The sequence below is a fragment of the Lysinibacillus sp. NPDC097287 genome (genome assembly GCF_044761695.1).
In the GTDB taxonomy this organism is placed as follows: Bacteria; Bacillota; Bacilli; order Bacillales_A; family Planococcaceae; genus Lysinibacillus.
This window is the reverse complement of the sequence record NZ_JBIWCX010000001.1, coordinates 576,716-634,386: the sequence shown is the minus strand read 5'-3', so window position 1 is coordinate 634,386 and position 57,671 is coordinate 576,716. Positions and strand designations below refer to the sequence as shown.

Genomic DNA, 57,671 nt, shown 5'->3' with positions numbered 1-57,671 from the left:
GGAAGAAATTTATAAGCTATTCCCTGAAGCAAGGGTACTTCGGATGGATGTCGATACGACAAAACATAAAGGTGCACATGAAGAGATTTTACAGGCATTTGGTGAAGGGAAAGCGGATATATTACTAGGTACACAAATGATTGCAAAAGGACTGGACTTTCCAAACATTACACTTGTGGGTGTACTAAGTGCAGATACATCGTTGCATTTACCAGACTATCGTGCAGCAGAACGCACTTTCCAACTATTGACGCAAGTAAGTGGTCGTGCAGGACGTCATGATAAACCTGGAGAAGTGGTAATTCAGACATATACGCCAGAGCACTACGCTATTGAGCTATCCAAAATGCAAGACTATGAACCGTTTTATGAGCGTGAAATGTTTTTACGTAGACGCTCAGGCTATCCGCCGTACTATTATGTAGCACTAATACAAGTGTCGCATGAGGATGTTATGATGGCTGCTGAGTACGCAGGTCGAGCTGCTGATTGGCTTCGTGCGAATTTATCGGAGAAAGTAGCGATTATCGGACCAACGACTGCAAGCATTAGTCGACTCCAAAATAGATATCGCTATCAATGTTTGATAAAATATAAAATTGAGCCAAATCTGATTCCAGTGCTTCAGCGGTTACTAGCAATGTACCGTGCAGACTGGATTAAACAAGGCATATTAATGACGGTCGACTTAGACCCGTCTACTATATAAAAAAGGTTAAAGAGCCACGCACACTTGATAGCGAAGCGGCTATTGTGGTGCTTTAACCTAGATTAAGAAATGAGGAATTAGAATGGCTATTAAAGAAGTTGTAAAACACCCAGCGAAAGTATTATCAACGCCTTGTGCGGAAGTAACTGAAATTAATGAAGAAATCATCACACTTTTGGATGATTTATATGACACGATGGTGGAGTATGACGGCGTAGGTATTGCTGCACCACAAATCAATGTTCCATTACGTGTGGCAATCGTTGAACTAGGTGAAGAGCGTGACGTTTTAGAAATGATTAACCCAACTGTTATTGAAACAGAAGGTGCTGAAGTTGATGTTGAAGGATGCTTAAGTTTCCCTAATCTTTACGGCGAAGTGGAACGTCCTGAATACGTGAAAATTGAAGCGTGTGACCGTGAAGGCCGTGTGTACGAACTTGAAGCAGGTGGCTTTGATGCGCGTGCTATTTTGCATGAAATTGACCATTTAGATGGTATTCTATTTGATTCAAAAATAAAACGTGTGTTGACTGAGGAAGAACTAGAAGCTATGTACGCTGAAGAGGAGGAATAAAATGACGTCAATTGTTTTTATGGGGACGCCGGATTTTTCCGCACCAATCTTACGTATGCTTTATGAAGAGGGATACGACATTAAAGCTGTTGTCACGCAACCAGACCGTCCAGTTGGTCGTAAGCGTGTATTAACACCACCTCCTGTAAAGGCCGAGGCGCTAGCGCTTGGCTTACCAGTTATACAACCTGAAAAGCTACGTGGTTCTGAAGAGTTACAACAAATACTTGATTTGCAACCGGATTTAGTGGTTACTGCAGCTTTCGGTCAAATTTTACCAAAAGAATTGTTAGATGCTCCACCGCTTGGTTGCATCAATGTCCATGCATCACTATTACCAAAATACCGTGGAGGCGCCCCGATCCATCAAGCAATTATTGATGGTGAAAAAGAAACGGGTGTCACGATTATGTATATGGCTGTGAAACTTGACGCTGGTGATATTATTTCACAAAAGGCAATTGCAATTGGCGAGCAAGACCATACAGGTGGCATGTTTGACAAACTAAGTGTCGTGGGTCGTGAATTATTAAAAGATACACTTCCTTCTATTATAGACGGCTCAAATACACGTACAGTACAAGATGAGTCTAAGGTAACATTTGCCAGCAATATTTCGCGCGAGCAAGAGCGTATTGATTGGACAAATGATGCTACAACTTTATACAATCAAGTACGTGGACTACATCCGTGGCCTGTTGCGTATACAACGTTTGAAGAAGGAAACTTCAAAATTTGGTGGGCGCAAGTTGGCAAAACGAAGCATATTGAGACACCTGGTACAGTGGTAGCAATTGAAAAAGAATACTTTGAAATTGCAACAGGTAACGGCGAATCACTTGCTATTTATGATTTACAACCAGCTGGTAAAAAACGCATGACAGCAGAAGAATATCTGCGTGGTACCGGTTCAAAATTACAGATCGGGGACCAGTTTAAATGAGTAAAAAAAGTGTAGTTATTTGGGACGGCAATGTGCGTGATGCAGCACTGTCAATCCTGTTAGCAATCGATAAAAACCAAGCATACAGTAATTTATTATTACACGAAACGATTAAACGCCATAAAATTGAAGCGAAAGACCGTGCTCTACTGACTGAAATTACGTACGGTACATTACAATATAAAATGACGCTTGATTATTATTTAGAGCCGTTTGTTCGCGGGAAAATAGATCACTGGGTACGTTGGTTATTACGATTATCTTTGTACCAAATGCATTACTTAACACGTATTCCACCGCATGCTGCAGTAAATGAGGCGGTAGAAATTGCAAAGCGTCGTGGACATCAAGGGATTGCTTCGACGGTTAATGGCATTTTACGATCAATCTTACGTCAAGGCGTACCTTCATTAGACGACATTAAAGACCCAGTTGAACGTCTTTCAATTGAATCTAGTCACCCACACTGGTTAGTGGAACGCTTTGTTAAAAATTATGGGGTGGATGTTGCAACAGAAATGCTGCATGAAAATAATATACCGCCTTTGCAAACAGTCCGTGTCAATGCCACTAAAGCAACAGTAGCTGAAGCCATTGCTAGTTTAGAGGCTGAAGGTTTAACAGCGAAGCAAAGTGATATGATGCCAGAATGCTTACATGTAACGGATGGTCAACCAGCTCGTACGCAAGCATTTAAAGATGGCCTGATTACAATTCAAGATGAAAGCTCGATGATTCCAGCAAATGTCTTAAACCCTACACCAGGTATGCGCGTCCTAGATATGTGTGCAGCACCAGGTGGAAAAACTACGCATTTAGCCGAAATAATGAATAATGAGGGCTCAATTTTAGCCACAGACCTTCATCCACATAAATTAGATTTAATTGACCATAATACTGAACGTCTAGGACTTGAAATTGTGCAAACAGCGCCAATTGATGGGCGTAAAGCTCCAGAGTTTTTACAAGTAGAATCTTTTGACGCAGTACTTGTCGATGCACCTTGTAGTGGATTAGGTGTGATACGTCGTAAACCTGACATTAAGTATACGAAGCGTGAAGAAGATTTAGAAAACCTTCAAAAAATTCAATTAGCTTTACTTGATGCAGCAACAAAAGTGTTAAAACAAGATGGCAAACTGGTCTACAGTACATGTACGGTCGATCAACAAGAAAATGAGGGCACTGTACAAGCCTTTTTAAATGAGCATCCAGAAATGGAAGCAATACAACTAGAATCTTTACCAACAAAATTAGCGAAAAAAGCAGTGAATGGTATGCTTCAAGTCTTTCCTCAGGACTTTGGTAGTGACGGTTTCTTCGTCGCAGCCTTTCGTAAAAAAGGAGAATCCAACTAATGGTGGATCAAGAAAAATTTAATGAACGTATTACCGACTTAGTCGAAGAAGCAGAAGACAAGCCGGTACGTCGTAAGAAAAAAGAAAAACCAAATTTAAAAGAATCTATTTATTCTTTACAACCTCATCATTTAGAAGAATGGTTAAAAGAAAATGGTGAGAAGCCTTTCCGTGCTTTACAAATTTTTGATTGGTTATACAATAAACGTGTAAAAACATTTGAAGAAATGTCTAACCTATCAAAAGGCTTACGCGAAAAGCTAGAAGAAAGCTTTGCATTAACAACACTTTCAACAATTATCCAACAGGAATCGAAAGACGGCACAATTAAGTTTTTATTCCAACTTCAAGATGGGTATTCTATTGAAACGGTGCTAATGCGCCATGAGTATGGAAATTCTGTTTGTGTCACAACACAAGTTGGTTGCCGAATCGGCTGTACGTTCTGTGCATCTACTCTTGGTGGGTTAAAGCGTCATTTATTAGCAGGAGAAATAGTCGAACAAGTCGTTAAAGTACAACAAACGTTGGATGAACTGGGCGAACGTGTAAGTCATATCGTTATTATGGGAATCGGAGAACCATTCGATAACTACGATGCGATGATGAACTTCTTGAAAGTCATCAACCATGAAAAAGGGTTAAATATTGGTGCGCGACATATTACAGTATCAACATCAGGAATTGTGCCTAAAATTTATGAATTTGCAGATGAGCAATTACAAATTAACTTTGCCGTATCCCTACACGCACCAAACCAAGAGGCGCGTCAAAAGTTAATGCCTATTGCACGTGCATATAAATTGGACGAATTAATGGAAGCTGTTCGTTACTATACGAAGAAAACAGGGCGACGTGTAAGCTTTGAATATGGTTTAATGACTGGTGAAAATGATTCAGTTGAAATTGCAGAAGAATTATCGGCACTTATTAAAGGGATTAAATGCCATGTGAACTTAATTCCTATAAACTACGTACCAGAACGTGATTATGTTCGTACTGCCCGTAGTCAAATTTTTGCTTTTGAAAAAACATTAAAAAAGAATGGTATTAACGTAACAATCCGCCGAGAGCAAGGTTCTGATATCGCAGCTGCGTGTGGCCAATTACGTGCGCAAGAGAGATCTGAAGAGACGAGGTGACCTGTGATGAAATACACAGTCGAAAGTGATATTGGGTTAAAAAGAGCGATAAATGAAGACCGTGCTGCATTTTTTAAACGTCCAGATGGCTATGAACTTGCATTAGTTGCAGATGGCATGGGTGGTCATAATGCTGGCGATGTAGCGAGTGATATGGCAATGAAGCAGATGGAAACCGTATTTTTACAAGCAGAAGCGCATCATTTTGAGTCAACAACATCAAAAAAAGAATGGTTACTACAAGCAGTAGAACAGTTAAATACAACTATTTATGACTATTCTTTATCACACGAAGACTGTAAAGGAATGGGTACAACGTTTATAGCCGTGTTAATTGAACAAAATCATTGCTTAATTTCACATATTGGTGATAGTCGTGTGTATTATTTCTTTGACGAAGGTGCAAAACAAGTAACAAAGGATCACTCATATGTAAATGTACTGGTTGAAAATGGTGAAATTAGTGAAGAGGAAGCGTTAACGCATCCAAAGAAAAATTTTATCTTAAAAGCAGTTGGTACTGAAGAAACTATTGAGCCGGACTTTTATGAATTGGAGTTAGCACCACAGTCGTATTTACTCGTATGCTCGGACGGTTTAAGTAATAAACTATCGGTACCTGAAATGTCATCGATTATCACATTTCCAGACTCGATGGAAGAAAAAGGACAAAAACTTGTGAAACTAGCTAACGCTAGTGGGGGCGAGGATAATATTTCCCTCGTCCTGCTCACATGGCAACATGAGGAGGTGTAAGCATGCTTGTAGGAAAAAGAATTAGTGATCGCTATAAAATTATAGAGCTCATTGGTGGTGGCGGCATGTCCAATGTGTATTTGGCGCATGATGTCATTTTAAACCGTGATGTTGCGATTAAAGTATTACGCTATGATTTTACAAATGAAGATGAGTTACATCGTCGTTTCCAGCGAGAGGCTTTATCCGCAACAAGCCTTACACATCCAAATATTGTTACTATTTACGATGTAGGTGACGATGGGGACTTACATTATATTGTGATGGAGTATGTACAAGGGAAAACTTTAAAGCAATACATACAGGAATTCGCACCGATTTCCCCTGCGCGTAGCGTGCACATTATGAGGCAGCTAACGTCAGCTATTGCGGATGCGCATGAAAATCATATTATTCACCGTGATATTAAACCGCAAAATATTTTAATGGACGGCGAAGGTAATGTGAAAATTACGGATTTCGGTATTGCCATAACATTAAGTTCAACTTCTTTTACGCAAACGAACTCAGTACTTGGGACTGTTCATTATTTATCGCCAGAGCAGGCACGTGGTGGAACAGCGACGAATAAATCAGACATATATGCACTTGGTATTGTGCTGTACGAATTATTAACAGGTGAATTACCGTTTTCTGGGGAGTCTGCGGTGTCCATTGCACTGAAGCATTTACAAACAGAGACACCTTCTATACGTGCGTTTGATGCCACTATTCCGCAAAGTCTAGAAAATGTGGTGTTAAAGGCAACGGCGAAAGATCCTGCCCATCGTTATGCGACTGTAGAAGAATTACAGGCGGACTTAGATACGGTACTGTCTCCTACGCGCATCCATGAAAAGAAATTTGCCACGCCCATCGATAACGATGCAACAAGGGTGATCCCGATTATTAAGGAACAGCCTGGTCAAGTGAACGAAGATTTAACGGAGACTAGAGCGATGGAGCCAATTAAGCAAACGGTACCAAAAAAATCAGCAAAAAAAGAGGCTCTAGTTAAGAAAAAGAAAAAAAAATGGCCAAAAGTTGCAGCTGGAATTGTAGCAGCTATTGTGATTGTTTTCCTATACTTATTTTTAGCAACAGATGTATTCAGTCCGAAAAAATTCGCTGTACCGAGCGTGGCTAATAAGACGGTCGAAGAGGCTACAAAAGAACTAGAGTCAGTGGGATTTGTTGTTGGGGATCTGGTTGAACGAAATTCGGAGGAGATCGAGGCGGGGAAAGTCATTGAAACGGACCCAGAAGAAGGGACGGAACGTGTCAAAGGAACGGAGATAGACCTAATTGTCAGTCTAGGTGAAGAAACATCCAAAATGGTTGATTACACTGACCGTTCATTTGCCCAAGTTAAGTCACTAATAGCCGATGAGTTTGCGGATATTGAAGAAAAGTATGAGTACTCAGATAAACCTGAGGGGACAATCATCCGCCAAATTCCAGAGGCGGGTGAGGAGATTGTGCCAAAAAATACGACAATTGTTTTTACTATAAGTCTTGGAAAAAACAAGATCACTGTTAAGGATGTTAAGGGGCTTACAGAGGCAGATTTAAAAAGCTATGTGAATTCTGTAGGCTTAGAGTACCGCGTAGAACGCAAGGAACATTCTGAAACAGTTCCTGCTGGCAGTGTGATTTCGCAATCGCCAAATGCCGGTAGTAAGTTAGAGCCAGGTAGCACCATTTCGGTTGTATTAAGTAAAGGACCAGAGAAGAAACCAGATAAGGTTCGCCAAATATCTATTCCAATTCCATATGAACCAGCAGTGGATGGTATGGAACAAAAGATTCGTGTTGAAATTCAAGATAAAAACCGTACTATGGCGCAGCACGAAGAATTTACCATTACAGAAGATCATGTTTATGAGATGGTCTTAGTAATTGCTGAGGGTCAGGAAGCAGCGTATAAAATTTTACGGGATTCCAGTATTTTTGCTGAAGCAACATTTAAATATGATGAAATAGAATAAGGGGGAATTTGATGGCGCAAGGCCAAATTCGTAAAGCATTAAGTGGTTATTATTATGTATACGACGGAAAACAACTTATTCAATGCCGTGGGCGAGGGGTATTTCGTAACCGTGGTGAATCTCCGCTCGTTGGAGATTTAGTTGAGTATACGGTTGAAACGGAAGGTTCTGATGGCACGATTCAAAAAATAAATGAGCGTCAAAATGAGCTTGTCCGACCGCCGATTGCCAATATCGACCAAGGTATTTTGGTATTTTCTGTAAAGGAACCGAATTTTAATACAATTTTATTAGACCGTTTTCTAGTTGTCTTAGAGTCATTCCATGTGCATCCCATTATTTGTCTAACAAAGCTGGATTTGTTAGCAGAAGATGAGCGTGAGGAATTACAGGGCTACATCGAGGATTACGAAAAAATGGGGTATACTGTATTACAAACATATAAAGATGAAGTAGAGTTAGTAGAACGTTTACAGCCGATTTTAAAAGGCAAAACGTCTGTATTAGCGGGGCAATCAGGTGTTGGGAAGTCAACATTATTGAATACCCTCATTCCTGAATTGAATTTGAAAACGGGAATCATTTCACAAAGTTTAGGTCGAGGAAAACATACAACACGACATGTCGAGCTAATCGAAGTATGTGATGGATTGTTAGCAGATACCCCAGGATTTAGCTCTTTCGATTTTGATGAAATTGAAAAAGAAGAGTTGGGGGCATGTTTCCCAGAAATGGATCGTGTTTCAGCCGATTGTAAGTTTAGAGCTTGCCTTCATATTAAGGAGCCTAAATGTGCAGTTAAGGCAGCGGTAGAGAAAGGTGAAATCCGAGACTATCGTTACAAGCATTATGAACAATTTATGCAAGAAATTATGGATAGAAAGCCGAGGTATTAAAAGATGATACAAATAGCACCATCGATTTTAGCAGCAGACTTTGCAAAATTAGGCGAAGAAGTGAAAGAAGTAGAGCAAGCAGGCGCAAAACTTATTCATATTGATGTGATGGATGGACATTTTGTGCCAAATATTTCATTTGGTTCTATCGTGTTAGATGCCATTCGTCCATTAACAGATTTACCATTAGATGTACACTTGATGATTGAAAATCCAGATCAATATATCGAACAATTTGCAAAAGCAGGGGCAGATTATATTACGGTCCATGTGGAAGCTTGCCGTCATTTACACCGTACAATTCAGTTAATCCGTTCATATGGTGTGAAACCGGGTGTCGTGTTAAATCCGCATACGCCAATTGAGTCGATTCAACATGTTCTTGAGGATATTGACATGGTGTTATTCATGACAGTTAACCCAGGCTTTGGAGGTCAGAAATTCATCCATTCTGTTGTTCCAAAAGTAGAAGCGTTATCAACGATCATTAAAGAGCGTGGCTTAAATATCGATATTGAAATTGATGGCGGTATTAATGCTGAAACAATTGTGCCATGTGCTAAGGCAGGTGCGACAATTTTTGTAGCGGGCTCAGCAATTTTTGGCAAAGAAGATCGTACAGCAGCATTACAAGAAATTTTAGCGGCTGGTGAAGCAGCGATTCAAAAATGACAACCATCGTCGTTTGTGCAGGAGGACCAATAACTGAGCTTTGTTCTTTTTCGCCTTATAAGGGGCGGGACGATGTGTATTATATCGGAGCGGACCGAGGTGCCTTGTATTTAATCGAGCAGGGTATTACTCCACATGCAATTGTGGGAGATTTCGACTCGTTATCACAAGCGGAATATGGGCGAGTAATGGAACATACGAATGATGCACAGCGCTTTAAAGAAGAGAAGAATGAAACTGATACGGATTTAGCACTGTTGAAGGCACTTACGTATGCACCGACTGAAATTGTCTTAACGGGTGTAACTGGGGGGCGTCTTGACCACTATGAGGCTGCTGTTCGATCAATTTATCGACTACAGAAAGAAAACCCTTCGATTGCATTGAAAATCGTCAACGATGCGAATACCCTTCAATTTTTACTGCCAGGTACACATGTTATCGAAGCAGATGAACGATTTCGCTACTTGTCATTTTTCGCACATGAACAACCTATAGAGGGCGTTACATTACGTAATGTTAAGTACGAAACGACGAATGAACGTATCTCATTAGGTTCATCTCGTTTTACGAGTAATGAAATTATTGGAGCATCTGGGTCTATATTTTTCTCACATGGCATATGTTTAATGATAAGAAGCATAGATTAGTGTGAGGGGGAGAGGATCCTGAAAGTATATACATTTCAGTTACCGAAATTTGTAAGTAGTATTACGCGCACATGTATCCAGCTTTTCCGAAAAGATAAGAAAGAAAAAAAACCCGACTAAAGATAGTCGGGTTTTTTCATTTAGTAATTTTAAATGAATGGAAAATTGCTAAATGAAGATACTAATTATTAGTTAGAATGAAAAAAATCGATTTGCGCTCGAGGCGAAATCGATTTTTTTATAAGCGGTGATTAAACGCGCTCAACTTTACCTGATTTTAATGCACGAGCAGAAACCCATACACGTTTCGGTTTACCGTCTACTAAGATACGAACTTTTTGAAGGTTAGCTCCCCAAGTACGTTTAGAAGAGTTCATAGCGTGGGAACGGTTGTTACCAGTACGAGTTTTACGACCAGTGATTACACATTGTTTTGGCATGTTGTATTCCCTCCTTACTGTTGATGCTGAAAGATTATTATTTCAGTTCGGTATTTCACATACCATAATAATTTAACATACGTCAGCGTTCAGTGCAATAGTTTTAACATAACCTTTCAAGAAAAAAACCTTTACAGGCATTTAAGCTGCATGAAACGTAAAAATAGAATGCGCTTTCTTATTTACATCGTGTCCAAACTAGACGAAGATGAACGTTTTCTTTTATAATCACACTTAGTGTAGTACAATATATATTAGTCAAAAAGAGCCAAGGGGGCATTTCTATGTCAATTGAATTAAATAACGAATTCGGCCAAATTGATATTTCAACGGATGTACTTGCACAAATTGCAGGAGGCGCTGCTGTAGAATGTTACGGTATTGTCGGCATGGCATCTAAACATCAAATTCGCGACGGTCTAACTGATATTTTACGAAAAGAAAACTTTGCTAAAGGTGTTGTCATTCGACAACAAGCCGAAGATTTACATATTGATATGTATATAATCGTAAGCTACGGTACAAAAATTTCAGAAGTTGCGTATCAAGTGCAATCTAAGGTGAAATATACAGTTAACAAAACATTAGGTATGAGCGTGAAATCTGTCAATATTTTTGTACAGGGCGTTCGTGTAGCGAAAGTGTAAGAGGAGGAACAAAATCGAATGCAGTCATTAGACGGATTAAAATTTGCTGAAATGGTGCAAATGGGTGCGCATCATTTATACCAAAATGCAAATTATGTAGATTCATTAAATGTATTCCCAGTACCAGATGGCGATACTGGCACAAATATGAACTTATCGATGACTTCAGGTGCGAAGGAAACAGAACTTCAAGCATCAGAACATATCGGAAAAACAGCTCAAGCTTTATCGAAGGGCTTACTTATGGGTGCACGTGGTAACTCAGGCGTTATTTTATCGCAATTATTCCGTGGCTTCGGTAAGTTTGTAGAAAAAGAAGCGACAATCGATGCAAAGGGCTTAGCAGACGCTTTCCAAGCTGGTGTAGATACAGCATATAAAGCGGTTATGAAGCCAGTAGAAGGAACGATTTTAACAGTAGCACGAGAAGCGGCGAAAAAAGGCGTGGAAGTGGCTGAATCAGAAAATGATCTTATTGCTGTTATGGAAGCATTCACGAAGGAAGCAAAGGCTTCTCTTGATCGTACACCAGAACTTCTTCCTGTATTAAAGGAAGTGGGTGTTGTCGATAGTGGTGGTCAAGGTTTACTATTTGTTTACGAAGGTTTCCTTGCTTCACTGAAAGGCGAGCCGTTACCAGAGAAAAACGACGCAACACTAGATGATTTAATCAATGCAGAACATCATCGTGCACAGGACTTCATGAGTACAGCAGATATCGAATTCGGTTACTGTACTGAAATCATGGTACGTCTTGAAGATGATAAAGAACCATTCGATGAAGAGAAATTCCGTAATGAATTAAACCCACTAGGTGATTCTTTACTTGTTATTTCTGATGAAGAAATTGCTAAAGTGCATATTCACTCTGAACAACCAGGTTCAGTATTAGCAATGGGGCAAAAATATGGTAGCTTAATTAAAATTAAAGTCGACAATATGCGTGAACAACATTCAGCAATCGTCGGCGAAGACCATAAAGCATCACCTCAAGCGAAAAAAGTGGAAAAACATCCGTATGCAGTGGTAACAATTGCAATGGGTGAGGGTGTAGCTGAATTACTACGCTCAATTGGTGCTTCTTACGTAATTGAAGGTGGACAAACAATGAACCCTTCGACAGAAGATATCGTAAAAGCTGTAAAGGCAATTGGCGCTGAAAAAGTGTTAATTTTACCGAATAACAAAAATATTGTGATGGCGGCAGAACAAGCTGTTGAGCTATTAGATATTGAAGCTGCAGTTGTACCAACAAAAACAATTCCTCAAGGGATGGCTGCAATTTTATCTTTCAATCCAGAGGTAGCGGTGGAAGCAAACCAAGCGACTATGACAGAAGCTTTTGCGCACGTGAAAACTGGTCAAGTAACTTTCGCTGTTCGTGATACTTCGATTGATGGTGTTGAAATTCATAAAGATGACTTTATGGCACTTGCTGAAGGCAAGATTGTCCTTTCAACTCCAGCACTTAAAGATGCAGCTGAGAAAGTGATTGTTGACTTAGTTGATGAAGATTCTGAAATCGTGACGATCATTTATGGTGAAAATACGACAGAAGAACAAGCAAATGAACTAGCAGCGTTTATCGAAGAACGTTATCCGGATGCCGAGGTAGAAGTATTTAACGGCAAACAAGGATTATACCCATATATTATTTCAGTAGAATAGTCTTAGCTAATTTGTAAATAACAAAATGGAAGCAGTGCACAAATTGTGTACTGCTTTTGCTTATTGCAGAAGGACTACTGCTTTAGATGATAAGTGGTAATTATTGCAACGTAAATTTTCTGAAATTTGATAAGGTAGTGCTTTACTTTTATTATGCCTATCAAGCATGATATAAGTAAGGGTCAATGTTATTATTCAAATAGAATAGAGGGGTAGTTATATGAAATTTACATCGGTGTTTGATATTATCGGACCTGTAATGATTGGGCCATCTTCCTCTCATACGGCAGGTGCTGCGCGCATTGGGCGAGTAGCGCGAGATTTATTTGGGCGTCAACCAAAATGGGCGAAAATTCACTTGTATGGGTCTTTTGCAGAAACATATCGAGGACATGGAACGGATGTGGCACTTGTCGGAGGATTATTAAATTATGATACATTTGATGAGCGCATTAAAACAGCTTTTGCAGATGCAAAAGAAGCGGGATTAGACTATGAATTTATCCCTGAAACGGCGAATACTGAGCATCCAAATACTGCACGACTTGTGCTTGGTGATGATGATGGTGAGATGTCTGTCGTCGGAATATCCATTGGTGGCGGTAAAATTGAAATAAGTGAGGTCAATGGCTTTAAGTTACGTTTAACTGGAGGCATGCCAGCAATTCTCGTTGTACATGATGACCGAGCGGGCTGTATTGCGAATGTAGCAAACTGTTTAGCAATGCACAATGTTAATATAGGTCATATGGAAGTATCCCGTATCGAACGTGGATTGACGGCGTTGATGGTCATTGAAGTCGATCAAAATATTGAAGATAAAGTGTTACAGCAGATTTCGCTGATTCCATATATTACAAAAGTATCGAAAATTAATAATTAGGGAGGCGTGGCAATATGGACGTATTATTTCACAATGTACGCGAGCTGGTCGCGCGTGCAGAACAAGAAGGTAAGCAAATTTCTGAGCTGATGATTGAGCAGGAAATGTTAATGAGTGGTCGCTCACGTGAAGAGATAATGGCACAAATGGACCATAATTTAACGATTATGGAGGAAGCGGTTGAGCGAGGTCTAAAAGGTGTGCAATCAGTTACTGGTTTGACGGGTGGCGATGCAGTATTGATTCAAAATTATATTGCGCAAGGGAAATCTTTGTCAGGCGATTTATTATTAGATGCTGTTAGTAAAGCAGTCGCAACGAATGAGGTAAATGCAGCTATGGGTACGATTTGTGCTACTCCTACAGCGGGATCTGCGGGTGTTGTGCCGGGTACACTATTTGCTGTGAAAAATAAATTGAATCCAACACGAGAGCAAATGATTCGTTATTTATTTACGTCAGGTGCTTTTGGCTTTGTTGTGGCAAATAATGCATCAATTTCTGGTGCTGCGGGTGGCTGTCAGGCTGAAGTGGGTTCTGCGGCTGGGATGGCAGCAGCAGCAATTGTGGAAATGGCTGGTGGTACACCTCAGCAATGTTCCGAAGCATTTGCGATTACATTAAAAAACATGCTTGGTCTTGTTTGTGACCCTGTAGCTGGTTTAGTAGAAGTACCATGTGTAAAACGTAATGCGATGGGCGCAGCAAATTCACTTGTAGCAGCTGATATGGCGTTAGCTGGTGTTACAAGTCGTATTCCATGTGATGAAGTTATTGGTGCGATGTATCGCATTGGTTTGTCGATGAGTCCAAATTTAAAAGAAACAGCTCGCGGAGGCTTAGCTGCGACACCTACAGGTAAAGCTATAAGCAAAGCCATACTAGAAAATGGCGGTTTACAAAGCATTAAATCAATACAAAATTAATTACTTAATTACTTAATTACTTAATTACTTAATTACTTAATTACTTAATTTCAAAGGCTCAAGGCTTATACCTTGGGCTTTTTTGTGGTCAAATTAGAAATATGTGGAGAGTGATGATTTGAGAGTGAAGGGGAGGGGTACTGATGAGTAGAATTAAAGACATTGAAAAAATGGATAGACAAATAAGAAAATTATCAAGAATATATGATACATCAGTTTTAAGACAAGCTACAGAGACAGCACTTTAACGCTCGTGTCACACTTCACAAAGCTTTCTTTGAAGCTGAGAGTATACCTGATGCTTTAAAGGAGCTAATGGAAATGTTCAATTGGAGCATAAGAAATTTGCATATAGCATTTGACTATCCAAGTCATTATAAGCCTATGGTATACAAACATCATCATAAGGTAGTCTATGTTAAGCTAACAGATGCAAATGGCTTTACAACTCATTATTTTGGCTCTCGTGGCTCTAAGGTTGTTGGGGAAACTGAAACACGTTGGATTCACCGTAAAAACAATATAGCAATACTTTATGACCGTAACGAGAAGGAGCTTGCAAAAGGTATCTCTGATGAGCCTAGACATGACTTCTCCAAGCGTTATGAAGCTCGCATGATATTTAAGATAGGTGAGTTACTACTAAGTGATATTGACCATGCTAGAGTGGCGCAGGAGCTTGATAAGCGAATCCTTATAGCAGACCTTGAAAGCTCAGGAATCCATGATTATGCAAAGCGCCCACTTAGAACATTACAAGAGGATTTTAGTTCAATGGATAAGCTTGTTGCAAATTGGAAATGGAATGGGAAGAAGCCTGCTAAGGAGAAGAAGCACCTTAAAGCAACGGTTATGGAGCATAGAGAGCCATTAGCAACTATGTATTTGGAGCATTGTGAGGAACGGTTTAGCGTATTCCGAGAGCCTTCATATGCCACAGAACAGAACTGTGACGCATCGAGATTTGTTGAGTCGCACAGTTGGTCACTTTGATTCATCTCACAGTTGATTCAATGGACTTTCTTGTGACCTATGAGAGCATAACAAAAGGACTTGCATTTAAGAGGAATAATCATAAACACAAGTCCTGTTCTTCAACTTAAGCCTCTTGTTAGTTGAGAATGAAAGAATAACGTGGTTTATACTAGAATTAAGTAATGAACAAACCAAATAAATTATAAATGGAAATATTTAAAAATCGAGGAAGAAACATCCGAGTGAAACGGCAATAAAAATTATGGCAAATACTAAACTATTCCACAGACCTAGCATAATAAAAGGAGAAGTACTTTTATCTCCGTCTTTCTTGAGACCTGTGAATGTTCGCCAGGTTATTATTAGCTGCCAAATACCTATTAATAAAAAAATGAATCCAAATAAATATCTCATATAATTACCTCCTTTATATAAAAATACCACGTTTGGAAAGTGTTGTCAGAAAAAACGGAATATTCATTTTATATTTTAATATATAAATGAAAAATTCTTCTCCCGTTAAGCTAGGGCTTCGCAAAAAAACGAGACTACTATCAAAAAACTCATGAAAATCCACAAACTTTAGATAGCTATGAATAATTCAGGTAGAAATATTTTTTACGGTACTTTGTATAGTTAATACTTTATGTAACTTGTGAAGTTGAATTGAAATGTTTCAGGTTCAAATTTATTTTTTATAATAACGTCAGTTGCTATTTGTGGTACTTCTTCTTTGGTTTTACTATCGAACTCATCGTGCGGTAATACTAATGTTACTACAATTTTTTTGTCAGAAGATGTTCCCTCCTGTACGGCAACATCATAGCCTTTTTCTTTAGGGTATTCCCGTTGTCGTAGTAAAAGAATAAAAAAATAATCCTTTCTTAAATTAATTTGCTGTAACAGAACAGATATGTCTAGCATTAAAGTTTCGCTGTTACCATCAACGACACGATAAGGTCTAAATGGCTTAGAAACGCATTCAACAATAAATCACAGAAGTTAATGGGGAAATTCCTATACAATCCTCAAATTAATTAGTTATCCAAGTAGTAGCGGGATATAAGGGTAAATGTATCATCATCTAAAGAGTGTGTTGATACAGGTAAATAAGAAGGGGAAATTAAGGTCTTGACGATAGCGGGTGCGTAAATGGGTGTGGTGTCATAATAATGAAGAAGGTAAGAAGTATTATAACTATACCTGCGAAGCGAAAAGGGAAAAACGAACGTGTAGCTTAAAGAATTTGAGCTACAATAAGATGAAGGAATTGTTTGATTGTGTTGAGCCAAGTTTTACTACACATGGATTTGGAACTGCCAATACCGATGAAATCATCTATGAGAAAATTCAACTAGCAAAAGCAACCATTGATAGTCGAGTACAGGAAGCAGAAGAAGGACTATTTAAAATTACGAATAAGATTCGTAACATACAAAATGAAATCCTAGAAACAAGTAATTTAGCAGTAAAGACTAATTGGAAAATGATGTTGGATGAGATGATTGATGAAAGTAATGAGGTAGAGAGAAAGGTGATTCTATTAAAGTCAAATAATCTTGATAATCTTGAAAAGCTCACAAAAGTAACAAACCAAAGAATGGTAGAACTATCAAAGGCAGAGTTTACCGATGGGCAGAAGCTAGAGCAATTGAATTTTGTAGAGGTATTCGATGAGCGAGTAGTTATACATTTTGATTCAGTAAGTTATCAGCCAATAATTGATGAACTTAATGCATATTTGGGGGATAACGAAAAAATAAATGATACAATTGAAAGAAAAAAAGCAGAGCATGATTTATTCAGAAGTGACAAACATGCGAGAGAATATTACGAAAGCCAAGAGCAATCGTAAGAAGGGGGTAAACTCTTATGAAAAAATACAGTATGGTTATGCTAATGCCTACAGGAAAGGCTTTAGTAACGAAAATTTTCGGGGGGGCTGTCGTGCAAGGTGACTGAATTAAGTAGTCCAGTCTCTGGGTTAAAGGGGATTGGGAAAGAAACTGCAGGACATCTAGAAGCACTAGGCATCGAGACGATTTCAGATTTGTTATGGACATTTCCACATCGACATGAAGATTTTCGATTAAAAGATTTAGCACAAACGCCGCATAATGAACGTGTAACTGTTGAATGTAAAGTAGAGCGTGAGCCAACCGTCCTTTTTTTAGGACGGAATAAATCACGTCTACAAGTAACGGTTTTAGCAGGAAGACATCTTGTGAAAGTGGTATTTTTTAATCAAAACTACTTAAAGCAAAAACTAGTGCCAGGATCGATCATTACGGTAACTGGCAAATGGGATCGAGGCAGGCAGGTTATTAACGGGACAAGTGTGAATTTTGGTCCGAAAACGGATCAAGTGGATTTTGAACCGGTATATAGCCTAAAGGGGACGATCCCGCAAAAACGATTCCGTAAATATATGAGACAGGCACTTGATGAATTTGCATTGGATTTACCTGACGCCATTCCAATGCAGTTACAAACAGCCTATAAGCTTGTATCAATGCGTGATGGCCTCGAGGGTATCCATTTCCCGCAAAATGCTGAACATGCGAAACAGGCGAGAAGGCGTTTTGCTTATGAAGAATTATTAAACTTTCAATTGCGTATCCAGGCATTGCGGAAAATGCGAAAAGAGAGTGAGAAGGGGACAATCGTACAATTTGATTTGGCGAAGGTCCGCGCTTTTATTGATTCGTTACCGTATGAATTAACAGGTGCGCAAAAACGAGTTGTCAATGAGATTTGTAAAGATTTAAAAGAGCCGCACCGTATGAATCGCCTTTTACAAGGGGATGTAGGTTCAGGGAAAACGGTAGTGGCTGCAATTTGTTTGTACGCGGCTGTGACAGATGGCTTTCAAGGTGCATTAATGGCACCGACGGAAATCTTAGCTGAGCAACATGCTGAAAACTTAGTAGAGTGGTTTGAACCATTTGGGGTGCGCGTTGCCTTATTATCGGGTTCTACAAAAACGAAAGAACGCCGTTTGTTATTAGAAGCACTGGCAAGCGGAGACATTGATATTTTAATTGGAACGCATGCACTTATTCAGCCAGATGTTATCTTTAAGCGACTGGGCTTTGTTATTACGGATGAGCAGCATCGCTTCGGAGTTGAGCAACGCCGTATTTTACGCGACAAAGGTGAAAATCCTGACGTGCTCTTTATGACAGCGACACCGATTCCAAGAACGCTTGCAATAACAGCGTTCGGTGAAATGGATGTTTCGAAGATTGATGAGATGCCGGCGGGGCGTAAAGAAATTGAAACGCATTGGATGAAAAAAGAGCAACTTGGCTCAGTGCTATCAAAACTCGAGTTAGAGTTAGCGGCTGGGCGACAAGCATATGCAATTTGTCCGCTCATCGAAGAGTCTGATAAGCTGGACGTGCAAAATGCTGTTGAGATTTACGAGCAGTTAGCCCTGCATTTTAATAATCGCTATAAAGTAGGATTAATGCATGGGCGATTGCCAGCGGATGAAAAGGATGCTGTGATGCGTGCTTTTAGTGACGGCGAAATCCAGGTTCTCGTATCAACGACGGTTGTTGAAGTAGGAGTGAATGTTCCGAATGCCACATTTATGGTTGTTTACGATGCTGAGCGTTTCGGTTTAGCTCAATTGCATCAATTACGTGGGCGTGTTGGGCGTGGCGAACATCAGTCTTACTGTGTGTTAATTGCGGACCCTAAGTCTGATGAAGGTAAGGAACGTATGCAGTCGATGACAGAAACAAACGATGGCTTCCGACTGGCCGAAAAAGATTTAGAGCTACGGGGCCCTGGTGATTTCTTTGGTCGGAAGCAAAGTGGCTTGCCTGATTTCAAAGTAGCCGATTTAGTACATGATTATAGAACCCTTGATACAGCACGAAAAGATGCGACTGCAATGATTGAAACGCCGGCTTTTTGGCAAGATGATGAATACAAAGGCTTGCGTGATATGCTTGAAGATTCAGGTGTTTTGCAAGGTGATCGTTTTGATTAGAACTTGGAAAGAATATGATCGAAGTGTAAGTGATAGGGGAATGTGCGACTTGTTTTTTAAAACAGGTCTTGCATTCTTTTTTTAGTATCTATATACTGATGTTAGTACCAAGTGCTAATAACAACTAAAAAGGTGGCGAGTGACGTTGAGAAGAACGAAGAAAGAGCGACAGCGACAATTAACTGAAACGATTGCTGAAAATCCATTCGTCACAGATGAACAGCTGGCAACTGAGTTTCAGGTGAGTGTCCAAACGATTCGCTTAGATCGTATGGAATTATCGATTCCAGAATTACGTGAACGTATTAAAGATGTAGCTTCTAAAACTTATGAAAATGAAGTAAAGTCTTTACCGATTGATGAAGTAATTGGTGACATAATTGATATTGAATTAGATAATCGCGCATTATCTATTTTTGACGTAAAGGAAGAACATGTTTTTCAACGAAATGGTATCGCACGTGGGCATCATTTATTTGCCCAGGCGAATTCATTGGCCGTAGCAGTCATTGACGATGAGCTAGCCTTAACAGTTCATTCAAATATTACGTTTGTGAAACCTGTAAGGGCAGGAGATCGTGTTATTACTAAGGCAATGGTTACTGGACGGAACAATGAAAAACAACGCACAAATGTAGAGGTAGTCTCTACAGTAAACGGTGAAACAGTCTTTGTCGGTGAATTTAGTATGTACCGTACGAAAGGTGAAGGTGAACAACAATGAAATTAGCACTCGATGGAATGGGTGGCGACAACGCGCCAAAATCAGTAGTTGAAGGTGCATTTTTGGCACTAGAGAAAATTCCAAACTTAGAGATTCAGCTGTATGGACAACAAGAAAAGCTTAAACCTTTCTTGAAAACGCATGAACGCTTAACAATCATTCATTGCGAAGAAGTCGTTGAAGGAACGGATGATCCTGTACGCGCTGTACGTCGTAAAAAAGACTCTTCAATGGCACGTATGTTAGAAGCGGTTACTGAAGGAAAAGCGGATGCTTGTCTTTCTGCGGGGAATACAGGGGCATTAATGGCAGGTGGATTGTTTAAGGTAGGACGTATTGAAGGGATTGCACGACCTGCACTAGCTACAACGTTACCAACACTCGATGGTAATGGATTTTTAATGTTAGATTTAGGGGCGAATGCGGATGCACGTCCGGAGCACTTATTGCAATATGCAATTATGGGTGACATCTATGCAAAAAAAGTAGGCGGTCTGCAAAAACCGCGTGTTGGCTTACTGAATATCGGAACAGAAGATAAAAAGGGCAATGACTTAACAAAAGCAACTTTTGACTTATTAAAAGAAGCGGACTTGAACTTTATTGGCAATGTTGAGGCACGTGATTTACTGAATGGGGTAGCGGACGTTGTAGTAACGGACGGATTTACAGGAAACATGGTGCTTAAATCTATTGAGGGAACAGCAGACGCAATTTTTAAAATGTTAAAAGAAGCATTTATGTCTTCCACAAAAACAAAAATTTCAGCTGTGCTCATGAAAAATGATTTACGCAGCTTAAAAGATAAAATGGACTATACAGAATATGGCGGCGCAGGATTATTTGGTTTACAAGCACCTGTTATAAAAGCGCATGGTTCGTCGAATGCAAAGGCAATTTTTAGTGCGATTCGTCAAGCGAACACAATGGTGGAACATACTGTTGTATCGACAATTACTGAAACAGTACGCCATTTAGAAAACGACTAATAAAGCGAGATTTTTACACAAAGGGGATTTTAGAGAAATGACGAAAATTGCATTTATTTTTCCTGGGCAAGGTTCTCAAGTAGTTGGGATGGGGCAAGAATTCATAGAGAACTCAGCTGGGAGCAAAGTGTTTTATGATAATGCAGACAAGGTACTTGGCTTTGAACTATCGAAAATTATGCTAGAAGGGCCAGCGGAAGAATTAACGCTGACGTATCATGCACAGCCAGCACTATTAACAACGGGTGTGATGGTAGCTGAAAAATTACGTGCAGCGGGTATTACACCAGATTATGCAGCAGGTCATTCACTTGGGGAATACGGAGCTTTAGTGATAGCAGGGGTGTTGTCGTTTGAAGATGCAGTAGCAATTGTTCACAAACGTGGTTTATATATGAACGAAGCAGTACCAGCAGGAAAAGGCGCAATGGCGGCAATTTTAGGGATGGAATTAGAAGCATTGCGTAACCTAACAGATCAAGTCACAGCATCAGGTGATGAAGTACAGGTTGCAAACGTAAACTGCCCTGGACAAATCGTTATTTCTGGGACGAAGGACGGGGTAGAAAAGGCTTCTGTAGCTGCAAAGGAAGCGGGAGCAAAACGTGCGATACCATTAGTTGTGAGTGGCCCGTTCCACTCAGAGTTAATGCGATCATCATCAGAACAATTACGTATAGCACTAGAAACTATTACTCTATCTGTTCCTCAAATTCCGGTTATCGGAAATGTTAAGGCGAATGAATTACAAGATGTATCAGCGATTGAACATGAGCTAGTAGAACAAGTTTACTCAGCTGTGCAGTGGGAGGCATCTGTTCGTGAAATGATTGCACAAGGTGTAGATGTCTTTATTGAATGTGGACCTGGCAAAGTGTTAAGTGGTTTAGTGAAAAAAATAGACCGTTCTGTTACGACGTATTGTGTTTATGATGAGGCGTCACTAGAATCGGTTGTAGAAGCGTCGAAGGAGTGGGCAATCAATGCGTAAACTAGAAGGTAAAGTAGCGGTTGTAACAGGTGCATCACGTGGGATTGGCCGTGCTATTGCTTTGAAACTTGCAGATGAAGGTGCGAAAGTAATCGTCAATTACAGCGGCTCACAAGCAAAAGCAGAGGAAGTTGTTGCTGCTATTCATGAAGCTGGCGGTGAGGCACTAGCCGTACAGGCTAGCGTTGCGAAGTCTGATGAGGTGTCAGCTTTAATGGATGCTGCAGTAAAAACATTTGGGTCACTTGATATTTTAGTAAATAATGCAGGGATTACACGTGATAATTTACTAATGCGTATGAAGGAAAATGAGTGGGACGATGTAATGGACACGAATTTAAAAGGTGTATTCCTTTGTACGAAAGCTGTGACGCGTCAAATGATGAAGCAACGTGCAGGACGCATTATTAATATTTCTTCAATTGTTGGTGTAGCAGGTAATGCTGGGCAAGCCAACTATGTAGCAGCAAAAGCAGGTGTCATTGGCTTAACAAAAACGACAGCAAAAGAATTAGCATCACGAAATATTTTAGTCAATGCCATTGCACCTGGTTTTATTGAAAGTGAAATGACGGATGTACTGCCAGAAGATTTAAAACAAGGTATGTTAACACAAATCCCACTGGCAAAACTTGGTCAACCAGAAGATGTTGCTAAAGCTGTTGTCTTTCTAGCTTCCGATGATGCCAACTATATGACAGGTCAAACATTACATATTGATGGTGGTATGGTAATGTAATATTGTTTGATTCAAAATATTTTGTAGGATTGAAATTTGATTTTTTGTATAATCATTTGAGGGGAGGTGAACGATTTGACTACAGTATTAGAACGCGTAACAAAAGTAATCGTGGACCGTTTAGGTGTTGAAGAAAGCGAAGTAACACTAGAAGCTTCTTTCCGTGATGATTTAGGTGCTGACTCATTAGACGTAGTTGAGCTTGTAATGGAGCTTGAAGACGAATTCGATATGGAGATTTCTGACGAGGACGCTGAAAAAATCTCAACGGTTGGAACTGCAATTTCATACATCGAAAGTAAATTAGGCTAAGCCTAGTTTTAAGAGGCACGGAATGGTTCGTTATTCGGACTATGGACGTGTCTTTTTTTCATTTTAACCTAAATGATCGTGTTGTTTACGGAAAAATTGCCAAAACATTGTATTTACACCGAAATCCTTTTGCATAAACCGCTTTAAAAAGGTAAACTATTACGGTAGAAACTATTAGGAAGGCAGATTGTTCAATGGCTATGAAAAGAAAAGGAATTATGCACAAATCAGGCGTACTTCCTGAGAAAGTGCGCAATCAATTCGAATTATTACAAGACGAATTGAACATCGAGTTTATTAACAAAAATTTATTGTATCAAGCATTTACACATTCATCTTATGTGAATGAGCATCGCCGTAAATTATTTACGGATAATGAGCGTCTTGAATTTTTAGGTGACGCAGTACTTGAACTATCTGTTTCTAAATATCTTTTTGAGAAATACCCACATATGAGCGAAGGTGAACTAACGAAGCTGCGTGCATCGATTGTTTGCGAGCCATCACTTGTTATTTTTGCAAATGAATTAGGCTTTGGTCGCTTTGTATTGCTTGGAAAAGGTGAAGAATTAACAGGTGGTCGGGAACGCCCAGCCCTCTTAGCAGATGTTTTTGAGTCATTTGTAGGGGCGCTTTATTTAGATCAAGATTTACAAACGGTCGTTAAGTTTTTAGAACGAATCGTGTTCCCAAAAGTCGAAGTCGGTGCTTTTTCGCATGTGATGGATTTCAAAAGTCAATTGCAAGAAATGGTGCAACAAACGAACAATGGTCTTCTTCATTACGAAATTATCGAGGAAAAGGGACCTGCTCATAACCGTACGTTTGTATCGAGTGTGTTGTTAAATGGACTAGAACTTGGTGTGGGTCGTGGGAAATCGAAAAAAGAAGCCGAGCAGCAAGCTGCACAATGTGCTATGCGCGCAATGCGAGTGAAAACTGCACAAGAGGAGGCTTAAACAGATGTTCCTAAAACGACTCGAAGTGATTGGCTTTAAATCTTTTGCGGAGCGCATTGGTATTGATTTTGTACCGGGCGTCACAGCTGTTGTCGGACCGAATGGCAGCGGAAAAAGTAACGTGACCGATGCTATTCGTTGGGTACTTGGGGAGCAATCGGCAAAGTCGTTACGTGGGGCAAAGATGGAGGATATTATTTTTGCTGGGAGTGATTCCCGGAAGCCACTAAACTTTGCGGAAGTTACGCTGATTTTAGATAATACAGATGAGCGTATCGCTTTTCCTTATACAGAAGTAAGCGTAACAAGACGCGTATACCGTTCAGGTGATAGTGAATATTTACTGAATAACCAGCAGTGTCGCCTGAAGGATATTACGGACTTGTTCATGGACTCGGGGCTTGGAAAAGAAGCATTTTCAATAATTTCACAAGGTCGTGTCGATGAAATTTTAAATAGCCGCCCTGATGATCGCCGTTCAATTTTCGAAGAGGCAGCGGGTGTGTTGAAATATAAATTACGCAAGAAAAAAGCGGAACATAAACTTATTGAAACTGATGAGAATTTATACCGTGTGTTAGATATTTTACATGAGCTAGATAGTCGTTTGGAGCCGCTTGAAATGCAGGCTTCAAGCGCTAAAGATTATGTGCAAATGTCAACTGAGTTAAAGGATTTTGATATTGCGATACTTGTGCACGATTTAAACAATTGTGCACAATCTTTGCATGCACTCAAAATGGAGTTTACGCAGTTGTCAGAAACAGGGCAAAAACACGCGGACGATATGCACACGCTTGAGGCGAAAACAGAAGCGATTCGAAAACGTTTAAAAGAATTAGATGATACATTAGATGCTGCACAATCTGAACTTGTCGAAGCGACGATGGAAGTAGAACGTTGGGATGGGCGTAAAGCATTAATGACGGAAAAACGTCAAAATGCATCGAACCAATTACACCAATTAGAAGTATCTTTACAAGAGGCAAAAGAGGAAGTAACCTCTCTTGAATCACAGGAACTTGAGAAAAAGCAACAGTTTACTGAAAAGCAGCAAGAAGTTCAAGCGCTCAAGCAAGTGATTAAACAACTGGAGCATTCGTTAAATCGTTCAGTTTTAGAAATTGAGCATGAAATCGAAGAGCAAAAAAACCGTTATATCGATGCATTAAATGAAGAAGCAACGGTAAAAAACGAATTGAAAAATATTGAGCAACAGCTTGTGCAACAAAAGGAAATGGCTACTCGAATGACGGGGCAGTCCGATGAGATTGAGCAAGAACTAGCTCAAATCCTAGTGGAAAAAGAAAAGCTAACTGTAACATATGCCACAACGACAGATGCCTTGCAAAGTAAGCTTGAAAAATATGAAGTCATGCAAAGGCAGTTCAAAACAGTAAGTACTTCATTTGATGACAAGCAAGCAATGCTGTTTAAAGCGTATCAACACCAGCAACAATTGAAAGCTAGAAAAGAGACACTGGCTGAATTAGAAGCTGATTTTTCTGGTTTCTTCCACGGTGTAAAAGAGGTGTTACTAGCTCGAGATAAAGGACATCTTCAAGGTATTGAAGGGGCCGTTGCTGAATTAATCCATGTTGGTGGTAAATATACTCAAGCAATTGAAACAGCATTAGGGGCAGCTTCTCAACATATTGTGACAACGAATGAACAACATGCACAACAAGCGATTAGTTGGTTAAAGCAAAAACGAGCAGGACGCGCAACATTTTTACCAAAAACTGTAATGAAATCCCGCAAAATTAATCCGTCTGCCATTCAACTTGCAATGGAGCATCCAGCGTTTGTGCAAATGGCAGATGCACTAGTTACTTTTGATGAGGCGAATCGTTCAATTGTAGAAAACCTACTGGGGAATGTATTGGTCGCGGCAAATTTAGAAGGGGCAAGTCAGATTGCTCGTCTTTGCGGCTTTAGATACCGTGTCGTTACCCTTGAAGGCGATATTGTCAATGCGGGTGGATCTTTAACAGGGGGAGCTGCAAAGCAACAATCTTCACTGTTTACAAGAAAAGCAGAGTTAGACGGCTTAACAGCGAGTCTACAAGAGTTAGATGCATCGATTTATGCAGCAGAGCAGTCTGTTGCGACTGAAAAAGAGAAGCTAGCAACTATGCGTGACACACTAGAGCGCTTAAAGCTTGAAAGTGATGAGCTGAGTAAAGCAGAATTGCAGCAAGCCAGCCGTCTGCGCGAGCTAGAAGTTACTGAAAAAAGTTTAGCAGCTCGTGTAACATTTGCTTCAAGTGAAACTCAGGATGTAAAAACACGTGAAGAAACGCTTCTTGCGCAAAAAGAAGTGGCGACAACACGTTTAGTGACACTGGCTACAGAGCTTTCATCCATCAATGATGTGGTTGAACAACTTGGAAAAGTAAAGCTACAAAGTGAAACGGAAAAAGATGTACTACGTGAGCAATCGGCAGAAAAACGCTCTCAACTTGCAGTTATGCAAGAGCAAATGTCTCAAGTACAGATTGTGACAGCGGAGCTTGCGCTAAGTTTAGTCAAAGCTCGTCAAAAAGTCGACAATATTTCTCAGGAAATAATGTGGCTTCAAAGTGATGAATCGACAAAAGTGCTGAGCGATGAAGAGATTGAACAGCAAATCTCCTCATGGAAAGAGAAGCGAGAATCACTAAATGCGACAATTTCACAGAAAAAAGATGAAAAAATAACACTACAACAACAACTCGTAACGTTAGAAGAGCAGCTTAAAGAATTGCAACGTATTCATAAAGGCTTCTTAGAAGCAATACGTGCGAATGAATTAAAGCAAAGTCGTATCGAGTTTGAAATTAATAATTTCAATGAGCAGCTAGAAGAAAATTATCAGTTAACTTATGAGGATGCTTTGGAAGAAGCACTTGCTATTGATGATGAAGAGCATATGCGTCGTCGTGTTAAGCTATTGAAAAAATCGATTGAAGAGCTTGGTCCCGTCAATATAAGTGCAATTGAGGAGTATGATCGTGTGTTAGAACGTCATTCCTTCTTATCTGAGCAACGCAGTGATTTATTAGAAGCTCAGGAAACATTGCACGAAGCCATTAAAGAAATGGATGAAGAAATGACAGTTCGTTTCAGTGATACGTTCTATGCTATTCGAGAGCAGTTTAAGCTTGTATTCCGTGAGTTGTTTGGAGGTGGTCAAGCAGATTTAGTGCTACTTAATCCTGAAAATATGCTTGAGACAGGGATTGATATCGTGGCGCAACCACCTGGAAAAAAACTCCAAAATCTAAGTTTGCTTTCTGGTGGTGAGCGTGCGCTTACAGCGATCGCATTGCTATTCTCAATCTTAAATATTCGACCTGTGCCATTCTGTATACTTGATGAAGTAGAAGCAGCACTAGACGAGGCAAATGTTGTGCGCTATAGTGAATATTTAAAGAAATTTAGCCGTGATACACAGTTTATTGTCATTACACATCGTAAAGGGACAATGGAAGGTGCTGACGTCTTATATGGTATTACGATGCAGGAGTCAGGCGTATCAAAACTTGTGTCAGTAAAATTAGAAGATGAACCCGTACTTGCGGACCAAAGGAGCGAACAAGCATGAGTTTTTTTAAACGTCTAAAAGATAAATTAATGGGGAATCCCGATGAAGAAGAAAAGGTAGTAGATGGTCATAAGGAAGAGTCTCCTGAGACAGAAGTAGCTGAAAGTGATGCAGAGAAGTTGCGAATTGATACAGCTACCGAAGCAATAGCCACTCAACCAGAAGTGGAAGAACAACCAGCCATCGAAGAACCGCAAGAGCCAGAAGTAGAAGAATCCAAACAAGAAGAAGTGCAAGAAATTGCTATTGTAGAAGAACAAAATGTAGAAGAGCCAGTAGAAGAAAAGAAACCTTCTGCTTGGTCAATTACACAAAAATTTAAAGCAGGTCTTGAAAAAACACGTAACTCATTCACATCAAAAGTGAATGATCTAGTGGCACGTTATCGTAAAGTCGATGAAGACTTTTTCGAGGAATTAGAAGATTTACTATTGCAAGCGGATGTTGGCTTTGAAACAGTAATGGAACTAATGGATAAATTACGCTTTGAAGTGCAACGTCAAAACATTAAAGATACACAAGGTATCCAAGCGATTATTTCAGAAAAACTTGTAGAAATTTATGAACAAGGTGAAGAAGATTTAATCGACTTAAATATCCAGCCACAAGGCGAACTGACAGTTATTTTATTTGTCGGAGTGAACGGCGTTGGGAAAACGACTACAATTGGTAAATTAGCACATCGTCTAAAATCAGAAGGTAAAACTGTCGTCTTAGCAGCGGGTGATACATTCCGTGCGGGTGCTATTGACCAATTACAAGTATGGGGCGACCGTGTTGGCTGTGAAGTCATTAAACAATCTGAAGGATCAGATCCAGCGGCGGTAATGTATGATGCGATTCGTGCAGCAAAAAATCGTGGTGCAGATGTCCTGATTTGTGATACAGCGGGTCGATTACAAAATAAAGTAAACTTAATGAATGAGCTTGAAAAAGTACATCGTGTTATTTCACGTGAAGTACCAAATGCACCACATGAAGTGTTACTAGCACTGGATGCAACAACGGGGCAAAATGCACTTGTGCAAGCACAGACATTTAAAGAGGTAACAAATGTTACGGGTATCGTGTTAACGAAACTAGATGGTACAGCTAAAGGTGGTATTGTGCTAGCGATTCGTAATAAGCTCCACATACCAGTAAAATTTGTCGGCTTAGGTGAAAAAATGGATGATTTACAACCGTTCGATGCAGAACGTTATGTTTATGGTTTGTTTGCTGATGGTTTAGATAAGGAATTACAAAATAGCGAAGAATAATGATTAACAATAAGCGCTTGTCTGCTTTTATAAAGGTCAAATCACATTGTTTAAGGGGAATACTAGCGGAGGGGTAAAAACGCCTAAAATCAGCTAATAGAATGCTTTTAGACAAGGAGATTACCTTGACACAGACAGGCGCTTTTCGTTATGATACAAATGACTAATGATAGGAGGAGAAACAATTCGATGCTACTTGAAAAAACAACACGCATGAATTTTCTCTTCGACTTTTATCAAGCACTATTAACAGATAAGCAAAGAAGTTATATGGAACTTTATTATTTAGACGATCACTCACTCGGGGAAATCGCTGAATCTTACGGGGTTTCACGCCAAGCTGTTTATGATAATATTCGTCGAACAGAAGCGATGCTTGAAGAGTATGAAAATAAATTATGTTTACTGGGGAAATTCCAACAACGAACACAAATGCTGGCACAATTAACTGCAGGCATTACTGAAAAAAGCATGGCAACAGAGGAGCAACTTGCACTCATTGAACAATTGAAAGAATGGGATTAGGAGGCGAAAGCATTGGCTTTTGAAGGATTAGCGGAACGACTCCAAGGGACAATCCAAAAGATTAAAGGTAAAGGGAAAGTATCGGAACAAGACGTAAAAGAAATGATGCGTGAAGTCCGATTTGCTTTAATCGAGGCGGATGTTAACTTAAAAGTAGTAAAAGAATTTGTTAAAAAAGTTAGTGAACGTTCAGTTGGTGTGGACGTAATGCAAAGTTTAACACCAGGCCAACAAGTTATTAAAATCGTTCAAGACGAGTTAACTCAATTAATGGGTGGCGAACAAAGCCCTATTAAATTCAATACAAAACCACCGACGGTTATTATGATGGTCGGTTTGCAAGGTGCAGGTAAAACAACGACAACAGGGAAGCTTGCGAATATTTTACGTAAAAAATATAATCGTAAACCACTTCTAGTTGCGGCAGACGTGTACCGACCTGCAGCTATTCAGCAATTACAAACGCTAGGGAAGCAATTATCGCTACCTGTTTTTGCGCTCGGCACAGATGTTTCACCTGTAGAAATTGCGCGACAAGCACTAGAACATGCAAAAGAAGAGCATCATGATGTAGTTATTATCGATACAGCAGGTCGCTTGCATATTGATGAAACATTAATGCAAGAATTAAAAGATATACGTGCATTAAAAGAGCCTGATGAAGTGTTCTTAGTTGTAGATGCTATGACAGGTCAAGATGCTGTCAATGTTGCAGAAAGTTTTAATGAAGCTGTTGGTATTACAGGCGTTGTATTAACAAAACTAGATGGTGATACGCGTGGTGGTGCCGCGCTATCTATTCGTTCTGTTACACAAAAACCGATTAAATTCGTCGGTATGGGTGAAAAATTAGATGCGCTAGAACCGTTCCATCCAGAGCGTATGGCGTCTCGTATTTTAGGTATGGGCGACGTCCTATCACTGATTGAAAAAGCACAGGCAAATGTTGATGAAGCGAAAGCAAAAGAGCTAGAAGAAAAGTTCAAAACGCAAAGCTTCACATTCGATGATTTTGTTGAGCAATTACAGCAAGTGAAAAAGATGGGGCCACTCGACGAAATTTTAAAGATGCTACCAGGTGCAAACAAAATCAAAGGCTTAGACAATGTCAAAGTTGATGATAAGCAAATGGGGCGCGTTGAGGCCATCATTTATTCAATGACGCCTGCTGAAAAGACAAATCCTGAAATCATTAATGGTAGTCGTAAAAAACGCATTGCAAAAGGTTCTGGGACGTCTATTCAAGAGGTCAATCGCCTATTAAAGCAATTTGAAGAAATGAAGAAAATGATGAAGCAAATGACAGGTATGGCAACTGGTAAAGGTAAGAAGAAAATGAAATTACCAGGCTTTGATTCATTATTTAAATAATATTTTTTAGGTGTTAAGAAAAAACACTTTACAAACATCACAAACATTGATAATATACTATCTTGTGTGAAACTTATTCGGAGGTGCTATTAAAATGGCAGTAAAAATTCGCTTAAAACGTATGGGAGCTAAAAAATCTCCTTTCTATCGTATCGTAGTTGCAGACGCTCGTTCACCACGTGACGGTCGTCAAATCGAAACAGTGGGTACTTACAACCCACTAACTCAACCAGCTACTGTAAACATTGATGAAGAGAAAGCTCTTAAATGGTTAGCTGACGGTGCAAAACCATCAGATACAGTGCGTAACTTGTTCTCAGAACAAGGTATCATGGAGAAATTCCATAACCAAAAATTCAGTAAATAATCGGGGGAGACGTCTTTGAAGCAGCTGATTGAAGCAATCGTTTTACCGTTAGTCGATTATCCAGAAGAAGTCCGTATTGAGACGGACGAAAATGCAAATCGAGTTGTTTATAAACTTTTTGTTCATCCAGAGGATCGAGGGAAAGTCATAGGCAAACAAGGGCGGGTTGCTAAAGCGATTCGTACAATTGTTTATTCAGCGGCAGGTAGTCACTATCAAAAGAAGACTTACGTCGATATATTGGATTGAAAAAGGAAGGGGGGAGCTTGCTAGTTCCTTCCTTCTTTTTTATATAATAGAACATTGGATATACTAGCCAATGACTAGGCTAAAATGCATCCACTAGATTTTGCTTCAATCCCTCAGGCGAACGTGGGAGCTTGTCTACTTTCGCTTTGGCTCTCTAGCACTAATCTGGGGTGGACGAGCATTTTAGCACTTTTTTAACATGAGGTGATCGAAAATGGAATGGTTTAATGTAGGTCGTATTGTTAATACGCATGGTGTTCGAGGTGAAGTACGTATTTTATCGACGACAGATTTTGAAGAACAACGCTTCGCAGTGGGCAATAAGCTCGCGGCTTTTAAAAAGGATGATAAAAAGCCGACGTGGGTAACGATTGAATCGGTACGCCGTCATAAAAACTTTATCTTATTAACATTTGAAGGCATGCACAATATTAATTTAGTTGAGCCGTTTAAAGAAGGCATGCTAAAAGTAACGAAAGATCAAATGGAAGATGATTTGTTAGAAGAAAACGAATACTTCTACCATGATATTATCGGTTGTTCTGTTGTTTCTGAAGAAGGAGAAACAATCGGTGAGATTAAAGATATATTAGAAACCGGCGCAAATGATGTATGGGTAGTAAAAGGAACAAAAGGAAAAGAGCATTACATCCCATACATTGAAGATGTCGTTAAAGATATCAATATAGATGAAAAAGTCATTACAATTCATGTGATGGAAGGTTTATTATAATGAATATTCAAGTACTGAGCCTGTTTCCAGATATGTTTACAGGTGTATTTGGGGCATCGATATTAAAAAAGGCGCAAGAAAAAGGCGCTGTGCAGCTCTCTGTCACAGACATCCGAGAGTATTCGGGCAATAAGCATAAACAGGTAGATGATTATCCGTACGGTGGTGGTGCAGGAATGGTGTTAAAGCCTGAGCCAATGTTTAGTGCTGTTGAGGCGATTACAGAGGGTAAGAAGCCGCGTATCATCTTAATGTGCCCACAAGGTGAGCGCTTCACGCAGAAGAAGGCAGAAGAGCTTGCAAAAGAGGAAGAACTCGTCTTTTTATGTGGTCATTACGAGGGTTATGATGAGCGTATTCGTGAGCACCTTGTGACAGATGAAATTTCCATTGGAGATTTCGTTCTAACGGGTGGAGAACTCGGTGCAATGACCGTGATTGATAGCATTGTACGTCTTTTACCGGGCGTTTTAGGACAAGAAGACTCACATATTCAAGATTCATTTTCGACAGGCTTACTCGAGCATCCTCATTACACACGCCCTGCTGAATTCCGTGGCATGAAAGTACCTGACGTATTAATGTCAGGAAATCATGCAAAGATTGACGAGTGGCGTGAGGAGCAATCGCTGAAAAGAACATTCGAGCGTCGTCCGGATTTACTCGAGCATTATCCGTTAACAGAAAAGCAAAAAGCGTATATTGAAAAATTAAGAAACGAACAATAAAGATGCTTGCTTGCATTCGAATTTTATGATAACATCAATTTTGTGCTTCTATGTGAAGTGCTGAATTACGGTGTTCCGCTGTGGCATAAATTGCGTGCAAGAGCATCTGTCTAAGGAGAGAAAAACAATGTCAAACATTATTACAGAGATTACTAAAGATCAGCTTCGCACTGATTTACCAACTTTCCGTCCAGGTGACACAGTACGTGTACACGTGAAAGTAGTAGAGGGTACTCGTGAACGTATCCAAATGTATGAAGGTGTAGTTATCAAACGTCGTGGTGGCGGAATTAGCGAAACTTTCACAGTTCGTAAAATTTCTTACGGTGTAGGTGTTGAACGTACATTCCCTGTACACACACCAAAAATCGCTAACTTAGAAGTTGTACGTCGTGGTAAAGTACGTCGTGCTAAACTTTACTACCTACGTAACCTACGTGGTAAAGCTGCTCGTATTAAAGAAATTCGATAATTATGACTTAAAAGTGAGGGGCTTGTTTTCAAGCTCCTTTTCTTTTTGCTTGTCATCTTAAATAGATTTCCTCTAAAATGAGGATGAACGAGGAGGCAATTTATATGGAGAAACAAGTAAAGGAAAAAAATGAGTTATGGGAATGGACGAAAGCACTTCTTATTGCATTTGCGATTGCAGCAGTTATTCGTTATTTTTTATTTACACCAATTGCAGTAGATGGTGAATCCATGATGCCAACCCTTGAAGATGGCGACCGTATGATTGTCAATAAAATCGGCTATAAAATTGGGGAACCTGACCGCTTTGATATTGTCGTCTTCCATGCGCCAGAACAAAAAAATTACATTAAGCGTGTGATTGGCTTACCTGGTGATACGTTGGAATACAAGGATGATCAACTGTACATCAACGGGGAACCGATTGATGAACCTTATTTAGATGCTTACAAAGCACAAATTACAGAGGGTACTTTAACTGAAGATTTCACGTTAAATGATCTTGGTGTCGAACATGGAGAAGTCCCTGAAGGCCACGTCTTTGTGATGGGGGATAACCGTCGTTATAGTAAAGATAGTCGACATATCGGTGTTATAGATCAAAAAGAAATTATCGGCAATACAAGCCTGATTTTTTGGCCATTTAGTGATATAAAAATTGTAAAATAGAGTTATTGAAGGGGAGCGGACAACACTCCCTTTTTCTTTTGATTAGGAGGTACATGTATGACAATTCAATGGTTTCCGGGGCATATGGCGAAAGCTCGCCGCCAAGTAACTGAAAATCTAAAGCTAGTAGATATTATTTTTGAATTAATCGATGCACGTTTACCGCTATCATCGCGTAATCCGATGATAGACGAGGTTATAAACCAGAAAACGCGTCTTCTTATTTTAAATAAGGCAGATATGGCAGACGAGCAAGAAACACGTAGATGGGTGCAGTATTTTGCAGACCGTGGACATAAAGCAGTTGCTATTAATTCACTTGAAGGTAAAGGTTTACAACAGGTAACAAAGGCAGCGCAGGAATTGTTACAAGAAAAGTTTGATCGCATGAAAGCACGAGGTATGAAACCACGAGCGATTCGAGCGATGATTGTAGGTATACCAAACGTTGGTAAATCGACACTGATTAACCGTTTGGCTAAGAAGAACCTTGCTAAAACTGGTAACACACCAGGTGTTACAAAGGCTCAGCAATGGATCAAAGTGGGTAAAGAGTTAGAGTTACTCGATACACCGGGGATTTTATGGCCTAAATTCGAGGATCAAGAGGTTGGCTATAAGCTTGCGTTAACAGGTGCTATTAAAGATACGATTATGAATATGGAAGACTTGGCGGTATACGGTTTGCGTTTCCTATCGGTGCATTATCCAAATAGAATGGCAGAACGTTATGGCTTTGAGTCTATGCATGAAGATTTAATTGAAACATTCGATCATATCGGTAAACTACGCCGCGTATTTGGTGCGGGCGGTGAAATTGACTATGATCAAGTTTCACAGCTGATTGTTCGAGATATTCGCGGACAGAATCTAGGTAAATTAACTTTCGATTTTGTCAATGAACAACTTGAAAAAGAAGCGGAAAACAAAGAGTGAAAAATAAAACTGCCAAAGTCACACAAGGAATTGTGACAATGGCAGTTTTTCTTTTAGAAACAAATATTTTTGCCGATAAAAAGGTAGATTGAGATAAGGGAGCTTGAATGTCGTGAAAACTATCAAAGAAATTACAACAGCGCTAAAAGCAACAGATGAATGGCAAGAATGGATGACAGCAATTGCAACAGATGAACGAGCAGGTGTACAAAAGGCGTGGCAAAGCTGGCAAAAACGTCAAGAAAAGAAACAACAGTTGTTACAAGAGCACCAAGCAAAAGTAAACTTTGACCGAAGCTACGGAGTACCGGAAGCATTGATTGCTGGTGTGGATGAGGCAGGACGTGGCCCACTGGCAGGTCCTGTTGTAACAGCGGCTGTTATTTTACCGGAGAATTGCAAGGCACTTGTTGGTTTAAATGATTCTAAACAGCTGTCAAAAGAAAAACGCAATGCTTTTGCAACGCTTGTCAAAACACATGCGCTCAGTTATGCAGTACATTTTCAATCGGCGGAAATGATTGATGCATTGAATATTTACGAAGCAACGAAGCAATCCATGAAGTGCAGTGTAGAAGCATTATCTATCCAGCCGGATTATGTGCTCGTAGATGCGATGACATTACCAATAGCAATTCCACAGGATTCAATTATTAAAGGTGATGCAAAAAGCTTAGCTATTGCAGCGGCTTCAATTTTAGCGAAAACAGCACGTGATGAATATATGGAGGAGCTCGACAAAGAGTTTCCGATGTACGGCTTCGCCAAACATGCAGGCTATGGTACAAAACAGCATTTAGAGGCGTTAGAAACACACGGAGCAACGATTCACCACCGTAAATCGTTTGAACCAATAAAATCAATGCTCTAAAGGAAGGGGAGTATGTATGACATCTACATCTTTTAATCCAATACAAATGCAGCAAACGGCCGCTGTTCCATCCAATCAGCCGCTTGCCTTAAAGCAAGGGCAAGTATTTAATGGAACAATTACAAAACTATACCCTGATCAAATGGCTGAAGTGCAAGTAGGTAATCAAAAAATGATTGCCAAGTTAGAAGTACCATTAAAAGCTGGGGACGCACATTTCTTTCAAGTAACAGGTACAAGTCCGCAAACTGAATTAAAAGTTGTTACGGGTCCGATGGCACAATCCACATCTCCTACGCAGCAAATGAATCAGCTATTAGAATCAATGAATTTGCCAAAAACGACTGAAATGCAGGAAGTTCTCTCTCATTTCATGAAGGCGCAAATACCGATTTCGAAAGAACAGCTTGTTCAGGCAGAAGCTTGGATGAAGACATTACCAGAAGGTATATCAAAAACAGATGCCTTACAAGTAATGCAAAAAATGGTAGAGTTGAAAATGCCTTTTACAAATGATGTATTCCAGGCACTAGTTAGTGGACAAAAAACAGTGGGCATGTCTTCTACTATGAACAATTTCGCACAATTGTTAATGCAAGACAAAGCTTTACCGGAAGGGATAAAGCAAAATTTGATGCAGCAGGTACAAGCAATTGCAAAGCCATTTGATGCTGAAACAGGTGGATTAGTACTAGCGAAATCAGTGCAAATTTTAAATAATAACGCTGCATCTATTAGTGATCGCTTACAAGCACTGAATATGTTAAAAGAAGCAGGTGTACTGCCGCAAAATGCGACTTTGCAAAATTGGTCGTCCATACAGTCAACACCAACACAACAGACACAAATGCAGCCACCTCAAATGCAACAATCAGGGCAAATTGTACAAACGATACTTGCGACAAAGCCAGAAAACACTGCGCAGCTTGTCGAACAATTAAAATCTTGGACAACGGGTCAAAATTTACTGACAAATGAGCAAAAGCAACAATTCACACAACTAATCGAACGTTTCAGTCAATTACCGCCAAGTAAGCAAACACTAGAGGTTTTTGCAAAGCAAGTTCAAGAGCAACTCATCAAGGCATTTACCCAAAACATACCTGAGCGTTTGTTTACACAAGATTCAAATGGCTTATCGGCAAAGGATCATCTATTATCTCTGTTAAAACCTGAAACCGCAACAATTGCACAAAATGAGGCATTGATGCGCAATCTTGTAAAAGTTGGGGGTGAGTCGCCTCAACCCGTCATTCAGCAGATGATGACTCAAGCAGATGCACAGGTACAAAGTTCGATGGATAGTAAGGCAATGGAGCACGCATTAAAAACTGTGTTAAAGGGTTTAGGTATTAGCTATGAGGCAGCGCTTAATAATAAGTCAGCCGATTTACAAGCCATTGCACATCAGTTAAAGCCTCAACTTCACACATTGCTTCAAGATGCACAAATAACACCACAGCTAAAAGAAGCGGCAGAAATGCTAATGACACGCATGAATGGTATGCAACTGTCATCCGGGGAGAATGGACATCAACATCAGCTTATAATGCAAGTACCACTAGAATTTTTCGGCAAGAAGATGGATGCAACATTGCAGTGGAATGGACGAATGAAAGATGATGGAAAAATTGATGCCAACTATGCACGCGTTCTATTCTATTTGCAAATGGAGTCGATGAAGGAAACTGTTATTGATATGCAGGTGCAGAATCGAGTGGTCACAGTGACTGTATTTAACGAAAATCCGGATGTTGTTCCATTAGCGGAGCCGTTGAAGGCCGCATTGAAAACTGGTTTAGCTGAAAAAGACTATCAGTTATCAGCTGTATTTATTAAACCATTTGAAAAAACGTCGCCAGTAAAGGAAACAATTAAAACTGAGCTGCAAGAAGAACATAGTGGGGTGGACTTCCGCGTATGAATGAGGAGAAATTAATTCGAAAAGAAGCGATTGCTCTTACTTATAAGCCAGGACAGTATAATAGTCCAACTGTTGTGGCAAAAGGGAAAGGGAAAATTGCAGAGAATATATTGGCACGTGCAAATGAACATGACGTACCGATCCATGAAGATCCTAACTTGGTGCAATTACTTGGACAACTCGATTTAAATGAGTCGATTCCGGAAGAACTATACCAAGCTGTAGCGGAAGTTTTTGCATTTATTTATCGCTTAGATCAGCAACATGGACAAAAAAATAGATGAAAAGAAAGCATTCTCGTGTTTTTTGAGGTGCTTTTTTTATGCATAAAGTACCCAGATGTGCAATAAAAGGATGCTAAAATGTTACAACATACCCAGAGTAGACTTTGTCAGAATGTTTGGTTAGAATAGACTATGTTAGTAAAATAATTCTATGTATATGTTTGATGGGAGGATTTTTAATGAATATCCACGAATATCAAGGGAAAGAAATTCTTAGGAAATATGGAGTTGCAGTACCTAATGGAAAAGTGGCTTTTTCCCCTGATGAGGCAGTAAAAGTAGCAAAGGAGCTTGGCTCTAATGTTACAGTCGTAAAGGCGCAAATTCACGCAGGTGGACGCGGTAAGGCGGGCGGCGTTAAAATCGCTAAAAACCTTGACGAGGTGCGTACTTACGCAAAAGAATTATTAGGTAAAATTTTAGTAACACATCAAACAGGTCCTGAAGGTAAAGAAGTAAAGCGACTGTACATTGAAGAAGGCTCTGACATTCAAAAAGAATATTATTTAAGTCTAGTATTAGACCGCGCGACATCTCGTGTTACGGTGATGGGTTCAGAAGAGGGCGGCATGGATATTGAAGAAGTAGCAGAAACTCATCCAGAGAAAATCTTCAAAGAAATTGTAGATCCTGTAATAGGTTTAACAAGCTTCCAAGCACGTCGAATGGCGTTTAATATGAATATTCCACCAAAACTTGTAGGGAAAGCTGTTAAATTAATGTTAGGCTTATATCAAGCATTTGTCGACAAAGATGCTTCTATCGTTGAGATTAATCCACTTGTTGTTACTGGACAAGGAGATGTAGTGGCGTTAGACGCAAAATTCAATTTCGATTCAAATGCATTATATCGACATAAAGATATCGTAGAATTACGTGACTTCGATGAAGAAGATCCAAAAGAAATCGAAGCATCAAAATATGACCTTAGCTATATTTCACTGGATGGTAATATTGGCTGTATGGTAAATGGTGCTGGTTTAGCAATGGCAACAATGGATACGATTAGTTACTATGGCGGCACTCCCGCTAACTTCCTAGACGTTGGTGGCGGCGCGACAGCTGAAAAAGTAACAGAAGCATTTAAAATTATTTTATCTGACCCTAATGTAAAAGGGATCTTTGTCAACATTTTTGGTGGTATTATGAAATGCGATATTATTGCTGAAGGTGTTGTTACAGCAGCAAAAGAAATCGGTTTAGAAGTACCACTAGTTGTGCGCTTAGAAGGTACGAATGTAGATTTAGGAAAAGATATTTTAAATGCATCTGGCTTAAATATTGTTGCGGCAGATTCAATGGCTGATGGCGCACAAAAAATTGTGAAACTAGTAGGCTAAGGAAGGCAGGGAGTATAATGGCTGTATTTATTAACAAAGATACAAAAGTAATTGTACAAGGAATCACGGGTGAAACTGCTCTATTCCATACAAAGCAAATGTTAGACTACGGTACACAAATCGTAGCGGGGGTAACTCCAGGTAAAGGTGGTCTTGAAATTGAGGGCGTACCAGTATTCAATACAGTAGCAGATGCAGTAGCGGCAACAGGTGCGACTGTATCAGTTATTTATGTACCTGCACCATTTGCAGCAGATGCAATTTTAGAAGCTGTTGATGCGGAGTTAGAATTAACAATTTGTATTACGGAGCATATCCCTGTTCTTGATATGGTGAAAGTGAAACGTTATATGGAAGGTAAGAAAACGCGCCTAGTTGGACCAAACTGTCCAGGTGTTATTACTGCTGATGAATGTAAGATTGGTATTATGCCAGGTTATATTCATACAAAAGGCCATGTAGGTGTTGTATCTCGTTCAGGGACACTAACTTACGAGGCTGTGCATCAATTAACACAGGAAGGTATTGGTCAAACAACAGCAGTTGGTATTGGTGGTGACCCAGTAAATGGGACAAACTTCATCGATGCATTGGAAGCGTTTAATAACGACCCAGAAACATATGCAGTTGTCATGATTGGCGAAATCGGTGGTACAGCTGAAGAAGAAGCGGCTGAATGGATTAAGGCAAATATGACAAAACCAGTAGTTGGCTTTATTGGCGGTCAAACAGCTCCTCCAGGAAAACGAATGGGTCACGCAGGTGCCATTATTTCTGGTGGTAAAGGAACGGCTGCTGAAAAAATTAAAGCGATGAATGCTGCTGGAATAGAAGTAGCACCAACACCATCTGTTATTGGTGAAACGTTAATTAAAGTTATTAAAGAAAAAGGGCTATACGAAAAATGTAAAACCCATTAAAATGGAAGATGTAGCACATGGGTGCTACATCTTTTTTCTATTGTTGTCGTGAAATGAAACATGCGGTCATTTAATTTCTTCTATATTAAATAAGGAGGTTTTTAAATGATTTTTTCAGTTGATGTACACAAGCTATTAGCATTACATTATGTTTATCCTTTGACACTTCAAAAACTTCAGCAATTACTATCCCCGGTAGATGTCTTAAGTTATTTTGATCAAGCGCAACCGAGTGAAATCGCGAGGGCTTTGCAAATCCCACTTCCAAAAGCCGTCCAGCTTCAAAAAGGCTTTCAGCGTGCAAATTGTTTGTCGCTTGAAGAGGCATATTCTAGTGCAGATATTTATCCCATTCCTTTTAATCACTCTTTATATCCAGTGCATTTATTTGAATTACCAAGCCCACCTACTGTATTGTATGTAAAAGGTCAGTATTCACTGTTAGGTGGCAAACATATCGCTATTATCGGTTCTAGGAAAGCGACAGGCTACACGAAGACGGTGATGGACGTAATTGTTCCACCACTTGTTGAACATGAATATACGGTCGTGAGCGGGCTTGCAAGAGGTGCGGATACACTAGCGCATGAAGCGACGATGAAATACGGTGGTAAGACAATTGCTGTACTTGGACATGGCTTCCATCATCTATATCCAAGAGAAAACAAGATGCTTGCCGAAAAGATGGCAGAAGAGCAGTTGCTCATTACAGAGTATCCACCATATATGAAACCTGAAAAATGGCATTTCCCAATGCGTAATCGTATCATTAGCGGCTTATCGAGTGCTTTAGTAGTGACGGAAGCGGCACTAAGGAGTGGTACACTCATTACGACAGAATGTGCTCTTGAACAAGGAAAAGATGTGTTCGTAGTACCAGGACCAATCGATTCAGAGCAGTCAAAAGGAACTAATAAACTACTCTTAGAAGGTGCGATTCCTGTATGCAATGGTTATCAAATCGTTGATATACTGGAACTGTTTTCTAGTAAAAGTTGAAAAAAAGTTGCATTATCTTAAAAACTGTTATACATTTTGCAACAGGTAACTTAAAAAAAATTAGCAATGAACCTCGCTAAGGGGGAGACATAGATGGCGGATTATTTAGTGATTGTAGAATCACCAGCAAAAGCAAAAACAATTGAACGTTATTTAGGGAAAAAATACAAAGTGAAAGCATCGGTGGGGCATGTTCGTGACCTTCCACGCAGCCAAATGGGTATTGATACTGAAAATAACTATGAACCAAAATATATTACAATTCGCGGAAAAGGACCTGTATTACAGGAACTAAAGTCTGCGGCTAAAAAAGTGAAGAAAATTTATCTAGCGGCCGATCCAGACCGCGAGGGAGAGGCAATTGCCTGGCACCTTGCGACTGCGTTAAATATTGATATTGAATCAGATTGTCGTGTTGTATTCAATGAGATTACGAAAGATGCGATATTAGAATCATTTAAACATCCTCGTTCTATTAATATGGATTTAGTAGATGCGCAACAAGCTCGTCGTATGTTAGACCGACTAGTAGGCTACAATATTAGCCCGATTCTTTGGAAAAAGGTGAAAAAAGGCTTGTCAGCGGGACGTGTACAATCAGTTGCACTACGTATGATTATCGATCGCGAAAATGAAATTAAAAACTTCCAACCTGAAGAATATTGGACGATTGAAGGTTCATTTGAAAAAGGTAAAAAGGCATTTGACGCACTGTACTATGGTGATGGCAAAGAAAAAATTAAATTAACGAATGAAGACCAAGTAAAGGCGATATTAAAAAACGTAAAAGGTACAGAGTTTAATGTTGCTAATGTCACGAAGAAGGAACGCAAACGTAACGCAGCACCTGCTTTTACAACCTCTTCACTTCAACAAGAAGCAGCGCGTAAATTAAACTTCCGTGCAAAGAAAACAATGATGCTTGCACAACAACTTTACGAAGGTATCGATATTGGTAAAAAAGAAGGTACAGTTGGGTTAATTACGTATATGCGTACAGACTCTACACGTATTTCAGAAACGGCTAAAACAGAAGCGGTTTCTTATATCGAAACAAAGTATGGTAAAGAATATATTGCAACAGAAGTAAAGCAAGCAAAAAAAGCTTCGAATGCACAAGATGCCCATGAAGCAATTCGTCCGACAAGCACAATGCGTACGCCAGATGAACTAAAAACGGTGCTAAGCCGCGATCAATTGCGCCTGTACCGTTTAATTTGGGAGCGATTTATTGCAAGTCAAATGGCACCAGCTGTATTAGATACAGTTGCAGTTGATTTACAAAATGGTGATGTTTTATTCCGTGCAAACGGTTCACAAGTGAAATTTGCAGGGTTTATGAAATTGTATATCGAAGGTACAGATGACCAAACTGAAGAAACAACAAAGCTACTTCCTGAAATGGAGATTGGCGATAAAGTAAAGTCACTTGATATTGAGCCGAAGCAACATTTCACACAGCCACCACCACGTTTTTCAGAAGCACGATTAGTGAAAACGATGGAAGAAATAGGTATCGGTCGACCATCAACGTATGCACCGACGTTAGATACATTACAACGCCGTGGCTATGTTGTTTTAGATGCTAAACGTTTCATGCCGACTGAGCTAGGTGAAATTGTGCATCAACTTGTACTTGAATTTTTCCCTGACATTATCAATATCGAGTTTACTGCAAAGATGGAACAAGATCTTGATGATGTTGAAGAAGGTAGTCGTAAATGGGTAGAAGTTATTGATGACTTCTATAAAGACTTCGAAGTACATGTGAAGCATGCTGATGCTGAAATGGAAAAAGTCGTGATTAAAGATGAACCAGCGGGTGAGGATTGCGAAAAATGTGGTTCTCCAATGGTCTATAAATTAGGTCGTTACGGGAAATTCATGGCTTGTTCAAACTTCCCTGATTGCCGCAATACAAAAGCAATCATGAAACCAATTGGAGTAAAATGTCCATCTTGTGAAAATGGCGAGATTGTGGAACGTAAAAGTAAAACAAAGCGTTTATTCTATGGTTGCAATCAATATCCTGAATGTGAATTTGTATCATGGGATAAGCCAATTAGTAGACCGTGTCCGAAATGTAGTGAATTATTAGTAGAGAAAAAATTGAAAAAAGGTGTTCAAATTCAGTGTACAAAATGTGACTATGAAGAAACACCAACACAATGATAGAAAGATGGTAAGAACATGACTGAAAAAATAGTAAACGTAATTGGAGCTGGACTTGCAGGAAGTGAAGCTGCATGGCAAATTGCAAAGCGTGGCGTAAAGGTTCGCTTATATGAAATGCGTCCAGTAAAGCAAACACCAGCTCACCATACAGATAAATTTGCAGAGTTGGTATGCTCTAATTCACTTCGCGCAAATACATTAACAAATGCTGTTGGTGTCATTAAGGAAGAAATGCGCACATTAGATTCTGTGATTTTAAAGGCTGCAGATGCATGTTCAGTGCCTGCAGGTGGCGCACTTGCAGTAGACCGACATGAGTTTGCTGGTTATGTAACAGAAGCGGTGAAAAATCATCCGCTTGTAGAAGTAATCCATGAAGAAGTAACTGAAATCCCAGAAGGTATTACAATTATTGCAACAGGTCCACTTACGTCTAAAGCCTTAGCAGAAAAAATTCAAGGGTTAACAGGTCTTGATTATTTATATTTCTATGATGCAGCGGCGCCAATTATTGAAAAAGATAGCATCGATATGGACAAAGTATATTTAAAATCTCGTTATGATAAAGGGGAAGCGGCATATTTAAACTGTCCGATGACAAAAGAAGAGTTTGACCGTTTCCGCACCGCATTAATCGAAGCTGAAGTTGTGCCATTAAAAGAATTCGAAAAAGAAATTTATTTCGAAGGCTGTATGCCAATCGAAGTAATGGCAGCTCGTGGCGAAAAAACAATGTTATTCGGTCCGATGAAGCCAGTTGGGTTAGAAGATCCTAAAACAGGCAAACGTCCATATGCAGTTGTTCAATTACGCCAAGATGATGCAGCCGGTACACTTTACAATATAGTAGGTTTCCAAACGCATTTAAAATGGGGACCACAAAAAGAAGTATTGCAGTTAATTCCTGGTTTAGAAAATGTAGAGATCGTTCGATACGGTGTAATGCATCGTAATACGTTCATTAACTCACCAAAAGTGTTAGAAAAAACATATCAGTTACGTGAAAATAAAAATATTTTCTTTGCGGGTCAAATGACTGGTGTAGAAGGCTACGTGGAATCTGCAGGTAGTGGTTTAATCGCGGGGATTAATGCAGCTCGTTTAGCACTTGGACAAGAGTTATTAATCTTCCCATTTGAAACGGCTTTAGGAAGCATGGCGCGTTATATTACAGAAGCACAATCGAAAAACTTCCAACCGATGAATGTAAACTTCGGTATTTTCCCAGAATTACCACCTGGACGTCGTTCAAAACCAGAACGAGCAGAAATGCATGCAACACGCGCTTTAGAATCAATTCGAAATTTTGTGAATTCACAGACAATTTAATTGCAAAAAGCCTCTGAAAGTTGATATACTTTTAGAGGCTTTTTGTTTTTCTAAATGCGTAAAGTACTTACTTACACGGAATTTACTATTTTATATGATGTTTTTCTCAAAATATAATGGTTTTTACTTGCTATATTACGTATATAGGTATAGTGTCAATATGTATGTTTTTTGGCGAGTATTGTAGAAAATATTATGGAGATTTGTTATGAGTGACAGACGTCATTCGTGATAAAATCTTGATGCCATGTTTTACTTGAGTGAAGTTTGCGAATAATCACATTGGTGGTGAATGTTCCATGTTAGTTTCGTCCCAACAAGCACTTGAACAGTTTATGCTCTATATTCAAGTGGAGAAAAACTTTTCTGTTCATACAGTGCGAGAATATGAATCGGACTTATTAGATTTTTTAGCGTTCCTGCAAGCAGAGAATGTTAATGATTTAGCAAGTGTTGAGTATATACATGCGCGTATTTATGTAACAAAATTGTACGATGAAATGAAAGCTAGGTCTTCAGTTTCAAGGAAGATTTCATCGATTCGTTCTTTTTTTCGTTTTTTAAACAAACAGTATGGATTGGATGATGCGGCATTTCGTTCGCTTTATCATCCTAAAAAGGAATCTAGGTTACCAAGCTTTTTCTATGAAGAGGAATTATCACAGCTTTTTGAAGCAAACATAGGAAGGGACTTGAAATCACTGCGCAATATGGCGATTTTAGAATTACTCTATGCAACAGGCATTCGTGTAAGTGAGTTAACAACAATTACAATGAAGGATGTTGATTTTCATTATTCGATCGTTCGTGTAATGGGAAAAGGACGAAAAGAGCGTATAATTCCGTTTGGGCAGTACGCGAGCGAGGCAATGATGGATTACATAGAGCAAGCACGACCGATGCTTATGAAAAATACAAATCATTTGCAATTATTTGTCAATATGCGTGGTGGGGAACTTACACCTCGAGGCGTACGTTATATTTTAAATGAAATGATTGAAAATGCATCACTTCATACGAAGATATATCCACATATGTTGCGTCATACATTTGCAACCCACTTACTAAATAATGGTGCGGATTTGCGAACGGTGCAAGAGTTACTGGGTCATGCGCACTTATCTTCAACGCAAGTTTATACACATGTTACGAAGGAACATCTTCGCCAAACATATATGAATGCTCATCCACGAGCATAGGAATAGAGGCTAAGGAGGACAAGACGAATGGGACAAATTCATGCGACTACGATATTCGCGATTCATCATAATGGTGGTTGTGCGATGGCTGGTGATGGGCAAGTGACTTTAGGGAATGCTGTTGTTATGAAGAGCACTGCTAGAAAGGTCAGACGTCTGTTTAATGGTCAGGTGCTAGCTGGGTTTGCAGGTTCAGTAGCCGATGCTTTCACACTTTTTGAAATGTTCGAAGCGAAACTCAATGAATATAACGGGAATTTACAACGTGCTGCAGTCGAAGTAGCAAAACAATGGCGAGGCGATAAAATGTTACGCCAACTCGAGGCTATGTTACTTGTTATGGATAAAAGTACACTGTTACTTGTATCAGGAACAGGTGAAGTCATAGAGCCTGATGATGGTATTATAGCGATTGGTTCAGGTGGGAACTATGCATTATCTGCCGGTCGTGCACTGAAAAAACATGCTGGGAATACAATGGCAGCTCATGAAATCGCAAAAGCAGCCCTTGAGACAGCAGCTGAAATTTGTGTGTTTACGAATCATAATATTATCGTGGAGGCGCTTGACTAATGACAAAACAAAATTTAACACCAAGACAAATTGCTGAGCATTTGGATCGTTATATTGTCGGACAAAATGAAGCGAAACGAGCTGTGGCGATTGCGCTCAGAAATCGTTATCGTCGTTCACTATTAAGTGACGAAATGAAGGCTGAAGTTAATCCGAAAAATATTTTAATGATTGGACCAACTGGTGTTGGGAAAACTGAAATTGCGAGAAGGATCGCAAAACTAACGAATGCGCCATTTGTTAAAGTGGAAGCAACGAAGTTTACAGAAGTAGGTTATGTTGGTCGTGATGTAGAGTCAATGGTGCGTGATTTGGTTGAGTCATCTCATCGCCTTGTAAAAGAGGAAAAGATGGAATCTGTACAAGAACAAGCTGAAGAGCTAGCGAATGCTGCGATTGTGAAACTGCTTGTACCATCTTTACGAAAAAAACAAGCGATGCAAAACCCTTTTGAAATGTTGTTTGGTGGCGGGAAAGAACAGCCAACTTACGAAGATTCGTCTTCTGAAGAAACTGAAGTACGTTCGAAACGTGCTCAAATTGCAATCGATTTACGTAACGGTAAATTAGAAGAGGAATGGGTGACTGTTGAAGTAACCGAACAAACTCCTTCTATTTTCGATGCATTACAAGGTACGGGTATGGATATGTCAGGGAATAGTGGCATGCAAGATATGCTATCAAGCCTGATGCCGAAAAAACAAAAGAAACGCCGTGTCCAAGTAAAGGATGCACGACGTATTTTAACCATTGAAGAAGCAAATAAATTGATTGATTCGGATGAAGTGGCGCAAGAGGCAATTAATCGAGCGGAACAGTCAGGTATTATTTTTATCGATGAAATCGATAAAGTCGCGAGCAAAAATGATCACTCTTCTGCAGGTGTATCTCGTGAAGGTGTACAAAGAGATATTTTACCAATTGTAGAAGGCTCTACGGTAACAACGAAGTATGGTGCTGTGAAAACGGATTATATGCTGTTTATCGCTGCGGGTGCATTTCATATGTCTAAACCTTCAGACTTGATACCAGAGTTACAAGGACGTTTCCCTATCCGTGTCGAGCTCGAAAAGTTAACGAAACAAGATTTTGTACGGATTTTACAAGAACCAGATCAATCACTTATTTTGCAATATCAAGCTTTATTAGCAACTGAGGGTGTGGAAATTGAGTTTGCACAAGATGCAATTGAGCGCATTGCGGAAATTGCAACAGAAGTAAACCAAGAAACTGATAATATTGGTGCGCGTCGTTTGCATACGATATTAGAACGTTTACTTGAAGAATTATCCTTTGAAGCATCTGAAATTTCACCAGCCCATATTGCGATTACAGCAGCATATGTAGATCGTAAATTAGCTGGAATCGTCAAGAATAAAGATTTGTCACAGTTTATTTTGTAGATAAGTCTGTTTAAGATCAATCGATTGTGGAAACCTTTAGAATATTAAGTAAATACTCTTCAGGCTATATATAGGAGGAACAAATAATGAATTTATTAGAAAAAACACGTAAAATTAACTCGATGCTTCAAGCATCTGCTGGTAAACCAGTAAACTTTAAAGAAATGGCTGATACTTTAGGGGATACTATTGATAGCAATGTATATATTGTAAGCCGTAAAGGTAAACTTTTAGGCATCTCTATTCATCAACAAATTGAAAATGAACGTATGAAAAAAATGTTTGAAGAGCGTCAATTCCCAGAAGAATATACACATAACTTATTTACAATTACAGAAACATCGTCAAATTTAGACATTAACAACCCTCACACTGCATTCCCGGTAGAGAATAAAGAGATCTTCCAAAATGCTGTAACTACAATTGTACCAATCGTTGGTGGTGGTGAGCGTTTGGGTACATTAATCCTTGCACGTGTATCTGCTCAATTCGAAGATGATGATTTAATTTTAGCTGAATACGGTGCAACTGTAGTTGGTATGGAGATTTTACGTGAAAAATCAGAGGAAATCGAAGAGGAAGCACGTAGTAAAGCTGTTGTACAAATGGCAATTAACTCACTTTCTTACAGTGAATTAGAAGCAATCGAACATATTTTTGAGGAGCTTGATGGTACTGAAGGTTTACTTGTAGCTTCTAAAATTGCAGACCGAGTTGGAATTACACGTTCAGTTATCGTAAATGCATTACGTAAACTAGAGTCAGCTGGTGTAATTGAATCACGCTCACTAGGAATGAAAGGTACTTACATTAAAGTACTTAATGATAAATTTTTAAACGCATTAGCTGAAATTAAAATGAAGTAAGTAATTATATAAGATGTAAAAGGTAGGTTCCATTTCGGTGGAACCTATTTTTTTTTAACTGGAAACTGTGTCGGATTAGGTAAATGTAAAGCATTGTGAAGGTTCTGTGACTTTTATAGTAAACACTATATATTAGGTGTTTTCCTAGAGAAAAAGGATGAAATACAGCGAAATCAGGATTGAAAATTGGTAAGAATGATTTGTCCCGGATTATTTTAGAAAAAAATAGGGCGGATATACTATTAGAAAATGACAAAAGACAATAGACACTAGGTAGCATCTTAATTACAATTGTATTATTGAATAGACAACGTATTTAATAGATTGAAATAAAAAAAGAGGTGAATGGTTTTTGAATTTATTTGGAGGAACTATTAGTAGCCTGGAAAATGGACTTTCCTATGCAACACTAAATCAGAAAACAATTGCAAATAATATTGCGAATGTCGATACGCCTAATTACAAGGCGAAAGATGTAAGTTTTAAGAATATGTTGGAAGAAGAGCAGCGCAGTTCAATTTCCGCATATCGAACTGACGAAAGACATTACGACTTTTCTATTACACAATCCACACCAGGCGTTAGCAATATCGACAATTTACGATATCGAAACAATGGTAATGCTGTAGACATGGATGCTCAACAAGCGAAAATGGCAGAAAATCAGATTTACTATAATGCTCTAATTGATCGTGTGAATGGCAAGTTGAATACATTAAATACAGTTTTTAAGGGAGGTAAGTAATAAATGTCGATTTTTCACGGAATGAATACCACAGCTTCGGCATTAACGGCTCAACGTTTACGAATGGATGTTATTTCGTCAAATATGGCGAATGTTGACACAACTCGCGCGAAACAAGTTAATGGCGAGTGGGTTCCATACCAACGCAAATCAGTGACACTTTCTGCACAAGAAGGGGGATTTTCAAAATTCCTAAATGTCGCAATGGGCTCAAATTCAAAAAGTGCTGTAGGGAACGGTGTTAAAGTAACAGAAATAAAAGATGATACAGAAACTCCTTTCAAACTTGTATATGATCCGACACATCCAGATGCAAATGAAGATGGCTATGTCAATATGCCGAATGTAGATCCATTAAAAGAAATGGTCGACTTAATGTCTGCCACACGATCATATGAAGCAAATGTGACTGTGTTTAATGCAAATAAAGCGATGTTAACAAAAGCATTAGAAATCGGTAAATAATACAATTAAGAAAGGATGATACATAATGACGATTTCGTCCGTTTCACTAATGACACCTACTCAGGTAGTAAATGAAACAAACAAATTAAATTCGACACCTTATGAAGCGCAGCAAAGTTTTGCTAATTCATTAAAAGATGCTATTGCGAAGGTGAATGATCAGCAAATAGCTTCTGACAATGCTACTCAAAAGCTAATAAATGGCGGAGATATAGAGTTGCATGAGGTTATGATTGCGTCACAAAAAGCAAGTATTACATTAAATGCAACAATTGAAGTTCGCAATAAGGTGATTGAAGCTTACCAAGAAATAATGCGTATGAGTGTCTAACTTTATTTAGCGGGTAAGTACACTGTTAGCGCGAATTATTGATTGCTAGGTTATTCACTATAACCGGAGGATTCATAATGAATGAACGACTGACGAGAATGAAAACCGACGCCAGCCAATTTTGGACAAGTCGGAGTAAAAAACAAAAGGGTGCAATAATTGGTACAGTAGTCGGCGTTATATTACTTGCTGCTGTCATTACTTTTTTTGTAACCCGTACTACATATGTAACTCTATATAAGGATTTGTCAACGAGAGAGATTGGACAAGTGAAAGAAGCACTTGATGCACAAGGCGTGCCATATGAAATTGCGCCAGGTGGGACATCTATTTTAGTACCCGACCAACAAGTGGATTCACTTCTTGTACAGCTAGCTTCAGAAGGATACCCACAAACAGGGTCGATTGATTATTCATTTGCCAACAGCTCAGGCTTTGGTATGACAGATAATGAATTTAATGTTTTGAAGCTGGCATCTACTCAAACGGAGTTAGAAAAATTAATAAAAAACCTTGAAGGTGTTAAAGACGCAAAGGTTATGATTACACAACCTGAAAAAGGTGTATTCGTAACAGACGTTACGGAAGATGCAAGTGCATCCATTGTGCTTAACACGGATCCAGGTTATAAATTTACAGAACAACAAATCTCAACAATGTATAATTTAGTGTCGAAAAGTATTCCAAATTTAAGCACTGATAATATCGTGATTTCTAACCAATTCTCTGAGTACTTTGACTTAAATGCTGCAACAGCAGATGCATCATCAACAACGACAGCGGCAGGTCAGTTACAGATGAAAAAAACTGTAGAACGTGATTTGCAACGCCAAGTACAAAATATGCTAGGCACATTAATGGGACAAGACAAGGTTCTAGTTTCTGTGACAACAGATATTGACTTTAAAAAAGAAAATCGTGAAGAAAATCTTGTAAGCCCGGTAGATGAAGAAAATGGGGAAGGCATTGCAATTAGCACCCAACGTATTTCGGAAACGTATTCAGGTACAGGTGCAGGTGCCGCTACAGGTACACCTGAAGCTGAAACAAATACAGATAATTTCACAACGTATAACGAAGGTACAGCGGGTGACGGAGAATACGAAAAAACGGAAGAGACAATCAATAACGATGTCAACCGAATTCGTAAAGATATTCAAGAAGCACCTTATAAAATACAAGATATCGGCATTCAAGTAATAGTGGAACCACCTACTGCAGGTGATGCAGCAACATTACCTGATGGTGTGCGTGAAGATATCGAGAAAATTTTAAGTACAATCGTTCGTACAACGATTTCAAAAGATGTATCAGATGATTTAACACAGGAAGAAATTGATGAAAAGGTAGCTGTTTCAATCCAACCGTTATATGGAAAAGCAACAGAAGTGGCTAACGAAAAATCAGTTATTCCTTGGTGGGTTTGGGTAGTTGGCGGTATTTTATTAGCTGTCATTCTATTACTAGCATTCTTCATAGTACGTTCACGTAAGCGAGCGAAGGAAGAAGAAGAACTTAGCATTCTTGAAGAACAAGAAGAGCTTATTGTCGATGACATTAATGAGGAAATTGAAACGGAAGCTACAGTACGCCGTAAACAGCTTGAAAAAATGGCTAAAGATAAGCCAGATGATTTTGCGAAGTTACTGCGTAGTTGGATTGCGGAAGACTAACTAGGAGGTTCGGCTGTGTCCAAGAAAGATAAGGAATTGACCGGAAAACAAAAGGCCGCACTCTTGTTAATTTCACTAGGGCCTGAGGTTTCTGCTTCTGTCTATAAACATTTATCTGAAGAAGAAATTGAACGTTTAACGTTAGAGATTTCGGGTGTTAAAAAGGTAGAAGCGAATGTAAAAGAAGAAATTATTGAAGAATTCCATAATATTGCTCTTGCGCAAGATTATATTACGCAAGGTGGTATTGGCTATGCAAAAACAGTTTTAGAAAAAGCGTTAGGGGTGGAGCAAGCTCAAACGATTATTAATCGTTTGACATCTTCTCTACAAGTAAGACCATTTGATTTTGCAAGAAGAGCAGACCCGTCACAAATTTTTAACTTTATTCAAAACGAGCATCCACAAACAATCGCGCTTATTCTATCTTATTTAGAAGCAGGACAAGCGGGTGTCATCTTGTCTTCCTTACCACAAGAAGTACAAGCTGATATTGCGAAACGTATTGCAATGATGGAATCAACTTCTCCAGAAGTAATCAGCGAAATCGAATCTGTATTAGAACGCAAGTTATCATCTACTGTGACGCAAGATTACACAGAAACTGGTGGCATTGATGCAGTGGTGGAAGTGTTAAATGGTGTTGACCGTCAAACAGAAAAAACAATTCTCGATGCACTCGAAATCCAAGATCCAGAGCTTGCAGAAGAAATCAAAAAACGTATGTTTGTATTTGAAGATATCGTAACTCTCGACAATCGTTCGATTCAGCGTGTAATTCGTGATTGCGAAAATGAAGACCTACTTCTTTCTATGAAAGTGTCGAGTGAAGAAGTAAAAGACATTATTTTCCGCAATATGTCACAACGTATGGCTGAAACGTTTAGAGAAGAGATGGAAATTATGGGACCTGTGCGTCTACGTGATGTAGAGGAAGCACAATCACGAATTGTTGCTGTTATTCGTCGCCTAGAGGACGCTGGTGAGATTATCATCGCTCGTGGTGGAGGAGATGACGTAATTGTCTAGAATTATTCGTTCCATCTATACACAGTCTACTGACGATAACGTTAAAGAGATAAAGATCCGTGATATGTTTGAAGTACCCGAAATAGAGGATGATGAAACCTCTGAAATACAAATTACATTAGAAGAAGTGCTCGCAGAGCGTGACCGTATACTTGCGGAGGCAAGAACATCGTTAGAAATGGAACGTGAATCATTTGAACAGGACAAGCAAAAGCATTTTCAAGAAATTGAGCAATTGAAACTTTCCTGGGAAGAAGAGCGACCTATTCGTGTCCAAGAGTCTTATGATGAGGGTTTTGGTCAAGGCTATGAGGATGGCAACAACAAAGCGACAGAGGCTATGGCAGCGTCGTTACAAATAGCGAACGATGTTATTGTACAAGCACAAGAAAATGCAAGAAAATACATCGAAGATCAAGAAGCAGTCATTTTAGAACTTGGGTTAACGGCGGCAGAACGTATTTTAGGCACTTCATTGGAGCGAAATGATGACTTATTTGTTTCAATCGTGAGAAGAGGTTTAAAAGAGGCACGTGAGATGAAGGAAATAAAAATCTATGTATCGCCAACCTATCATGCACTCATTACTACAAACCGTGATGAATTAGCAGAAATGTTCCCGACAGATGTTCCGTTTATGATATTTGTAGATGAAGATTTAGAAAATGATACTGATTGCTTTATCGAAACAAATCATGGGCGTATCGTTGTTAGTATCGATGAACAACTTAATGAACTAAGATTAAAGTTAAGTGAAATATTAGAAAGTAAGGAATGATCTAGATGAAAACGGCTCAATTAATCGAACAAATTCCTAATATACCAACTTTTAAAAAGTTTGGTAGAGTAACGAGAGTTGTCGGCTTGATGATTGAGTCGCAAGGTCCAGATAGTTCCATTGGAGACGTTTGTAAGATACATGTGGATACTGTGAAAAATGGGCGACAAATTATTTTGGCAGAGGTAGTAGGCTTTAAGGATGAAATAGTGGTGTTAATGCCATTTACATCTTTGCGCGAAATCTCAATTGGTTGCTTAGTAGAAGGTACTGGTGCTCCACTTGAGGTAAAGGTAGGGCCTGAATTAATTGGGAAAGTGCTCGATTCAATGGGTAATCCAATCGACGGAACGCTTTTACCAAAGGGGTTAATGACGGTACCGACCGAGCAGGATCCGCCAAATCCGTTAACACGACCACCAATTAACGAAAGACTAGAAGTGGGTGTAAAAGCCATAGACGGGATGTTAACGGTTGGTAATGGTCAACGTGTTGGTATCTTTGCCGGCTCAGGGGTTGGTAAAAGTACTTTACTTGGTATGATTGCACGCAATACACAAGCAGATTTAAACGTTATTGCACTAGTCGGAGAGCGTGGGCGTGAGGTAAGAGAATTTATCGAACGAGATTTAGGACCAGAGGGCTTAAGTCGTTCAATTGTTGTAGCAGCTACTTCAGATCAGCCCGCGTTAATGAGGATTAAAGGGGCATTTACAGCTACAGCTATCGCAGAGTATTTTAGAAATCGTGGACTCAATGTTATGCTCATGATGGACTCCGTGACACGTGTTGCAATGGCCCAACGAGAAATTGGACTCGCTACTGGTGAACCACCTGCACAAAAGGGTTATACACCATCTGTATTTGCCATTCTACCTAAGCTTCTAGAGCGTACTGGTACGAATGAAAAAGGTTCAATCACGGCTTTCTACACTGTCTTAGTAGATGGTGACGATATGAATGAACCAATTGCGGATACTGTACGAGGAATTTTAGATGGACATATCGTGCTAGACCGAAATCTTGCAAATAAAGGACAGTACCCAGCGATAAACGTTTTGAAAAGTGTCAGTCGTCTAATGAATCATGTAGCAGAGCCTGCACATAAACAAGCTGCAGAGCGCTTACGTGAGTTGTATTATACATATGACAAGTCCGAAGATTTAATTAATATTGGTGCATATAAACGTGGTACATCGAAAGAAATCGATGAAGCAATTTATTATGAACCACTCATTACTTCTTATTTAAAGCAAGGGTATTTGGATAAAGTAACACTTGAAGAAAGTAAGAACGAGTTAATCACATTATCGAACGGTGGTGGCAAATAGATGGTTCTATACCAATATCGATTTGAAAAAGTACTAACCATCCGTGAGCAAGAAAAGAATGAAACGGAAATTGCTTATAAAGAGTCTGTCCGTTCATTCGAAGAAGTAGCAAATAAACTTTATGAATTGCTAAAAAAGAAAGAGAACTTAACAGAATATCGACAAGAGCGATTAGCTGTAGGCTCATCTATTGAAGAAATTAATCATTACGCTCGTTTCATTGATAGCTTGGAAAAAACGATTGCTGATGTACAACAAAAAGTCGTACAAGCTCGTGCGAAAATGAACTGGCATGAAGAAAAATTATTAGAAAAAAACTTGGAAGTACGTAAATTTGAAAAAATGCGTGAAAAAGATTTTAAAGCATATCAACAAGAGGAAGACCGTGTTGAAAACATTTTTTTAGACGAGATTTCATCACTTACGTATTACAAGAAAGAAATCAGGTGATTTCATGGCAAAAAATGAAAATCGTATTGCGAAAAAAGATAATCGAATTGCAAAAGAAGTAGTGGAACAACAACCAAAGCGCAAGTCTGGTATTTTTCTGAAGTTGTTTGCGTGGGTATTAATACCAGTTATGTTTGTCGTAGCAATTTTACTTGTTGTTTCAACGCTATTAAATACAAATGTCTTTGATTTAGGACAGAAGGCTGTGGAAAGCTTACCGTTCGTAGAGTCGGAGAAAGATAAGGCAATAGAAGCAGTAGCTAGTAACGATTCGAAAGTTGTAGGTTTAAAAGCCGAAATTCAAGAGAAAGAGGCTGAAATTTCACAACTACAAAAAAAGCTGGATTCAACAGCTACTGAAAAAGAACAGCTAATCATTGAGCAAGAGAAATTACTCTTTGAAATTGAAAAATTAAAAAGAGAACAAGAAGATGTGAAACGAGATTTCAGTGATATTTTATCAACATTTGACAAAATGTCAGCTAAAGCATCGGCGCAAGTGCTCATCAAAATGAGCGATGCGGAAGCGCTTCGTATTTTGACGAATCTTAAGCCAGATAAATTAGCGGCAATATTAGAGAAAATGGAACCACAAGATGCGGCAAAATATACTGAAATGATGTCTAAGCAATAAAAAAGTTTTTATAAAAAGGAGGTGAAAAACATGAATATAGGAATGATGCAAATGATGTCAGCAAAAACGGTAACACCAAAATCATCTGCTCCTGTGGCAACGTCAAATACGAATAAGAGTCCCACTCCACAAGTGGATGCCACAAATCGGAAAGATAGTATGTCGAAATTTGGTTCTGTATTTGATAAGGTCATCTCGTCCGCAAATCAGACTAACCAAACGACACAGCAAGCTAATGTACAGGACGAAGCAGGATTAGAGGAGTTAGCAGAACTATTAAATGTGGAGTCTCTCGAAGAACTACTTGATTTACTAAATATTCCACATGATGATGGATTATTAATGCTTCAAGTAGGAGAAGACGGTAAAGCGGTTGCTATTGACGAAATGTTAAACCTTGAGGATTTAATGGCTGCACTTAATATCGACGCAGAGCAATTACTGCAAGTTGTCCAACAATTATTAGGTGAGGATCAACAGGCAAGCGATGTATGGGAATTGCTTGCACTAGTAGATGAACAAGCTCCATTATTACAAGCACAAATTGTTTCTGCATTACAAGGGGAAGAACAAGTAACGCCTAAAGAAGTGAATCAATTATTACAGTTGTTGAAGCTAGCTGAGTTAATGAGTCAAAAAGCGGATTTAACAGCTCCACAAGAAAATTTACTAACAACGGCGAAAAATTTCCTTGCGACAATGCAAACACAGGTCGAAACAATTTTAACTGCGCAGCAAGTAACAACAAAAACAACTGTGACATTACCGTTACAAGGCTTTCAACAAGTAGTTACGCAAGCAGTACAAACAACACAACAAACTGATACAAGTGCAAACGAAGTCGTAACAGCAAATACTGTGCAAACAAAGCCAGATACATTCCAAGTGACGTTGCCAACAGCAAAACCGGCACAATCTGAAGCTTTACTAAAAGAGATGCAAGCAATTATTAATAAAGCACAAATCTCAAATGCGCAAGGTATTACACGCTTAACATTGAAACTGTATCCTGAAAATCTTGGGACAATTCGAATCGAGCTTGTGCAAAATGATGGTGTATTAACAGCAAGATTACTTGCGTCAACATCACACGGCCGTGAGTTACTTGATAGTCAATCACAACAGTTAAAATTAGCTTTTGCACAGCAAAATATCCAACTAGATCGACTTGATATTGCCCAATCATTACAAGATGCTGATCGTCAGCAACGTGATCAAAACTTCTTCAATAACTTCTTTAAGCAACAGCAGCAAGAAGAGCAAGATAATAAGCATGATGAAGAAGAAGAAACAATGTCATTTAGTGACTATTTAATAAACGAGGAGGTGTAGACAATGCCAGATACTACAACAACGGGTACAAAAGTAACGGACGATCTTTACTATTCGAACTATCAGAAGCCAACAAAGCAAACTGGTAATAGTGAACTTGGTAAAGACGCATTCCTACAATTGTTAATTACACAATTGCAAAACCAAGACCCAACAAACCCGATGGATGACCGTGAATTTATCGCACAAATGGCGCAGTTCTC

General features: G+C 39.3%; 61 protein-coding genes (2 of these 61 running past the window's edge). 58 read left to right on the top strand and 3 right to left on the bottom strand.

The genetic code is table 11. The features are described 5' to 3' along the window. The 11 genes from priA to spoVM form a co-directional block, all read left to right on the top strand. Positions 1-709: the end of a primosomal protein N' gene (priA, locus tag ACIQ2D_RS03000; protein ID WP_402859130.1), read on the top strand. 1,706 nt of this gene lie to the left of the window's left edge; the window shows 709 of its 2,415 coding nt (coding positions 1,707-2,415); its start codon lies beyond the left edge, outside the window; its stop codon occupies positions 707-709. 82 nt (positions 710-791) lie between these two features. Next, a complete protein-coding gene (gene def / locus ACIQ2D_RS02995) occupies positions 792-1,286 on the top strand; it encodes a peptide deformylase (RefSeq protein ID WP_402859127.1) in 495 nt (164 codons plus the stop codon). Between the two features lies 1 nt (position 1,287). Continuing rightward, entirely contained in the window at positions 1,288-2,229 is a 942-nt protein-coding gene (gene fmt, locus ACIQ2D_RS02990; RefSeq protein WP_402859124.1) for a methionyl-tRNA formyltransferase, read from the top strand. Then, positions 2,226-3,587, top strand: a complete 1,362-nt coding sequence (gene rsmB / locus ACIQ2D_RS02985) for a 16S rRNA (cytosine(967)-C(5))-methyltransferase RsmB (protein WP_402859121.1) — start codon at positions 2,226-2,228, stop codon at positions 3,585-3,587. Before fmt ends, rsmB begins: the two co-directional genes overlap by 4 nt. After that, entirely contained in the window at positions 3,587-4,729 is a 1,143-nt protein-coding gene (gene rlmN / locus ACIQ2D_RS02980) for a dual-specificity RNA methyltransferase RlmN (protein WP_402859118.1), read from the top strand. The genes rsmB and rlmN overlap by 1 nt, the downstream gene beginning before the upstream one ends. A 6-nt stretch (positions 4,730-4,735) precedes the next feature. Beyond that, on the top strand, positions 4,736-5,485 hold the full coding sequence (locus tag ACIQ2D_RS02975) for a Stp1/IreP family PP2C-type Ser/Thr phosphatase (protein ID WP_402859115.1): 750 nt from the start codon (positions 4,736-4,738) through the stop codon (positions 5,483-5,485). Between the two features lie 2 nt (positions 5,486-5,487). Continuing rightward, positions 5,488-7,452: a Stk1 family PASTA domain-containing Ser/Thr kinase gene (gene pknB / locus ACIQ2D_RS02970; protein ID WP_402859112.1), complete on the top strand. Its 1,965-nt coding sequence runs from the start codon at positions 5,488-5,490 to the stop codon at positions 7,450-7,452. A gap of 11 nt (positions 7,453-7,463) precedes the next feature. Beyond that, positions 7,464-8,348 carry a ribosome small subunit-dependent GTPase A gene (gene rsgA, locus ACIQ2D_RS02965; RefSeq protein WP_402859109.1) on the top strand — a complete coding sequence of 295 codons (885 nt, stop codon included), beginning with the start codon at positions 7,464-7,466 and terminating at the stop codon, positions 8,346-8,348. Positions 8,349-8,351: 3 nt separating this feature from the next. Next, positions 8,352-9,020 carry a ribulose-phosphate 3-epimerase gene (gene rpe, locus ACIQ2D_RS02960; protein ID WP_402859106.1) on the top strand — a complete coding sequence of 223 codons (669 nt, stop codon included), beginning with the start codon at positions 8,352-8,354 and terminating at the stop codon, positions 9,018-9,020. Further along, on the top strand, positions 9,017-9,670 hold the full coding sequence (locus ACIQ2D_RS02955; protein ID WP_402859103.1) for a thiamine diphosphokinase: 654 nt from the start codon (positions 9,017-9,019) through the stop codon (positions 9,668-9,670). Before rpe ends, ACIQ2D_RS02955 begins: the two co-directional genes overlap by 4 nt. A gap of 15 nt (positions 9,671-9,685) precedes the next feature. Then, a complete protein-coding gene (gene spoVM / locus ACIQ2D_RS02950; protein ID WP_402859210.1) occupies positions 9,686-9,790 on the top strand; it encodes a stage V sporulation protein SpoVM in 105 nt (34 codons plus the stop codon). A 131-nt stretch (positions 9,791-9,921) separates the two neighbouring features. Here spoVM and rpmB read toward each other — a convergent pair whose 3' ends face one another. Further along, positions 9,922-10,110 carry a 50S ribosomal protein L28 gene (gene rpmB, locus ACIQ2D_RS02945; protein ID WP_053584385.1) on the bottom strand — a complete coding sequence of 63 codons (189 nt, stop codon included), beginning with the start codon at positions 10,108-10,110 and terminating at the stop codon, positions 9,922-9,924. Between the two features lie 284 nt (positions 10,111-10,394). On the opposite strand from rpmB, the gene ACIQ2D_RS02940 reads away from it, so the two are divergent. The 5 genes from ACIQ2D_RS02940 (at position 10,395) to ACIQ2D_RS02920 (ending at position 15,227) form a co-directional block, all read left to right on the top strand. Further along, the gene (locus ACIQ2D_RS02940; RefSeq protein ID WP_402859098.1) at positions 10,395-10,757 is read left to right on the top strand and encodes an Asp23/Gls24 family envelope stress response protein; all 363 of its coding nucleotides are present in this window, start codon (positions 10,395-10,397) and stop codon (positions 10,755-10,757) included. Positions 10,758-10,775: 18 nt separating this feature from the next. Further along, complete coding sequence (locus tag ACIQ2D_RS02935) at positions 10,776-12,425, top strand: DAK2 domain-containing protein (RefSeq protein ID WP_402859095.1); 1,650 nt, start codon at positions 10,776-10,778, stop codon at positions 12,423-12,425. Positions 12,426-12,645: 220 nt separating this feature from the next. Continuing rightward, a complete protein-coding gene (gene sdaAB / locus ACIQ2D_RS02930; RefSeq protein ID WP_402859092.1) occupies positions 12,646-13,308 on the top strand; it encodes an L-serine ammonia-lyase, iron-sulfur-dependent subunit beta in 663 nt (220 codons plus the stop codon). Between the two features lie 14 nt (positions 13,309-13,322). Continuing rightward, a complete protein-coding gene (gene sdaAA / locus ACIQ2D_RS02925; protein WP_402859089.1) occupies positions 13,323-14,234 on the top strand; it encodes an L-serine ammonia-lyase, iron-sulfur-dependent, subunit alpha in 912 nt (303 codons plus the stop codon). 321 nt (positions 14,235-14,555) lie between these two features. Continuing rightward, the gene (locus ACIQ2D_RS02920; protein WP_402859086.1) at positions 14,556-15,227 is read left to right on the top strand and encodes a hypothetical protein; all 672 of its coding nucleotides are present in this window, start codon (positions 14,556-14,558) and stop codon (positions 15,225-15,227) included. A 198-nt stretch (positions 15,228-15,425) separates the two neighbouring features. Here ACIQ2D_RS02920 and ACIQ2D_RS02915 read toward each other — a convergent pair whose 3' ends face one another. Both ACIQ2D_RS02915 and ACIQ2D_RS02910 read right to left on the bottom strand, forming a co-directional pair. After that, complete coding sequence (locus tag ACIQ2D_RS02915; protein WP_402859084.1) at positions 15,426-15,623, bottom strand: hypothetical protein; 198 nt, start codon at positions 15,621-15,623, stop codon at positions 15,426-15,428. Positions 15,624-15,845: 222 nt separating this feature from the next. Continuing rightward, entirely contained in the window at positions 15,846-16,133 is a 288-nt protein-coding gene (locus ACIQ2D_RS02910) for a hypothetical protein (RefSeq protein ID WP_402859081.1), read from the bottom strand. A gap of 337 nt (positions 16,134-16,470) precedes the next feature. Here ACIQ2D_RS02910 and ACIQ2D_RS02905 point away from each other — a divergent pair, with 337 nt between their 5' ends. From ACIQ2D_RS02905 to flgD, 42 genes are all read left to right on the top strand, one after another. Next, positions 16,471-17,064 (top strand): hypothetical protein, encoded by a 594-nt coding sequence (locus ACIQ2D_RS02905; protein WP_402859078.1) that lies wholly within the window; start codon positions 16,471-16,473, stop codon positions 17,062-17,064. A 99-nt stretch (positions 17,065-17,163) separates the two neighbouring features. Further along, positions 17,164-19,209, top strand: a complete 2,046-nt coding sequence (recG, locus tag ACIQ2D_RS02900; RefSeq protein ID WP_402859075.1) for an ATP-dependent DNA helicase RecG — start codon at positions 17,164-17,166, stop codon at positions 19,207-19,209. A gap of 145 nt (positions 19,210-19,354) precedes the next feature. Further along, positions 19,355-19,933, top strand: a complete 579-nt coding sequence (gene fapR, locus ACIQ2D_RS02895) for a transcription factor FapR (RefSeq protein ID WP_402859072.1) — start codon at positions 19,355-19,357, stop codon at positions 19,931-19,933. Beyond that, complete coding sequence (plsX, locus tag ACIQ2D_RS02890) at positions 19,930-20,922, top strand: phosphate acyltransferase PlsX (protein WP_402859069.1); 993 nt, start codon at positions 19,930-19,932, stop codon at positions 20,920-20,922. The genes fapR and plsX overlap by 4 nt, the downstream gene beginning before the upstream one ends. 37 nt (positions 20,923-20,959) lie before the next feature. Then, positions 20,960-21,913: an ACP S-malonyltransferase gene (gene fabD, locus ACIQ2D_RS02885; protein ID WP_402859066.1), complete on the top strand. Its 954-nt coding sequence runs from the start codon at positions 20,960-20,962 to the stop codon at positions 21,911-21,913. After that, the gene (gene fabG, locus ACIQ2D_RS02880; protein ID WP_402859063.1) at positions 21,906-22,652 is read left to right on the top strand and encodes a 3-oxoacyl-[acyl-carrier-protein] reductase; all 747 of its coding nucleotides are present in this window, start codon (positions 21,906-21,908) and stop codon (positions 22,650-22,652) included. The genes fabD and fabG overlap by 8 nt, the downstream gene beginning before the upstream one ends. 75 nt (positions 22,653-22,727) lie before the next feature. Continuing rightward, on the top strand, positions 22,728-22,964 hold the full coding sequence (gene acpP, locus ACIQ2D_RS02875; RefSeq protein WP_053584375.1) for an acyl carrier protein: 237 nt from the start codon (positions 22,728-22,730) through the stop codon (positions 22,962-22,964). 194 nt (positions 22,965-23,158) lie between these two features. After that, entirely contained in the window at positions 23,159-23,923 is a 765-nt protein-coding gene (rnc, locus tag ACIQ2D_RS02870) for a ribonuclease III (protein ID WP_402859060.1), read from the top strand. A 4-nt stretch (positions 23,924-23,927) separates the two neighbouring features. Next, positions 23,928-27,509, top strand: coding sequence for a chromosome segregation protein SMC (gene smc, locus ACIQ2D_RS02865; RefSeq protein WP_402859057.1), 3,582 nt, complete (start codon positions 23,928-23,930; stop codon positions 27,507-27,509). Then, positions 27,506-28,768 (top strand): signal recognition particle-docking protein FtsY, encoded by a 1,263-nt coding sequence (ftsY, locus tag ACIQ2D_RS02860; RefSeq protein ID WP_402859054.1) that lies wholly within the window; start codon positions 27,506-27,508, stop codon positions 28,766-28,768. The genes smc and ftsY overlap by 4 nt, the downstream gene beginning before the upstream one ends. Before the next feature lie 189 nt (positions 28,769-28,957). Then, positions 28,958-29,293 (top strand): putative DNA-binding protein, encoded by a 336-nt coding sequence (locus tag ACIQ2D_RS02855; RefSeq protein WP_402859051.1) that lies wholly within the window; start codon positions 28,958-28,960, stop codon positions 29,291-29,293. Between the two features lie 12 nt (positions 29,294-29,305). Then, positions 29,306-30,664 (top strand): signal recognition particle protein, encoded by a 1,359-nt coding sequence (gene ffh, locus ACIQ2D_RS02850; protein ID WP_402859048.1) that lies wholly within the window; start codon positions 29,306-29,308, stop codon positions 30,662-30,664. Positions 30,665-30,758: 94 nt separating this feature from the next. Continuing rightward, positions 30,759-31,031, top strand: coding sequence for a 30S ribosomal protein S16 (gene rpsP, locus ACIQ2D_RS02845; protein ID WP_004269411.1), 273 nt, complete (start codon positions 30,759-30,761; stop codon positions 31,029-31,031). Between the two features lie 15 nt (positions 31,032-31,046). Then, on the top strand, positions 31,047-31,280 hold the full coding sequence (locus ACIQ2D_RS02840; RefSeq protein WP_402859045.1) for a KH domain-containing protein: 234 nt from the start codon (positions 31,047-31,049) through the stop codon (positions 31,278-31,280). 214 nt (positions 31,281-31,494) lie between these two features. After that, complete coding sequence (gene rimM / locus ACIQ2D_RS02835; protein WP_402859042.1) at positions 31,495-32,013, top strand: ribosome maturation factor RimM; 519 nt, start codon at positions 31,495-31,497, stop codon at positions 32,011-32,013. Continuing rightward, positions 32,013-32,741, top strand: a complete 729-nt coding sequence (trmD, locus tag ACIQ2D_RS02830; RefSeq protein ID WP_402859039.1) for a tRNA (guanosine(37)-N1)-methyltransferase TrmD — start codon at positions 32,013-32,015, stop codon at positions 32,739-32,741. The genes rimM and trmD overlap by 1 nt, the downstream gene beginning before the upstream one ends. 127 nt (positions 32,742-32,868) lie before the next feature. Further along, entirely contained in the window at positions 32,869-33,213 is a 345-nt protein-coding gene (gene rplS / locus ACIQ2D_RS02825) for a 50S ribosomal protein L19 (RefSeq protein ID WP_402859036.1), read from the top strand. A gap of 104 nt (positions 33,214-33,317) precedes the next feature. Beyond that, a complete protein-coding gene (gene lepB / locus ACIQ2D_RS02820; RefSeq protein ID WP_402859033.1) occupies positions 33,318-33,881 on the top strand; it encodes a signal peptidase I in 564 nt (187 codons plus the stop codon). A 57-nt stretch (positions 33,882-33,938) separates the two neighbouring features. Beyond that, positions 33,939-34,817, top strand: coding sequence for a ribosome biogenesis GTPase YlqF (ylqF, locus tag ACIQ2D_RS02815; RefSeq protein WP_402859030.1), 879 nt, complete (start codon positions 33,939-33,941; stop codon positions 34,815-34,817). 112 nt (positions 34,818-34,929) lie between these two features. Further along, positions 34,930-35,688 (top strand): ribonuclease HII, encoded by a 759-nt coding sequence (locus tag ACIQ2D_RS02810; protein WP_402859028.1) that lies wholly within the window; start codon positions 34,930-34,932, stop codon positions 35,686-35,688. A 16-nt stretch (positions 35,689-35,704) separates the two neighbouring features. After that, on the top strand, positions 35,705-37,612 hold the full coding sequence (locus ACIQ2D_RS02805; protein WP_402859026.1) for a hypothetical protein: 1,908 nt from the start codon (positions 35,705-35,707) through the stop codon (positions 37,610-37,612). Beyond that, on the top strand, positions 37,609-37,896 hold the full coding sequence (locus ACIQ2D_RS02800; protein WP_402859023.1) for an EscU/YscU/HrcU family type III secretion system export apparatus switch protein: 288 nt from the start codon (positions 37,609-37,611) through the stop codon (positions 37,894-37,896). Before ACIQ2D_RS02805 ends, ACIQ2D_RS02800 begins: the two co-directional genes overlap by 4 nt. Positions 37,897-38,075: 179 nt before the next feature. After that, positions 38,076-39,236 (top strand): ADP-forming succinate--CoA ligase subunit beta, encoded by a 1,161-nt coding sequence (gene sucC, locus ACIQ2D_RS02795; RefSeq protein WP_402859020.1) that lies wholly within the window; start codon positions 38,076-38,078, stop codon positions 39,234-39,236. A 17-nt stretch (positions 39,237-39,253) separates the two neighbouring features. Next, positions 39,254-40,156 carry a succinate--CoA ligase subunit alpha gene (gene sucD, locus ACIQ2D_RS02790; protein ID WP_402859017.1) on the top strand — a complete coding sequence of 301 codons (903 nt, stop codon included), beginning with the start codon at positions 39,254-39,256 and terminating at the stop codon, positions 40,154-40,156. 105 nt (positions 40,157-40,261) lie between these two features. Then, complete coding sequence (gene dprA / locus ACIQ2D_RS02785) at positions 40,262-41,155, top strand: DNA-processing protein DprA (RefSeq protein ID WP_402859015.1); 894 nt, start codon at positions 40,262-40,264, stop codon at positions 41,153-41,155. 93 nt (positions 41,156-41,248) lie between these two features. Next, positions 41,249-43,327: a type I DNA topoisomerase gene (gene topA, locus ACIQ2D_RS02780; protein WP_402859013.1), complete on the top strand. Its 2,079-nt coding sequence runs from the start codon at positions 41,249-41,251 to the stop codon at positions 43,325-43,327. Positions 43,328-43,345: 18 nt separating this feature from the next. Next, positions 43,346-44,659 carry an FADH(2)-oxidizing methylenetetrahydrofolate--tRNA-(uracil(54)-C(5))-methyltransferase TrmFO gene (gene trmFO / locus ACIQ2D_RS02775; protein WP_402859010.1) on the top strand — a complete coding sequence of 438 codons (1,314 nt, stop codon included), beginning with the start codon at positions 43,346-43,348 and terminating at the stop codon, positions 44,657-44,659. A 299-nt stretch (positions 44,660-44,958) separates the two neighbouring features. Continuing rightward, positions 44,959-45,858 carry a tyrosine recombinase XerC gene (gene xerC, locus ACIQ2D_RS02770; protein ID WP_402859007.1) on the top strand — a complete coding sequence of 300 codons (900 nt, stop codon included), beginning with the start codon at positions 44,959-44,961 and terminating at the stop codon, positions 45,856-45,858. Positions 45,859-45,885: 27 nt separating this feature from the next. Continuing rightward, positions 45,886-46,431: an ATP-dependent protease subunit HslV gene (hslV, locus tag ACIQ2D_RS02765; protein ID WP_402859004.1), complete on the top strand. Its 546-nt coding sequence runs from the start codon at positions 45,886-45,888 to the stop codon at positions 46,429-46,431. Then, positions 46,431-47,834 (top strand): ATP-dependent protease ATPase subunit HslU, encoded by a 1,404-nt coding sequence (hslU, locus tag ACIQ2D_RS02760; RefSeq protein ID WP_402859001.1) that lies wholly within the window; start codon positions 46,431-46,433, stop codon positions 47,832-47,834. Before hslV ends, hslU begins: the two co-directional genes overlap by 1 nt. A gap of 86 nt (positions 47,835-47,920) precedes the next feature. Next, positions 47,921-48,700: a GTP-sensing pleiotropic transcriptional regulator CodY gene (codY, locus tag ACIQ2D_RS02755; RefSeq protein WP_402753723.1), complete on the top strand. Its 780-nt coding sequence runs from the start codon at positions 47,921-47,923 to the stop codon at positions 48,698-48,700. A gap of 352 nt (positions 48,701-49,052) precedes the next feature. Then, positions 49,053-49,445 carry a flagellar basal body rod protein FlgB gene (flgB, locus tag ACIQ2D_RS02750; protein WP_402858998.1) on the top strand — a complete coding sequence of 131 codons (393 nt, stop codon included), beginning with the start codon at positions 49,053-49,055 and terminating at the stop codon, positions 49,443-49,445. A gap of 3 nt (positions 49,446-49,448) precedes the next feature. After that, positions 49,449-49,910 (top strand): flagellar basal body rod protein FlgC, encoded by a 462-nt coding sequence (flgC, locus tag ACIQ2D_RS02745; protein ID WP_402858996.1) that lies wholly within the window; start codon positions 49,449-49,451, stop codon positions 49,908-49,910. Positions 49,911-49,935: 25 nt separating this feature from the next. Beyond that, positions 49,936-50,241 (top strand): flagellar hook-basal body complex protein FliE, encoded by a 306-nt coding sequence (fliE, locus tag ACIQ2D_RS02740; protein ID WP_402858993.1) that lies wholly within the window; start codon positions 49,936-49,938, stop codon positions 50,239-50,241. 77 nt (positions 50,242-50,318) lie between these two features. Further along, on the top strand, positions 50,319-51,914 hold the full coding sequence (gene fliF, locus ACIQ2D_RS02735; RefSeq protein ID WP_402858990.1) for a flagellar basal-body MS-ring/collar protein FliF: 1,596 nt from the start codon (positions 50,319-50,321) through the stop codon (positions 51,912-51,914). Positions 51,915-51,929: 15 nt separating this feature from the next. After that, positions 51,930-52,943 (top strand): flagellar motor switch protein FliG, encoded by a 1,014-nt coding sequence (gene fliG / locus ACIQ2D_RS02730; protein ID WP_402753728.1) that lies wholly within the window; start codon positions 51,930-51,932, stop codon positions 52,941-52,943. After that, entirely contained in the window at positions 52,936-53,721 is a 786-nt protein-coding gene (gene fliH / locus ACIQ2D_RS02725) for a flagellar assembly protein FliH (RefSeq protein ID WP_402858987.1), read from the top strand. The genes fliG and fliH overlap by 8 nt, the downstream gene beginning before the upstream one ends. A gap of 5 nt (positions 53,722-53,726) precedes the next feature. Next, positions 53,727-55,052, top strand: a complete 1,326-nt coding sequence (gene fliI, locus ACIQ2D_RS02720; protein ID WP_402858984.1) for a flagellar protein export ATPase FliI — start codon at positions 53,727-53,729, stop codon at positions 55,050-55,052. After that, entirely contained in the window at positions 55,053-55,502 is a 450-nt protein-coding gene (gene fliJ, locus ACIQ2D_RS02715; RefSeq protein ID WP_402858981.1) for a flagellar export protein FliJ, read from the top strand. Positions 55,503-55,527: 25 nt separating this feature from the next. Then, on the top strand, positions 55,528-56,136 hold the full coding sequence (locus ACIQ2D_RS02710) for a MotE family protein (RefSeq protein ID WP_483869741.1): 609 nt from the start codon (positions 55,528-55,530) through the stop codon (positions 56,134-56,136). A gap of 30 nt (positions 56,137-56,166) precedes the next feature. Further along, complete coding sequence (locus ACIQ2D_RS02705; protein WP_402858975.1) at positions 56,167-57,468, top strand: flagellar hook-length control protein FliK; 1,302 nt, start codon at positions 56,167-56,169, stop codon at positions 57,466-57,468. Positions 57,469-57,471: 3 nt separating this feature from the next. Further along, positions 57,472-57,671: the 5' portion of a flagellar hook assembly protein FlgD gene (flgD, locus tag ACIQ2D_RS02700; RefSeq protein ID WP_402858972.1), read on the top strand. It continues 487 nt past the right edge of the window; only the first 200 of its 687 coding nucleotides appear in the window; the start codon lies at positions 57,472-57,474; its stop codon lies off the right edge, out of view.

What these genes read in the sequence shown, in the direction of transcription:
- trmFO (WP_402859010.1), top strand. Translation starts at nt 43,346, where the DNA reads ATGACTGAAAAAATAGTAAACGTAATTGGAGCTGGACTTGCAGGAAGT.
- ftsY (WP_402859054.1), top strand. Translation starts at nt 27,506, where the DNA reads ATGAGTTTTTTTAAACGTCTAAAAGATAAATTAATGGGGAATCCCGAT.
- ACIQ2D_RS02920 (WP_402859086.1), top strand. Translation starts at nt 14,556, where the DNA reads ATGTTCAATTGGAGCATAAGAAATTTGCATATAGCATTTGACTATCCA.
- flgC (WP_402858996.1), top strand. Translation starts at nt 49,449, where the DNA reads ATGTCGATTTTTCACGGAATGAATACCACAGCTTCGGCATTAACGGCT.
- hslV (WP_402859004.1), top strand. Translation starts at nt 45,886, where the DNA reads ATGGGACAAATTCATGCGACTACGATATTCGCGATTCATCATAATGGT.
- ACIQ2D_RS02705 (WP_402858975.1), top strand. Translation starts at nt 56,167, where the DNA reads ATGAATATAGGAATGATGCAAATGATGTCAGCAAAAACGGTAACACCA.
- fliI (WP_402858984.1), top strand. Translation starts at nt 53,727, where the DNA reads ATGAAAACGGCTCAATTAATCGAACAAATTCCTAATATACCAACTTTT.
- hslU (WP_402859001.1), top strand. Translation starts at nt 46,431, where the DNA reads ATGACAAAACAAAATTTAACACCAAGACAAATTGCTGAGCATTTGGAT.
- fliJ (WP_402858981.1), top strand. Translation starts at nt 55,053, where the DNA reads ATGGTTCTATACCAATATCGATTTGAAAAAGTACTAACCATCCGTGAG.
- dprA (WP_402859015.1), top strand. Translation starts at nt 40,262, where the DNA reads ATGATTTTTTCAGTTGATGTACACAAGCTATTAGCATTACATTATGTT.
- sucD (WP_402859017.1), top strand. Translation starts at nt 39,254, where the DNA reads ATGGCTGTATTTATTAACAAAGATACAAAAGTAATTGTACAAGGAATC.
- fabG (WP_402859063.1), top strand. Translation starts at nt 21,906, where the DNA reads ATGCGTAAACTAGAAGGTAAAGTAGCGGTTGTAACAGGTGCATCACGT.
- topA (WP_402859013.1), top strand. Translation starts at nt 41,249, where the DNA reads ATGGCGGATTATTTAGTGATTGTAGAATCACCAGCAAAAGCAAAAACA.
- rnc (WP_402859060.1), top strand. Translation starts at nt 23,159, where the DNA reads ATGGCTATGAAAAGAAAAGGAATTATGCACAAATCAGGCGTACTTCCT.
- ACIQ2D_RS02855 (WP_402859051.1), top strand. Translation starts at nt 28,958, where the DNA reads ATGCTACTTGAAAAAACAACACGCATGAATTTTCTCTTCGACTTTTAT.
- ACIQ2D_RS02935 (WP_402859095.1), top strand. Translation starts at nt 10,776, where the DNA reads ATGCAGTCATTAGACGGATTAAAATTTGCTGAAATGGTGCAAATGGGT.
- ACIQ2D_RS02940 (WP_402859098.1), top strand. Translation starts at nt 10,395, where the DNA reads ATGTCAATTGAATTAAATAACGAATTCGGCCAAATTGATATTTCAACG.
- rsmB (WP_402859121.1), top strand. Translation starts at nt 2,226, where the DNA reads ATGAGTAAAAAAAGTGTAGTTATTTGGGACGGCAATGTGCGTGATGCA.
- ACIQ2D_RS02975 (WP_402859115.1), top strand. Translation starts at nt 4,736, where the DNA reads ATGAAATACACAGTCGAAAGTGATATTGGGTTAAAAAGAGCGATAAAT.
- lepB (WP_402859033.1), top strand. Translation starts at nt 33,318, where the DNA reads ATGGAGAAACAAGTAAAGGAAAAAAATGAGTTATGGGAATGGACGAAA.
- def (WP_402859127.1), top strand. Translation starts at nt 792, where the DNA reads ATGGCTATTAAAGAAGTTGTAAAACACCCAGCGAAAGTATTATCAACG.
- ACIQ2D_RS02805 (WP_402859026.1), top strand. Translation starts at nt 35,705, where the DNA reads ATGACATCTACATCTTTTAATCCAATACAAATGCAGCAAACGGCCGCT.
- rimM (WP_402859042.1), top strand. Translation starts at nt 31,495, where the DNA reads ATGGAATGGTTTAATGTAGGTCGTATTGTTAATACGCATGGTGTTCGA.
- ACIQ2D_RS02905 (WP_402859078.1), top strand. Translation starts at nt 16,471, where the DNA reads ATGAAGGAATTGTTTGATTGTGTTGAGCCAAGTTTTACTACACATGGA.
- ACIQ2D_RS02955 (WP_402859103.1), top strand. Translation starts at nt 9,017, where the DNA reads ATGACAACCATCGTCGTTTGTGCAGGAGGACCAATAACTGAGCTTTGT.
- fabD (WP_402859066.1), top strand. Translation starts at nt 20,960, where the DNA reads ATGACGAAAATTGCATTTATTTTTCCTGGGCAAGGTTCTCAAGTAGTT.
- rsgA (WP_402859109.1), top strand. Translation starts at nt 7,464, where the DNA reads ATGGCGCAAGGCCAAATTCGTAAAGCATTAAGTGGTTATTATTATGTA.
- ACIQ2D_RS02800 (WP_402859023.1), top strand. Translation starts at nt 37,609, where the DNA reads ATGAATGAGGAGAAATTAATTCGAAAAGAAGCGATTGCTCTTACTTAT.
- smc (WP_402859057.1), top strand. Translation starts at nt 23,928, where the DNA reads ATGTTCCTAAAACGACTCGAAGTGATTGGCTTTAAATCTTTTGCGGAG.
- xerC (WP_402859007.1), top strand. Translation starts at nt 44,959, where the DNA reads ATGTTAGTTTCGTCCCAACAAGCACTTGAACAGTTTATGCTCTATATT.
- codY (WP_402753723.1), top strand. Translation starts at nt 47,921, where the DNA reads ATGAATTTATTAGAAAAAACACGTAAAATTAACTCGATGCTTCAAGCA.
- rplS (WP_402859036.1), top strand. Translation starts at nt 32,869, where the DNA reads ATGTCAAACATTATTACAGAGATTACTAAAGATCAGCTTCGCACTGAT.
- fliE (WP_402858993.1), top strand. Translation starts at nt 49,936, where the DNA reads ATGACGATTTCGTCCGTTTCACTAATGACACCTACTCAGGTAGTAAAT.
- ACIQ2D_RS02910 (WP_402859081.1), bottom strand. Translation starts at nt 16,133, where the DNA reads ATGCTAGACATATCTGTTCTGTTACAGCAAATTAATTTAAGAAAGGAT.
- plsX (WP_402859069.1), top strand. Translation starts at nt 19,930, where the DNA reads ATGAAATTAGCACTCGATGGAATGGGTGGCGACAACGCGCCAAAATCA.
- rpe (WP_402859106.1), top strand. Translation starts at nt 8,352, where the DNA reads ATGATACAAATAGCACCATCGATTTTAGCAGCAGACTTTGCAAAATTA.
- rpsP (WP_004269411.1), top strand. Translation starts at nt 30,759, where the DNA reads ATGGCAGTAAAAATTCGCTTAAAACGTATGGGAGCTAAAAAATCTCCT.
- rlmN (WP_402859118.1), top strand. Translation starts at nt 3,587, where the DNA reads ATGGTGGATCAAGAAAAATTTAATGAACGTATTACCGACTTAGTCGAA.
- fmt (WP_402859124.1), top strand. Translation starts at nt 1,288, where the DNA reads ATGACGTCAATTGTTTTTATGGGGACGCCGGATTTTTCCGCACCAATC.
- rpmB (WP_053584385.1), bottom strand. Translation starts at nt 10,110, where the DNA reads ATGCCAAAACAATGTGTAATCACTGGTCGTAAAACTCGTACTGGTAAC.
- pknB (WP_402859112.1), top strand. Translation starts at nt 5,488, where the DNA reads ATGCTTGTAGGAAAAAGAATTAGTGATCGCTATAAAATTATAGAGCTC.
- sdaAA (WP_402859089.1), top strand. Translation starts at nt 13,323, where the DNA reads ATGGACGTATTATTTCACAATGTACGCGAGCTGGTCGCGCGTGCAGAA.
- ylqF (WP_402859030.1), top strand. Translation starts at nt 33,939, where the DNA reads ATGACAATTCAATGGTTTCCGGGGCATATGGCGAAAGCTCGCCGCCAA.
- fliF (WP_402858990.1), top strand. Translation starts at nt 50,319, where the DNA reads ATGAATGAACGACTGACGAGAATGAAAACCGACGCCAGCCAATTTTGG.
- trmD (WP_402859039.1), top strand. Translation starts at nt 32,013, where the DNA reads ATGAATATTCAAGTACTGAGCCTGTTTCCAGATATGTTTACAGGTGTA.
- sdaAB (WP_402859092.1), top strand. Translation starts at nt 12,646, where the DNA reads ATGAAATTTACATCGGTGTTTGATATTATCGGACCTGTAATGATTGGG.
- ACIQ2D_RS02915 (WP_402859084.1), bottom strand. Translation starts at nt 15,623, where the DNA reads ATGAGATATTTATTTGGATTCATTTTTTTATTAATAGGTATTTGGCAG.
- sucC (WP_402859020.1), top strand. Translation starts at nt 38,076, where the DNA reads ATGAATATCCACGAATATCAAGGGAAAGAAATTCTTAGGAAATATGGA.